We start from the raw sequence: 56,193 nt of genomic DNA on the forward strand, positions 1-56,193 counted from the left end.
GACGATCACGCAGGCGCAGATCCGCGCGAAGTTCCCGCGGCTGTCGGACGTGGCGCGCCTCGAGGTCTCGCAGCGCGCGAGCTCGGGCGCGGCCATGCAGCTCAAGGCGACGTCCACCGCCGGCTCGGTGCAGTACCTCCTGGCCAAGCCGACGACCGACGGTGTGCGCACCGCGCTGGGGTCGCGGCTCGGGATCATGTCCGCCTACCTCAGCCTCGAGGCGCCCCCGGCGCCCGATCCGAGGTCGGACGTCCAGCGGCTCTCGGGCGACGACCGGTTCGCCACGGCGGCGGCCATCGGTCGCGCCGCGTTCCCCACGGGCCGCACGGTCGTGGTCGTCTCCGGCCAGCAGGCCTCGCTCGTCGACGGGCTCGTCGCCGCGCCGTACGCGCGCTCGATCAAGGCGCCGGTGCTCCTCTCGACACGCAGCTCCGTGCCCGAGGCGTCGATGGCCGAGATCACGCGTCGCGGCGCCACGAGCGCCGTGCTCGTCGGCGGCACGGGTGTGCTCACCACGGACGTGTCCGCGCAGCTGCGCGCCGCGGGGCTGTCCGTCACGCGCCTGTCGGGGGCGGACCGGTACGCGACCGCCGCCGCGGTCGCGCGGGCGTTCGGCTCCGCGGGCTCCGTCGTCGTCGCGTCGGGCGTCACGGCCAACCTCGTCGACGCGGCCGCCGCGGGCGGACCCGCTGCGGCGTCCGGCCAGCCCGTGCTGCTGGTGCCGCGCTCGAGCGTCCCGGCCGCGACCCGCGCGACGATCACGGCGCTCGGCGCGCGCAGCGCGACCATCGTCGGCGGCACGGGCGTCGTGACGAGCGGCGTGGCGGACGCCCTGCGCGCGGACGGCCTGCGGCTCACGCGCCTGTCGGGCACCGACCGGTACGCGACCGCCGCGGCGGTCGCCGACGCCTACGAGCCCTCGCTCAAGGCCGGTACGGTGGTCCTCGCGTCCGGTCTGGACGCGAACCTCGTCGACTCCCTCACGGGCGGCGTGCTGGGTCGGCTGACCCTGCTCACCGCGGGTGCGGGGGTCCCCGCCGCGACCGACCGGTGGTTCGCCGCGCGGGAGGTGTCGCTGCTGCAGGTGCTCGGCGGCACGGGCGCGGTCCCGGACTCCGCGGTGGAGGCAGTGCGTTGAAGGTCCTGAGCGTCGTCGGCGCTCGTCCGCAGTTCGTCAAGCTCGCCCCGATCGCCGAGGCCCTGGGCCGCGCGGGCGCCGAGCACGTGATCGTCCACACGGGTCAGCACTACGACCCGGGGATGTCCGACGTGTTCTTCGCCGACCTGCGCATCCCCGCACCGGACGTGCACCTCGCGGTCGGGTCCGGTTCGCACGGTGCGCAGACCGGCGCCATGCTCGGCCCGCTCGAGGCGGTCATGGACGAGCACCGGCCGGACTGGGTGCTGGTCTACGGCGACACCAACTCGACGCTCGCGGCCGCGGTCGCCGCGGTGAAGATCCACCTGCCGCTCGCGCACCTCGAGGCGGGACTGCGCTCGTTCAACCGGCGCATGCCCGAGGAGCACAACCGCGTGCTCACCGACCACGCCGCGGACCTGCTGCTCGCCCCCACGCAGGTCGCGATGGACCACCTCGCGCACGAGGGGCTGGCCGAGCGGTCGGTGCTCGTGGGGGACGTGATGACGGACGTGTGCTTCCGGGTGCGTGACGCGGTCGCAGCGTCGGGGACCCGTCCGGCCGGCGTCCCCGACGGCGAGTACCTCGTCGCGACGATCCACCGCGCGGAGAACACCGACGACCCGGCGCGCCTGCGCGCGATCGTCGCCGCGCTCGCCGCCCTGCCCGTGCCGCTCGTGCTGCTCGCGCACCCGCGCCTGCGCGCCCGCTGCGCCGAGCACGGGATCGACCTCGCGCAGGGGTCGGTCGTCGTCGCCGACCCGCTGCCGTACCCGGAGATGGTCGCGGCCGTGATGGGCTCGGTCGGCGTGGTCACCGACTCCGGCGGCCTGCAGAAGGAGGCCTTCCTCCTGGGGCGCGCGTGCACCACACTGCGAACCGAGACGGAGTGGGTCGAGACGCTCGAGGGGGGATGGAACGTGCTGCTTCCGGACGAGGCGGACCTCGCGCGGCTCGCGCAGGTGGCGCTGCGAGGACCAGGTGCGCTGCCGCAGGCGACGCCGTACGGGTCGGGCGACGCCGCCGACCGGGTGGTGCGGGTGCTGCAGGACGCGCTCGAGGGTCGGCCGTGAGCGCGCGCGTGCGTCGCGGCGCGCTCGCGGCGCTGGTCGCCGCGGTCGTCGTCGGCGCGGCCGCTCCCGGGGCCTGGGCGGACGACTCGAGCCTCGAACGGCCGGGTGCGCTGGGCGGGACCGCGGACAGCGCGGTCGTCGCCGCCACCGCGCGGCCGCTCGCGGACGCCCGCCCGGCGGCTGCCGGCGACCTGACGATCGACGGGCGCGGGTTCGGCCACGGCATCGGGTTGTCGCAGTACGGCGCGCAGGGCCAGGCGAAGGCGGGCCGCACCGCGAGCACGATCCTCGCGTTCTACTACCCGGGCACCGGCTCGACCACGCGGTCGGACTCGCGTGCTCTCAAGGTCTGGCTGCGCGACGACACCGACCACCTGCTCACGTTCGTCGCGGAGCCGGGCCTGACGGTCGCGGGCAGCAACCCCGTCACGGGCACGTCGAACGCCGCGACGCCGCTGCCCGAGACGGTCGTGCAGGGCGGCAAGCGCCTCACGGTGACGTTCTGGCAGGTCCGCCGCTCGGGTTCGTCGTGGGCGCTGCAGGCCAAGGCGAACGGCACCTGGTACCCGTACACCAGCAGCCGCGTGCGCACCGCCCTCGCCGGGTCGACCAAGGTGACCGTGCGCGCCAAGGACAGCACGCTGCGCAACGTCAACGGCTCCAAGGCGCGCGAGTACCGCGGCACTCTCGCCGCGAACCTCACGGGGACGTCCGCGAGCTCGGTGACCGTCACGGCCGGCACGACGTACACCTCGTACCTCGTCTCCGTCGTGCCCTCGGAGATGCCGTCCTACTGGCACCAGCAGGCCCTGCGCGCGCAGGCCGTCGCCGCCCGCACGTACGCCGCGTTCGACGCCGGGTACTCGAGCCGCCCGTGGTGGTACGACACGTGCGACACGGCCGCGTGCCAGGTGTTCAAGGGCCTCGCCGAGTACGACCTCAAGGGCACCCGGCTGCAGACGTTCACGGCCGCGAGCACCACCGAGGCCGTCAAGGCGACCGCGGGACTGGTCCGGACGTACGGCGGCAAGCTCGCGTTCACGCAGTTCAGCGCGTCCAACGGGGGATACACCGTCGCGCGCAGCGGTTATCCGTACCTCAAGGCGCGGGCCGACACGTACGACGCGTACCCGGCGTGGCAGGTGACGGTCAGCCGCGCGACGGCCGAGAGCGTCTTCGGCGTCGGCCGGGTCACCAAGGTCGCCGTGACGCGCGACGGCAAGGGTGCGTACGGCGGCCGGGCCACGTCCGTGACGGTCACGGGGACGGCGGGCTCCAAGACCCTCACGGGCGACGCGTTCCGCATCGCGCTCGGCCTGCGCTCGACGCTGTTCACGGTGTCGGTCGGGTCCTGACGCCCGACGACGACGCGCGCGGCCCCCGTGGTGGGGACCGCGCGCGTCGTCGTCCGGTGCGGGATCAGTCGAGGAGCTGCGTCGTGCCCGTCGCGGCCGAGCGCAGCACGGCCTCCGCGACACGCACGGTCGCGAGGCCGTCCTGCATCGTGACGATGTCGACCTCCTTGCCGAGCACCGCGTCGCGGAACGCCTCGTGCTCGGTGCGCAGCGGCTCGGGCTTCGGGATCGCGAACCGCACGACGTCGCCCTCGCTCACTCCGCGGAACTTGGCGATCGACTCCCACGTCGTCGGGACCGTGCCGTTGGCGTAGAACGTCAGGTCGGCGGTGAGCGTGTCGGCGACGAACGCGCCCCGCTCGCCGGTGACCACCGTGACGCGCTCCTTGAACGGCGACAGCCAGTTCACGAGGTGGCTGGTGACGGTCCCGTCGGCGAGCTTGCCGACGACCGCGACGAGGTCCTCGTGCTCGCGGCCGCTCTGCAGCGAGGTCTGCGCCGCGACGGACACGAACGACGACTGCGTGACCCACGCGGTGAGGTCGATGTCGTGCGTCGCGAGGTCCTTGACCACGCCGACGTCGGCGATGCGCGCCGGGAACGGGCCCTGCCGACGCGTGACCACCTGGTACACCTCGCCGAGCTCGCCCCCGGCGAGCCGCTCGCGCAGGTGCTGGAGCGAGGGGTTGTAGCGCTCGATGTGCCCGACGGCGCCGACGAGCCCGCGTGAGGCGAACGCGTCAGCGACGCGCTGCGCGGCCGCGGTGTCGGGGGCGAGCGGCTTCTCGACGAGGCAGTGCACGCCCGCCTCGGCGAGCGTGATCGCGACCTGCTCGTGCAGCGTCGTCGGGACCGCGGCGGTGACGTAGTCGACGCCCGCGGCGATGAGGTCCTCGACGGAGCGACCCACGGGCAGCCCGCCCGCGACGCCGTGCCGGTCGCCGCTCGGGTCCGCGACCGCCACGAGGTCGACGCCGTCCAGCGAGCGCAGGACCCGCGCGTGGTGGCGCCCCATCATCCCCAGGCCGATGAGCCCGGCGCGCAGGTTCGCCATCACGCACCCGCCTTCGCGACCGCGTTGACGCCCGCTACGACGCGCTCGAGGTCCTCGGCGCTCAGCGCCGGGTGCACCGGCAGGGACAGCACCTGCTCGCACGCCTCGCGGGTGACCGGCAGGTCGAACTCGAGGCCGAACGAGGGGAGCTGGTGGTTCGGGATCGGGTAGTACACGCCCGAGCCGACGCCGTGCTCGGCGAGCAGGGCCTTCGCGAACCCGTCGCGGTCGTGCGGGACACGGATCGTGTACTGGTGCCAGACGTGCGTCGCGCCCGGCGCGACGTACGGGACACCGACACCCTCGAGGTGCTCGGACAGGAAAGCGGCGTTCGCCTGGCGCTGCGCGGTCCAGCCGGGCAGCTTGCCGAGCTGCACGCGGCCGATCGCGGCGTGCACGTCGGTCATGCGCGCGTTGAACCCGACGACCTCGTTCTCGTAGCGGCGCTCCATGCCCTGGTTGCGCAGGAGCTGGACCTGGCGCACGACCTCGGGCGTCGCGCACGAGACCATGCCGCCCTCGCCGGACGTCATGTTCTTCGTCGGGTAGAGCGAGAACATCGCGAACGTGCCGAACGAGCCGACCGGCGCGCCCTGCCACGTCGCGCCGTGCGCCTGCGCGGCGTCCTCGAACAGCTGCAGGCCGTGCGCCTGCGCGAGCGCGCCGAGGGCCGTGACGTCCGCGGGGTGGCCGTACAGGTGCACCGGCATGATCGCGGCGGTGCGCTCGGTGATCGCGGCCTCGACCGACGCCGGGTCCAGGCAGTAGGTCCGCGGGTCGATGTCGGCGAACACCGGGGTCGCGCCCGTGAGCGCGACCGAGTTCGCGGTCGCGGCGAACGTGAACGACGGGACGATCACCTCGTCGCCCGGGCCGATGCCCGCGGCCAGCAGGCCGAGGTGCAGGCCGGTGGTGCCGGAGCTGACCGCGACGCACGCGCGGCCGCCGACGAGCGCCTCGCCGAACTCCTTCTCGAACGCGGCGACCTCGGGTCCCTGCGCGATCATCCCGGAGCGCAGCACGCGGTCGACCGCGGCGCGCTCCTCGTCACCGATGAGCGGCTTGGCCGCCGGGATCGTGGTGGGCGTCGTTGCGCTCATGCGTCCTGCTCCTCGTCCGCCGACGCACGTCGCGTCAGCACGCCGTCGTGCTCGTCGTAGACCTCGCCCGTGGTGGGGCAGCGGAACACGCCGCCGCCGGCGTCCTCGAGCGGGACCCCCGCGCGTCCCACCCACTTGAGCCGGCGCGCCGGGACACCCGCGACGAGCGCGTAGTCCGGCACGTCCCTCGTCACGACCGCACCGGCGGCGACCGTGGCCCAGCGTCCGACCGTCACGGGCGCGACGCACACGGCGCGCGCGCCGACCGACGCGCCCTCGCGCAGCGTGACGCCCACCGCCGTCCAGTCGTGCGCGCTCTTGGCCGTGCCGTCGGGGTTCACCGCACGCGGGAACTCGTCGTTGGTCAGCACCGCTGCGGGCCCGACGAACACGCCGTCCTCGAGCACCGCGGGCTCGTACACGAGCGCGTAGTTCTGCACCTTGCAGTTCTCGCCGATCCGCACGCCGGAGCCGATGTAGGCGCCGCGTCCGACGACGCAGCCCGCACCGAGCGTCGCCCCGTCACGGACCTGCGCGAGGTGCCAGACGGACGTCCCGTCGCCGATCGTCGCGGTGGGATCGACGTCAGCGGACGCCACGATGCGCACGTTCACCAGGCAGTTCTCCGGTCGGGGCAGCGGGTCGGGACGGTCCCGGCGGGGTGCCGGGACCTCGCACAGCGTACCGACGCGGGGCCGTCCGCCGGGGACGGGAGGTCCCAGGCACGCGGGTGCGGTCATGGTTCCGTGCGGTCACGGTTCCGTGGGGTCACGGTCACGGTCACGGTTGCGTGCGGGTGACCCGCTCGGTGGCGACGAGCCGCTCGAGCGCGGCGGCGTCCTGCGCGAGGCCCGCGGCGCGCGCGGGCGAGAGCAGGACCACGGAGCCGTCGGCCGCGAGCACCCGCAGCACGTCGCGCAGCCAGCCGGCGACGTCCGGGCGCGGCGCGAGCAGCACGCGGGGGCGGTCCGCGTCCTCGCCGGACCACCAGGCCGCGAGCTCGGCGTGCCGCACCGTGGCGGCCGGGTCCTGCGGGTCCGTGGCGAGTGCCGCGCGCGCCGGGTCCGCGGGGGGCACCCAGCCGAGCTGGTCGGCGTACGTCATGACGGCGGCCGCGGCGTCCACGGCGCCGGCGGGGAGCGGTCCGTCGGCGCGCCGCGCGAGCGCGGCGAGGGTCACGACGACGAGCGCGGCGCGCGGGGCGGGCTCCGGCGGGCTCGTCGTGAGCAGGACGTCGACGTCGTCGCCCACGCGCGCGGTCGCGTCGCCGGGGACGACGAGCGTGGCACCCGCACGCCAGGTCGCGAGCGCCCACAGCACGGTGCGCCAGTGCGGTGGCAGGTCGCTGCCGACGCCGGTCCCCGGGCCCGCGTCGAGCTCCTCGACGAGCAGGTTGGTGGTCTTGGCGACCCAGTTCGCGAGCACCGCCCCGGACAGCTCGACGCGCTCGCCGTCGTCGCCGTACCACGTGAGCCGAGGCCGTCCCGGGTCGGCCGTCAGGAGCTGCAGGAGTGCGGCCGGGTCACGCGGCGCGGGGGTGTGCGAGGGCATGCTCGTCACCCTAGAGGGGGCTCGCCGGAGCCGCGGCGCGCCGACCGCGTGGCCAGAATGTGAAAGTTCACCCGACAAACCGGGACAACTACCACGCCCCCGGTTGACGCCTAGGAACGACACGCGTGTAATTCGGATTGTCCGAGAACCAACTGGCGCAGCACCGGTGGACACGGCCGTCGACGGCGGCCCGCCGCAGGGGCCGCACAGCTCGAGCCTCGACCAGTCGATCATCAGATCCAAGCACCACCGGAGGCACGCATGTGGAACCTGCTCGACGATGACGGGGCCACGTCCGAGTTCCCCTCCGACGCGCACCGCCAGGCGCCCGTCGCGGCGTCGAACGTCCTGTCGCTGTTCGGCACGCCGGACGACGACGGCCCGATGGGCTGGCAGGAGCGCGCACTGTGCGCCCAGACCGACCCGGAGGCGTTCTTCCCCGAGAAGGGCGGTTCGACGCGCGAGGCCAAGAAGGTGTGCTCGGGCTGCGACGTGCGAGCGGAGTGCCTCGAGTACGCCCTCGAGAACGACGAGCGCTTCGGCATCTGGGGCGGCCTGTCCGAGCGCGAGCGCCGCAAGCTCAAGCGTCGCGTCGTCTGACCGCCCGAGCGCCTCGGTGCGGGTGCGGGTCCTGTCCCGCGCCGCGCCCCGAGCGTGCGGCGGCCGGTCGGGGGAGCGTGGCGAGTCGGTCCCGGCACCCACGGCCCCGGCGTGCATCATGGCCCGAGCATGAACTCCACCCGCCCGCCGCACGACCCCGCGGCGCACCCCGCGACGACGCCTGACCCGACGACCGGCCCGGGCGCACCCGCCGTCGACCTCGGCGCAGCGGCAAGCGCTGCGACCCCGACGAGCTCGACCCCGACGACGAGCTCGACGACGACGAGCTCGATCCCGACGACGACGTCGGTGACCGCGGTCCTCGTCACCCGCGGGCGCACGCCGTACCTGGCAGCGACGCTCGACGCGCTCGCGGGTCAGTCCCGTCGGCCGTCCCGCGTGCTCGTCGTCGACGTCGCACCGCGCACCGACGACCCGCAGGGCCCGCTGCCCCTCACGGTCGAGCGCGCGTTCGCGGTCGCGGCGTCCGCGCACACCGGCCCGCTCCCGCAGGTGCGGGTCCTGCAGGCCCCGCACGCCCGCACGTTCGGGCAGGCGGTCCGCGACGCGCTCGCGTCCGACGACGGCGCACGCACCACGTGGCTGTGGCTCCTGCACGACGACAGCGCGCCCGAGCCGACCGCGCTCGCCGAGCTCGCGCGCGCGGTCGCCCGCGCACCGTCGGTCGTGATCGCGGGGGCCAAGCAGCACACGTGGACCGACCCCGTCCGGCTGCTCGAGCTGGGGGTGCGCACCGACCGGTCCGGGCGGCGCATGACGGACGTCGAGCCGGGGGAGCTCGACCAGGGCCAGCACGACGCGCGCGACGACGTCCTCGGCGTCGGGACCGCGGGTGCGCTCGTGCGCCGCGACGCGTGGGACGAGCTCGGTGGACCCGACCCCGCGCTCGGGCCGTTCGGCGACGGGCTCGACCTGTCCCGCCGGGCGCGGCTCGCGGGGCACCGCGTCGTCGTCGTGCCGAGCGCCGTGGTGCGGCACGCGCAGGCGTCCTACCTGGGCCTGCGCGGGACGGGCCCGTCCGGGCGCGACGCGGACGGCGACGGCGAGGACGACAGCGCGGACCCGCGCCGCTCGTTCGCGGCCCGCCGCCGGGCGCTGACCCACCAGAGACTGGTCACCGCGCCGCTGGTGTTCGTCCCGGTCGTCGTCGTGCTCGCGCTCGTCAGTGCGGTGGTGCGATCGCTCGTGCAGGTCGCCGCGAAGCAGCCCGGGCTGGCGGTCGACGAGCTGCGCGGCCCGCTCGAGGCGCTCGCGCGTCCGGCGGCGGTCGCCGCCGCGCGCCGGCGTGCCCGCCGCACGCGCCGGCTGCCGCGTCGCGCGCTGCGGCCCCTGCAGGCGACGTGGCGCGACGTCTGGCGCCAGGCGCGCGACCGCCGGCTCGCCCGGCGCGAGGCGCGGCGCGTGGTGCAGGCGCCCTCGGAGCTCGAGCTGCGCGAGCTCGCGGCGCTCGCGACGCGCCGCCGTGCGGGCCTCGCGACCGTCGCGGTCGCGCTCGTCGCGGTGTCCGCCGTCGCGTTCGGCCCGCTGGTCGCGGCGGTCGGCCGTGGGGCGCGGCTGGTCGGCGGCGGGCTGCTGCCGCTCGCCGACGGTCTGGGTGACCTGTGGGCCGCCGCGACGTCGAGCTGGGTGTCCGGCGGGCTGGGTGAGCCGGGGCCCGTGGACCCGCTGCTGGGCGCGCTCGTCGTGCCGACGACCCTCGCGGGCGGACGCCCGTCGGTGGGCGTGGCGCTCGTCATGCTCGGTTCGGTGCTGCTCGCGGGTCTGGGCGCGTGGGCTGCCGCGGGTGCCGCGACGCGCGCGGTGACGTCGCGCGCGTGGGCCGCGGTCGTGTGGGCGGGAGCGCCTGCGCTGCTGCTCGCGGTCGGTGACGGCCGGCTCGGGCCGGTCCTGGCGCACGTGCTGCTGCCGTGGGTCGCGCTCGGGATCGCGCGCGCGGTCGGCGTCCAGCGCGTGGACCTGGTGCTGTCCGGTCTGGCGACCGCGCGCCGCCGGGACGACGAGCGCGCGGGCGGACGGGCGGCGGACGAGGGCTCCGACGGCGAGCAGCGACCCGACGAGCGGTCCGACGAGCGGTCCGACGAGCGAGCCGACGAGCGGTCCGACGACGAGCGGTCCGACGACGAGCGGTCCGATGACACGGCCGAGGACGGGACGGCCGCCGTCCGGGCGCCGGTCACCAACGCGACCCGTCGCTCGCGCCGCGACGAGCGTGCCGAGGCGCGCGCCGACCGCTCGCGGGGGACCCGCCCGCGACCCGTGACGTCCGCCGACCCCGCCGACTGGGTGGGTGCCGCCGCCCGCCCGACGGGATCGGTGACCGCCGCGGCCGCGGCCGCGCTCGCGTTCGCCGGCGTGGTCGCGGGTGCCCCGGCGCTGCTGGTCCCCGGTGTGCTCGCGGTCCTCGTCGCGGCGGCGTGCGCACCGCGGCACCGGCGCCGGGTCGCGTTCGTCGTCGTGCCCGCGCTGGTCGTGTCGGGACCCGTGCTCGTCGAGGCGTTCACGCGCGGCGCCGCCGGCCTGCGGCTGCTCGTCGCGGACCCCGGCCTGAGCGTCGCGACCCGCCCCGAGGGGGCGTTCGAGCGCCTGCTGGGGCTGCCGAGCGCCGCGGGTGCGCTGGTGCCGCAGAGCGTGCCGGACGGCGCGGTCACGCGTGCCTGGCCGCTCGCGCTCGGCGCGGTCGTGCTCGGACTCGCGGTCCTCGCGCTGCTGCGCGGCCGGGTCGCGCGCGGCGTGCGGCTCGGCTGGGCGGTCGCGGCGGTCGCGCTCGCGGCCGCGACCGCCGTCGCGCTGCTGCCCGTGGGCGTGCAGGACGGCGTGGTCGCCTACGGCTGGACGGGCCCGGCGCTGTCGCTCGCGCTGCTGGGCCTGGTGCTCGCGGCGCTGCTGGGCGCCGACGGGATGCTCGCGCGGCTCTCGCGGTACGCGTTCGGCTGGCGGCAGGCCGGGGTCGGGCTGGTCGCGGTCGTCGCGCTCGCCGTCCCGGTGGTGTGGCTCGCGGGGTGGGGTGTGCAGGCGCGCGACGGCTCGGCGCTCGCCGTGACGGCCACCGAGCGCACGGTCGTGCCCGCGGTCGGGCGGCAGGCGCAGGGCTCGGCGAACGCGTCCCGCGTGCTGGCGATCGCGCGGGCGGCCGACGGCGCGGTCACGTGGCAGCTCCTGCGCGCGGACGGCCCGCAGCTCGTGGACGTCGCGGCCGCGGTCGAGACGCGCGCGGTCGCGGGCCCGGCGGACGCGCCGCACGGCGCCGGGACGGACGCGGCGACCGACGAGGTCGACGCGCTCGTCGCGCGCCTCGCGGCGGGTGCGAGCGGCGACGTCGCCGGGCCCCTCGCGGCGCTCGCGGTCGGCGACGTGCTCGTGCCGGTGCTGCCCGACGGTTTGTCCGAGGAGGGCGAGGCCGCCGCGGATCGCGAGCGGGACGCGCTCGTCGCGGAGCTCGACTCGACCGCCGGTCTCGAGCGCGTCACCCAGAACGCCTCCGGGATCCTGTGGCGCGTGCAGCCGGCGGCACCCGCCGGTGGCGGCGAGGCCGTCGACGTGGTCACCGCGTGGGCGCGCACCGTCCCGGGCGGCGACGTGCGGGACCCGGCGACGGACGCGGTCGCGGTGCCCGCGCGCGGACGCTCGGTCGACACGCGCGTCGCCGACGGTGACCCCGGCCGCCTCCTCGTCCTCGCCGAGCGTGCCGACCCCCACTGGCACGCGACCCTCGACGGCGTCCCGCTGCGCTCGGTCGACAACGGCTGGCGGCAGACGTTCGAGCTCGGTCCGCAGGGTGGTCACCTCGAGGTCGGGCACGACGCCCCGCAGCGCACCACGTGGCTCGTCGTCCAGGTGGTCGTCCTGGCCCTGACGGTGCTGCTCGCGATGCCGGTACGACGACGGAGGGCGGGCTGATGGGTGCGCGGCTGACGGCGGTGACCGCGGTGCGGCTCGTGTCCGGGGCGGCGGTGGCGGCGCTGGTCGCCGGGGTCGCCGTCCTCGGCTCCGGGCTGCCGTCCCCGGCGACCGACGAGGTGACGGTCCCGGGCGCGCTCGTCGACGTGCCGTTCTCCCCGACGCGCCTGGTGTGCGCGGGACCGCTCGTGCTGCCGCAGGAGCGGGACGCGGGAGACGCGTTCGACCCGGTCCCGGTGACACCGCTGACCTCGCTCGTCGCGGTCGCGACGTCGAGCGGCGGCGGTGCGGTGACCGACCTCGGGGGCGGCGTCGTGGCTGAGCGGTTCGGCGCGGGCGCGAGCTCGACGACGTCGCGCTGGGTGACCGAGCCCCTCGTCGTGCAGGCGGAGCCGACCGACGACCCCGCGTCCGTCGCCGCCGCGACGTCGGCCTACGTGACCGCGGGCGACCTGCGCGGCCTCGCCGCCGCGTCGTGCCAGGCGCCGACGACCGACGCGTGGCTCCTCGGCGGCTCGACCGAGCTGGGCGCGACGGCGCTGCTCGTCCTGCAGAACGCCGGGTCGACCGCGGCGGTCGTGCACCTCGACGTGTACGGCGCCACGGGTCCGGTCGACCTCGACACCGAGCAGTACCTGGTCGCGCCCGGGGCCGAGCGCGTCGTCGTGCTCGGCGGTCTCGCGCCGCAGGAGCGGCGGGTCGCGGTCCACGTCACCGCGACGGGCGGGCGGGTCACGGCGCACGTGCAGGACTCCACGCTCGACGGCTTCACCCCGACGGGCACGGACCTCGTGGTCGCGAGCGCGCCGCCGTCGCGGCGCCAGGTCGTGCCCGGCGTGGCGGTCCTGGCCACCGAGGTCGACGACCCCGACGCGGGGGCGGTGCGGCTGCTCGCGCCGGGCGGTGGGACGACGACGGCGCGCGTGCGACTGCTGGGCCCCGACGGGGTCGAGGACCTGCCGGGCGCGGGCGAGCTCGTGCTCGAGCCGGGCGTGGTGACCGACGTGCCGCTCGGCGGACTGCCCGCCGGCGCGTACACGCTCGTCGTCGAGGCGGACCGTGCGGTCGTCGCGAGCGCGATGCTCGCTCGGCCGGGTGCCCCGACGCAGCAGGACCCGGACGTCGCGACGCGCGAGCGGGCGTGGGTCCCCTCGGTGCCGGCGCCCGACGCGGCGGCGGCCACCGACGCGCAGGTCGTGGCCGTGCCGGACCGCGCCACGGGCACGCTCGTGCTGGGTGCGGTGGCACGCTCGGGTGCGCTCGACGCCGACGGCACCGCGACCGCCGAGGTGCGCGTGCTCGGCCCGGACGGGGAGCCCGTCGTGCGCGAGCGGGTCGAGCTGGCGCTCGGCCGGACCGCCGCGTGGGACCTGACGCAGCTCGTCCCCGCAGGCACGCGCGTGCGCGGTGTGCAGGTCATGCCGGACGGCGGTGCGTGGCTCGCCGGTGGGCTCGTCGCCCAGGTCGACCGGCCGGACGGCACGCTGCTCTCGGTGCTCGTCCCGGTGCCGGCGGACCTCGTGTCCGGCGCGACCGAGGTGCGCGAGGACCCGCGCCTGGGGACCCGCTGACGCGTCAGCGCGCGTCGTCGCCGTACGTCGGGTCCACGTCCTCGGGCGCGCGGCCCAGCATGTGCGCGACCTGCTCGACGACGACGTCGCGCACCAGGTCCGCGAGGTCGAGCGGGTCGTGCGCCCGCCCCTCGACCGGCCGGCGGTACACGACGACCCGCGCGGGCAGCCCCGCGTCGGCGGGGAAGTAGCGACCGAGCGGGACACCGCCGTGCTCCCACGGTGCCGGGTTGGACGGCGGAACGTCCTCGACCGCGAACTCGGTGCCCTCGAGCTGGCGTGCCCAGCGCCGCTCGAGGTGCTCGACGGCGTCGAGCACGAGGTCGTCGAACCGCTGCGCACGCGTGCGGTACGCGGGCATCGTGGTCGGCATCAGGGGTCCGCGCAGCCCGCGGCCGCGCCGGTCACGGCGCCGTACGGGCTGGACCGCCGGCGCCTCGCGCGGGCCGAGCGCGCGGCGTCCGGCACGGTCGGGCGAAGACGTGCTCACGCTCCGCACGATAGTCGCTGGACGAGCACGGGACCGCCGCGGCGGGCGGGGGAGGCGGGCCAGGCGCGACAGGACGGCGGCCGGTCGTGGTCGTGGCGGGGCGCTGCGCGGCGACGAGCGGCGTGGACGCGCGACGCCCCGCGCGCGGCGGGGTAGGTTCAGCCCGTGAGATCCGTCCGGCAGTGCTCGCGCACCGCGTGCGGCCGCCCGGCCGTCGCGACGCTGACCTACGTGTACGCGGACTCGACAGCCGTGCTCGGCCCGCTCGCCCAGCACGCCGAGCCGCACTCCTACGACCTGTGCGTCCCGCACGCCGAGCGCCTCACCGCGCCCCGCGGGTGGGAGGTCGTCCGGCTGCTCCCGGAGTTCGAGCCGCTCGCGCCGAGCCGCGACGACCTGCTCGCGCTCGCGGACGCCGTGCGCGAGGCAGGGCGCGCGCCCGAGCCGGTGGTGGCACCGGGCGTGCCCGAGCCGGCGGCGCTCGCCGACGCCCCGCGTCGTGGGCACCTGCGGGTGCTGCGAGGGGCAGGCGCGGACGTGGGCGAGGGGACGGTCTAGCAGTGGCACGTCGCAGGGGGAACGCCGCACGCGCGCGCGCGGCCGCGGCGCCGGAGCCGTTGGGCTCCATCAGCCAGCCGCGGGGCGCGCTGCCGCCCGGGACGCAGGAGTGCCTCGGGTGCGGCGAGACCCGCTTGACCCGCATCCGCATGGCGCTGCCGGACACGCGTCAGGCGACGTTCGTCTCCTGCCCGTCGTGCGAGGTGACCAACTGGTTCGCCCTGGAGGGTGACGGGACGCCGCTGTCCCGCGACGAGGTGACGGGCGGCGCGTGACGTCCCGCCCCGGGTGCGCGGGGCGTGCGCCGCAGCGCGTCCGACGTCCGGCGGTTCGACCGTTCCCCGATACGATGCCCCGGTGAGTGCCGAACGAGTCGACCTGTCCGCGTTCATCAAGGCGTACGACGTGCGAGGGGTCGTCCCCGACGAGCTCGACGCGCGCGTCACGCGAGCGATCGGCGCGGCGTTCGCCGACGTCGTCGTGATCCCCGAGACGCCGGCGGGATCCAGGCCGGCCGTCGTCGTGGGCAACGACATGCGCCCCTCGGGCCCCGAGCTCGTGGCCGGCTTCGCCGACGGCCTCGCAGGTCGCGGCGTCGACGTCGTGACGATCGGGCTGTGCTCGACCGACGGCCTGTACTTCGCGTCGGGCAGCCTCGGCATCCCGGGGGCGATGTTCACCGCGAGCCACAACCCGGCCCGGTACAACGGCATCAAGCTGTGCCGCGCGGGTGCGCGCCCGGTGGGCCAGGACACGGGCCTCGCGGCGGTCCGGGACCTCGCGGGCGACTACCTCGCGGGCGAGGTGCCGCAGGTCGGCGACGACGAGCGCGGCGCGGTCACCGAGCGGGAGATGCTCGCGGACTACGCGGCGTTCCTGCGGTCGCTCGTCGACCTGTCGGGCATCCGGCCCCTGAAGGTCGTGGTTGACGCGGGCAACGGCATGGGCGGGTACACGGCCCCCGCGGTCCTGGGCACGGCCGCGTGCCTGCCCGAGCTGCCGCTCGACGTCGTCCCGCTGTACTTCGAGCTCGACGGCACGTTCCCGAACCACGAGGCGAACCCCCTCGAGCCCGCGAACCTCGTGGACCTGCAGAAGGCCGTCGTCGAGCACGGGGCGGACATCGGCCTCGCGTTCGACGGCGACGCCGACCGCTGCTTCGTCGTCGACGAGCAGGGCGACCCCGTCTCCCCGTCGGCGATCACCGCGCTCGTCGGGCTGCGCGAGGTCGCGCGGGAGCAGGCGGCGGGCCGCGAGTCGACCGTGATCCACAACCTCATCACGTCGCAGGTCGTGCCCGACCTGCTGCAGGCCGCGGGAGCGCGCACCGTGCGCACCCGCGTCGGCCACTCGTTCATCAAGGCGCAGATGGCCGAGCACGAGGCGGTGTTCGGCGGCGAGCACAGCGCGCACTACTACTTCCGCGACTTCTTCTTCGCCGACACCGGCATGCTCGCCGCGCTGCACGTGCTCGCGGCGCTCGGCGGCCAGCCCCACCCGCTGTCCGCGCTCGCGGACTCCTACCAGCCGTACGTCGCGTCGGGCGAGATCAACTCGCGCGTCGTGTCCGTGCCGGACGCGCGTGCGCGCGTCGTCGACGCGTACGTGACGCGTCAGGGCGCCGGCCCGGTGACGGTCGACGAGCTCGACGGCCTGACGGTCTCGCACTGGGACTCCCACCCGCGCTGGTGGTTCAACCTGCGCGCGTCCAACACCGAGCCGCTCCTGCGGCTCAACGTCGAGGCCGCGGACGCCGACATCATGGAGAAGGTGCGCGACGACGTGCTCGCGCTCGTGCGGCAGGGCGAGCCCGCGTACGCCGGGGGTGCGGCGTGAGCCCCGACCTGACCGCCGCGAGCGGCGGGATCGAGGCGTGGGCACGCGACCTGCTGCGCTGCCCCGTGACGGGCGCGACTCTGGTGGACGCGACGGACGAGGAGGGCGCGCCGTGCCTGGACTCCACGGACCCGCAGCGTCCGCTGCGGTACCCCGTGCGCGACGGCATCCCCGTCCTGCTGGAGTCCGCCGCGACGCCGCTGCCGGCGCGCTGACGACGACGCGGGGCGTGCGGCCCGCCGCGCGGGCCGCCCGTACGCCGACGCTCACGCAGCTCGCCGCGGTCCTGCTGGCCGCGGTCGTGATCGGTGCTGTGCTGATCGGTGCGATGCCGGTCGGTGCGATGCCGGTCGGTGCAGCGCCGGTCGGTGCGGTGCCGGCGGTGGCCGGCGCGACGGGCTCGCGCGCGGGCGGCGACCGCGCGGACGCCCGCGACCAGACCGCCGCGCGGGCACCGTCGCTGCCCGTCGCCGCGCGCGCCGGTCGGGCGGTCGCGGACGTGGTCGTGACCGGCACGGGCGGGCCGGGGAGCGCGCGTGACGTCGCCGGGCACGTGCGGCCCGCCGCCGCCGGGGCGCCCGTCGCGCTGCAGCGGTGGACGCCCGCCGGGTGGCAGACGGTCGACCGCGGCCGGGCACGCGTCGACGGTGCGTTCACGCTGCGGCTCGTGACGGGCGGGCTCGGCAACGCGCAGTACCGGGTGGTCGCGCCGCACTGGCTCGGGCAGCCCCGGGTCGCGAGCGACGCGATCGACGTGGGCGCCTACGGCGACCTGCGCGAGGTCCTGCCGCCCGACGAGCCGTGCCAGGGCGCGGTCGCGTTCGCCCAGCCCGGGTGCGAGAACCCCGACCTCGCGGGCCGGCTGATGCCCGACCCGCGCCGCGGCGTGGGCTGGCACCGGGACACCAACGGCGCCTTCGCGTGCTTCCACGGCGAGACGGACGTCCCCGTGGAGCGGTGCGACTACGGGTCCACGCGCCCCGACGCGCTGCGGGTCGCTCTCGTCGGCGACTCGCACGCGGCGATGGTGCTGCCCGGGCTGCGGGACCAGGCCGAGCGGCTCAACTGGCGGCTGCACAGCTACGCGGCGGCGCGCTGCCTGCTCGCCGACCCCGGGCCGGTCGACGACGAGTGCCACTTCCGCCGCGGCGACCTGCTGCGCCGGCTGCTGGGCGGGCGGTACGACGTCGTCATCCTCACCGGCTACCGGCAGACCGCGGCGGCGCCGGACGCGATCGCGCTGGCGCTGCGGCGGCTGCTCGGCACCGGCGCGGTGGTCACGGTGATCGGTGACGGACCGAAGCTCGACGACGCCACGCTCGCTTGCGCCACGAACCCGGCCGCCACGGTCGCGCAGGTGGTCGCGTGCGCGATGCCGCGCGCGGCGGCGCTCCAGCCGCCCGACCCGCTGCTCGCCGCGCACGCGTAGGCGCCCGGGACGGTGCTCGTCGACACGGTCGACCTCATGTGCGGCGCCGCCGACTGTCGGCCCGTCGTCGGGCACGTCATGGCGTACCGGGACCTGCACCACCTGTCGGCGACGTTCGGCCGCTCGATCCTCGCGTACCGTCTGGGGCCGGTGGTGGCGGCGCTCGACGCGCGCGCCGCGGGGGAGCGCGGCATCGTCGGATGAGACCTCCCCAGCCTCCGGACCCGACGCGACCCCGTACCGCCCAGGAGGACCTCATGAGCGCCCTGCGCCGCACGCGCCTGCCCGGTGCCCTCGTCGCGCTCGTCGCGCTCGTCGCGCTGCTCGCGGTCGGGGTACCGGCTCCGGCGGCCCGAGCGGACGGCTCTGCCGCAGGCGCGTCCACGCGCGCGACGACGGGCGGTGCCGCGCGAGCGGGCACCGAGGCGGCCGCCACGACGTCGCGGCGCGTCACCGGCTTCGCGGCCCGCGGGACCGGCGGGCCGGGGACGCTGCGCGTGTTCTCGGGCCGCGTGCTGCCCGCGGCCGACCAGGCACCGGTCGTGCTGCAGCGATGGACCGCGGGCTCGTGGGTCACGGTGGCGCGCGCCCGCACGGGCTCGCGCGGCGGGTTCGACCTGCGCGTGCGGCCCGACGCGCTCGGGAACCGTCAGTACCGGGTGGTCGCCCCGGCCTGGTACGGGCGGCCGTGGGTCGCCAGCGGCGCGCTGGACGTGGGCGCGTACGGGGACCTCACGCGCGTCCTGGGCACGGGGGTCGCGTGCCTCGGCGCGGCCGCGATGGACCCCCGCGACCGTCCGTGCACCAACCCCGACCTGTCGGGCAGCATCCGCCCCGACCCGCGCCGCGACGGGTGGCAGGACGACACCGGGGGCGCGTTCTCCTGCTACGTCGCCGCCGTGACGGAGCGCGTGCGCTCGTGCACGTACGGGTCCCGGTCGCGGGATGCGCTGCGCGTCGCGGTCACGGGCGACTCGCACGGGGCCATGACGCTCCCCGGGCTGCGGGACTCCGCGGCGCGGCTGAACTGGCGGCTCGACACGTACGTCGCGCAGGGCTGCCTGCTCGCCGACCCGGGGCCGGCCGAGCACGCGTGCCACCTGCGCCGCGCCGACCTGCTGCGCCGGCTCGTCGCCGGGCGGTACGACGTCGTGGTCGTGACGGGCTACCGCGAGACGGGCGCGACGCCCGACGCGATGGCCGTCGCGTGGCGCCGCCTGCAGGAGGCGGGCACGCTCGTCGTCGCGATCGTCGACAACCCCACCATGAGCCGGTCGGCCCTCACGTGCGCCACGGGCGCCACGACCGTGCGCGTCGCGCTCGCCTGCCGCACACCGCGCGACGTCGCGCTCGCGACCCCCGACCCGCTGCGCAAGGCCCACGCGCTGGTGCCCGGCAGCGTGCTCGTCGACACCACGTCGCTCCTGTGCACGTCGTCGGTGTGCCGGCCCGTGGTCGGGCACGTGATGGCGTACCGGGACCGGCACCACCTGTCGGCGACGATGAGCCGCACGCTCGCGCCGTACCGGCTCGACCGCATCGCCGCGGCGCTCTGAGCGCCGCGCCCCACCCGGCGGGCCGTCAGGACCGGGGGTCCGGGACGCCGTGCGGCAGACGGTGCAGGAGCGCCGCCTCACGGTCGCGACGCTCGGCGGCCCGGTGCTCCGCGACCAGCTCGCGGTCCCGTCGCTCGGCCAGGACCGCGGCGAGGAAGGCCTCAGGATGCGTCCCGGCAGGCGGCAGCGGGTGCACGTAGCGTTGCACCTCCTGCGTGAGACGCGTGCCGAGCTCGACGCGCGAGCCCAGGTGCAGACGCGGCGCGCGCCCGAGGAACTGCCGCGTCGACAGCGCGAGACCGTCGGGCAGGCGTGCGACGTCCGCGGAGCGCGCCCACGCGGCCAGGTGCGGGGGCATGACGAGCGGCGCCCGCGAGGGTGAGCCACCCCGCACCCGCACCGCGTACGTCCCGGCCAGCACGTCACCGACCCGCTTGCCGCGCGGGTGGACCATCGACGTGATCAGCGCGACCGAGCCGAACGTGAGCCACAGCTCGACCACCCCGGTGAGCGCGCGCACGAGCGCCTGACGGAACACGATCGGGCCACCGTCGTCGCGCACGATGCGGATGCCCACCGCGAGCTTGCCGAGCGAGCGCCCGCGCGTGAGCGTGTCGACGAGCGTCGGCAGCCCGATCAGCAGGAACGCGACCATCACCGTCCCGCCGACGCTCGCGACGGCCTCGGACGCCGTGATCCGCACGACGTTCGCGAGCAGCATCGCGGCGGCGATCAGCACGACGACCAGCACGGCCAGGTCGATGAGCGCGCCGAGCAGGCGCGAGAGCACCGACGCCGACCGCGCGTCGAGCTCGACGGCCTCACCGATGACGATCGTGTCCGCCCCGACGTCCAGCCCGCTCACCTCCGGCCCCCTCGTCTCCCGACCCGCTCACCCCGCGTCCGCACCCTAGCGGGTCGGGCGGGATGGCAGGCTGTGCCGCATGGACCTCGACGCCTACCAGGCGGTGCACGCCGCGTCCTGGCAGCGGCTGGACGACCTCACGCGCATCCGGCGGCGTACGGGAGCGGAGGCCGACGAGCTCGTGCGGCTCTACCAGGCCGCCGCGACCGACCTGTCGACGATCCGCTCGGCCGCACCCGACCCGGAGACCGTCGCCCAGCTCTCGCAGCTCGTCGCCCGGGCCCGGGCGGCGGTCGCGGGCACGCACGAGCCGTCCTGGCGGGAGGTCGTGCGGTTCGTCGTCGTGACCGTGCCCGCGGCGTTCTACCGCCTGCGCTGGTGGACCGTGGCCGTGATGGTCGCGTTCGTCGCGGTCGCGCTGGTCGCGGGCGTGTGGGTCGCGACGGACCCGGACGCGCTCGCGGCGATGGGCACGCCCGCGGCGCGGCAGGAGTACGTCGACGACGCGTTCGCCTCCTACTACGACCCGGGCGTGGGCTTCGCGGCCACGGTGTGGACCCACAACGCGCTGCTCGCGGCGATCTGCGTGGGCACGGGCGTCACCGGCGTCGGGCCGGTGTACTTCCTGTGGTCCAACGCGGTCGCGATCGGCAACATCGGCGGCATGATGTCCGCGCACGGCGCGCTGGACGTGTTCCTGACGCTCATCGCCCCCCACGGGCTGCTCGAGCTCACGGCCGTGTTCGTCGCCGGCGCCGCCGGGCTCAAGGTCTTCTGGGCGTGGGTCGCGCCCGGGCCACGCACGCGTGGGCGCGCCCTGTCGCAGGAGGCCCGTGCGCTGTTCACCGCGGCGATCGGGCTGGTCGGTGTCCTCGGGCTGTCGGGCCTCGTCGAGGGTTTCGTGACCGGGTCGGGCCTGTGGTGGTGGGTGAAGATCGTCATCGGCGCGCTCGCGCTCGCGGCGTTCTGGACGTACACGATCGTCCTGGGTGGACGCGCCGTGCGGGCAGGGGAGACGGGCGACCTCACCGACGACCGCGCCGGGTACGCCCTGGCGACCGCGGGCTGAGACGGGCCGCCAGGCCGCGGCTCAGAGCCGGCCGGCGGCCTTGAGCGCCAGGTAGGTGTCCGCGAGCCGCGGTGCGAGGTCGTCCGGCAGCCCCTCGACCACCTCGGCGCCGCGCTGACGCAGGCGCACCGCGACCGCCGCACGCTCGAGGCCGGCGCGCTCGGCGGCGGCCGCGTCGAACACGGCCGTCGCGTCCGCGCGTCCGCGCGCCAGCTCCGCGACCTCCGGGTCGGCGACCGACGCGACGACCACCTGGTGCCGGTCGGCCAGCCCGGCGACGACGTCGAGCAGCCCGTGCTCGACGACCACGGGCTCCAGCGTCGTCAGGAGCACGACGAGCGCGCGCTGCGACATCCGGGCACGCACCTGCGCCACGACCCCGGGCCAGTCCGTCTCCACGAGCGCGGGCGTCACGCCCGCGAGCTGGTCCGCCAGGGCGGGCATGAGCCGCGGTCCGGACGTCCCGGCGACCCGCGCGCGCACGCGCCGGTCGTAGGCCAGCAGCTCGACGCGGTCGCCCGCGTGCTGCGCGAGTGCGGACAGCAGCAGCGCGGCCTCGATGCCCGCGTCGAGGCGCGGCTCGTCCTGCACGCGCACGGCCGACGTCCGGCCGGTGTCCAGCACGATCATCACGCGCCGGTCCCGCTCGGGCCGCCACGTGCGGACCACGACGTCGGCACGACGCGCCGACGCGCGCCAGTCGATCGAACGCACGTCGTCGCCCATGACGTACTCGCGGAGCGAGTCGAACTCGGTCCCCGCACCGCGGATCTGCACCGCGGCGCGCCCGTCGAGCTCGCGCAGCCGGGCGAGGCGCGAGGCGAGATGGCGCCGGGAGCGGAACGCGGGCAGCACGCGCAGCCGCGTGGGCACGTCCACGGACGCCTGGCGCGCGGCGAGTCCCAGCGGCCCCCACGCGCGGATCGTCACGCGGTCGCCCCGCAGGTCGCCGCGGCGCGTCGGGACGAGCAGCGTGCGGACGCGCCGTGCGTCGCCCGGGGCCAGGTCCACCGCGTGCCGGTCCGGGTGCGTCTGCGCGCCACGCCCCCCGGTGCCGGGGTCGCCGCCCGGGGTCGCACCGGCCGACGGCGGCCAGGCGTCCCGCACGTGCGCACGCAGGCGCCGACGACCGCCGACGTGCGTGAGCGTGACCGTCGAGCGGACCGGCTCGCCGAGCCGCACGGACGCCGGCACCTCGCGACGCACCGCGACCTCGCGCGGTGACGCCGCGAGCCAGGCGTCCACGCCGCACGCGAGCACGACGAGCACGGCCCACACGATCACCGTCCCGGACATCGGGACGAGCAGGACCACGGGGATCCCGAGCGCGGCGAGCAGCACGGCCCGCCAGGTCACCGCCACGTCGTCAGCGCGGGACGGGGACCGAGGCGAGGACCGTGTCGAGCACGGTCTCCGCCGTCACGCCCTCGAGCTCGGCCTCCGCCCGCAGCTGCACGCGGTGCCGCAGCGTCGGGTGCGCGAGCGCCTTCACGTCGTCCGGCGTCACGTACGCCCGCCCGGACAGCCACGCCCACGCGCGGGCCGTCGCGAGCAGCGCCGTGGCGCCACGCGGCGAGACGCCGAGCGACAGCGAGGGGGACCGCCGCGTCCCGCGGCACACGTCGACGGCGTACCCGAGCACCTCGCGCGCCACCTGCACGCGCGCCACCTCGGCCCGCGCACGGTCGAGCACCGCCTGGTCCGCGACGGGCCGCACGCCCGCGGCCGCCAGGTCGCGCGGGTCGAAGCCCGCGGCGTGCCGCGCGAGCACCTCGACCTCGTCCTCGCGCTCCGGGAGCGGCAGCGTGAGCTTGAGCAGGAAGCGGTCGAGCTGCGCCTCCGGCAGCGGGTACGTGCCCTCGTACTCCACGGGGTTCTGCGTCGCGATCACGAGGAACGGGTCGGGCAGGCGGCGCGGCTCGCCGTCGACCGAGACCTGCCGCTCCTCCATCGCCTCGAGCAGCGAGGACTGCGTCTTGGGGGGCGTGCGGTTGATCTCGTCCGCGAGCAGGAGGTTGGTGAACACCGGCCCCGCCCGGAACGAGAACTGCGCGGTCCGGGCGTCGTACACGAGCGACCCGGTGACGTCGCCCGGCATGAGGTCGGGCGTGAACTGCACGCGCTTGGTCTCGAGCTGGAGGCTCGCCGCGAGCGTGCGCACCAGCAGCGTCTTGGCGACGCCGGGGACGCCCTCGAGCAGCACGTGCCCGCGGCACAGCAGCGCGATCACCAGGCCGGACACCGCGGCGTCCTGGCCCACGACGGCCTTCGCGACCTCGGCGCGCACGTCGGCGAGCGCCTGGCGCAGCTCGACGCTGGGCGCGAACCCCGCGGGTGCGGCGGGCTGCCCGCCGGCCGGGGGGGCCGGGGGGCTCGGGGGGCTGCTCGGGGGGCTGCTCGGGGGGACGGTCACGTCGTCGGTCACGATCGGTGAACCTCGCTCTCCAGGGTGTCGAGCCGGCCGGCCAGCTGGGCCAGCGCGGAGTCGGTGGTCGGTGGCGGGCCGTACAGCAGCTCCTCGACGCCGGCCGCGTCGCGTCCCGTGGCGCGCGCGACCGCGTCGATCACGTCGGGTGCGGCGGCCGAGCGCGGCAGGCCGAGCCGCGCGGCGCACCGGCTCGCGGTCGCGGCGCGCAGGGCGGCCGCCGCGTGCCCGTGCGCGCGGCCCCGGCGGTACAGCCGTCCGCGGCCACGCGTCGTCTCGCCGGCCCGCACGACGACGGGCAGCGGCTCGACGACGAGCCGCCCGAACCGTCGTCCGCGCCACACGCCCGCGACCACGACGACGAGCGCGAGCATCCACAGCAGCGGCCCGGTCCACGGGGGCATCGTGCTCGCGAGCGTCTCGTCGGACGCCGTTCCGTCCCACGGGTCGTCCCAGGACGGCAGGTACCAGACGAGCCGTTCGCCGCGACCCAGCACCCGCAGCGCGAGCGCGGCGTTGCCGGCGGTCTGAAGGTGGTCGTTCGTCAGGAGGTCCGCGCTGCCGAGCGCCGCGACACGGCGGCCGTCGACCTGCGCCACGACGTACGCGACCGACGCCCCCGCCGAGGGGAAGCAACCGACCTGGCCGGGCGCGGCGACCAGCGCACCGGTCGAGACGACCGTGCCCGCGGCGCGCGCGTCGGGGTCGTCGCAGCGGGCCGGCCGCGGGGCGTCGCTCGTGGCGCCGAAGCCGCCGCGGATCCCGGCGACCTGCTCGGCCGTCCACGGTGTGCCGACGAGCACGAGGTCCGCCCCGAGGCCGCGCAGCGCGTCGACCTGTGCGTCACCGAGCGCGGACTCGCCGAGCACCGCGACGGTCACGCCCGGGGCGTCGGCCGCGACGACGTCGGCGAACCGGCGCGTGTACCGCACGTCCACGCCGTGCCGCCCGAGGATCTGCGCGACGGCCCGTGCACCCGTCGGTCCCGGGTTGTCCGGTGCGAGCGGCGTGGTCGAGGTGCGCGGCTCGGGCAGCGCGGCGAGCAGACCGATCACCAGGAGCGCCGCGACGAGCGCGAGCGGGACCCGCAGGCGCCGCCAGCGGCCGGCGGCGCGCGAGCGCGTCGTCGTCCCGTCGCCGACGACACCGGCCGGGTGGCTGCCGGCGTGCACGTCCGTGGTGCTCATCGCGGCACCGCCACCGCGCCGTGGTACGCGGTGCCCGCGGTCGCGGTCGGCCGCGCGGCGCCGACCGCGACGACGAGCGCGCGGAGCCGGTCGTCGTCGACGCGCGTCGCGGTCCGGCCGCCGTACGCCACGTCGTCGAACAGCGTGCCGCCCGCGACGAGCTCCGCGGCGACGTCGGGCAGCCGGGCGCCCGCGTCGAGCGTGGCCTCGTGCGCGGTGCGCCCGGGACGCTCGTCGAGCACCGCGCGCTCCTCGAGGTCGCGTACGACGGCGCGGAACCGCTCGAGCACCGCCGTGGTCCAGTCACCCGCACGCGCGGCCGCGTCCGCCGCGGCGCGCAGCTGCGCGGCGGTGCGCGTGTCGTCGTGGTCGAGCACCGTACGGGTCGCGGACGCGCGCCCGCTGCGCACCGGACCGGCGACCCACCACGCCACCAGCAGCGCCAGCGCCACCGCGCCGACCAGCACGAGCGCGACCACGGGCCCGTCGAGCGAGACGCCCTGCATGTCCGAGAACTGCCGCTGCAGCCACTCCAGCAGCCGCTCGAGGACCGAGCGTCGGTCCTGGTACTCCGGGCTCGCGAGCTCCTCGACGGCCCAGCGGCGTGCGGTCTCGGCGTCGGGCGTCACGGGCGGCTCCACCGCGCCGAGGACCCGTGCGAGCAGCGCGCCTGGCGTCACGCGGCCTGCTCCGCCGCGCGCGCGAGCTCGATGTCGAGGCCCTCGCGGCGCATGCGCGTGTCGATGTACAGCAGTGCGACGACGGTCGCCGTGAAGACGGTCGTGAGCGTCAGCGCGAGCACGTTGCCGACCGACGTCACCGCGATCGCCCCGCCGCTCAGCGCGTCGGTCGAGCCGATGACGAACGTGAGCACGAGCGTGACGGGGAACTGCACCACCCAGGCGACGACGCTCGCGATGAGGTACGTGAGGATCTGGATGCCGAGCAGGCGCCAGAAGCTGCCGCGCGTGAGGCGCCAGGCGCGCGCCACCGTCGGCCAGAACTTGCGCTGCTCGAGCATGAGCGCCGCCGGCACGAGCAACGTGCGCACGCCGAACCACAGCGCCGCGACGACGAACGCGAGCCCCGCGAGGAGCGCGTACGCGAGCACCCAGCCCCACGAGGTCTGCGTCGCGATCAGCACGCCGATCCCGATGGCGACCGCGGCGACCAGGGTGACCGCGACGCCCTGCAGCAGCGAGAAGCCGACGACGTGCCACACGCGTCCCGAGCGCAGCACCTGCGACATGGTCGCCTTGCGTGCGATGACCGAGCGGCTGACGCTCACGATGAGCAGGCCGACGAGGATCGTGGTGGCGAGCGCGGTGACCGGCTGCGTCAGCAGCATCGCGCTGGAGGCGCCGAGCGAGCTCGCGCCGTCGTCGGCCAGGCCCGAGTCGACGAGGACCGGGTCGTCGAGGACCGAGGACCACTCCTGCGCGAGCAGGCCGCCGACGTACCACGTGAGGACGCCCTGCAGCAGCACGGCGACCGCGACGACCGCGAACGACAGCCCGAACATGACCGCCGGGTTGGCGCGCACCGCCCGGAACGCGCCGTCGAGGATCTCGCCGAGGTTCAGCGGGCGCAGCGGGATGATCCCCGGGCGCGCGGCGGGCGGCTGCCAGCCCGCGGGGCCGTAGCCGGGAGCGGTGGTGCCGTACCCGGGCGGAGGCCCGTACCCGGGCGGAGGCCCGTACCCGGGCGGGGGACCGTAGCCCGGCGGCGTGCCGTAGCCGGGCGCCGGCTGGCCGGCGGGAGGGTAGGGCGCGGGCGGCTGCGCACCGGCCGCCGGTCCCCAGCCGTCCGCCGCGGGGGCCGCAGGGGGCACGGCTGGCACGGAGGGCACGGTCGGCGCGGGGGGCGTCGGCGGTGTCGACGGCGCCGATCCGGGCGCGGCCCACGTGGGCGTCTGGTCGGCGTCCTGCGGGCCCGTCATCGAGCGTCGCTCCCTCGCGTCGGTGGCCGGGTCGGTCGCCCGGTCGTGGCAGCGCGCGGTCGGGGCCGAGCGCGCCCTCATCGTGCCACGTCGGGCGTCCCGCGAGGCAGATCCACCCGGTCGGCGGCACGGCATCACCCGGAGCTGCCGGGTCGCGGTGCGACAATGCCGCCATGAAGGGACGCGTGCTGGTGGTCGACGACGACACCGCCCTGGCCGAGATGATCGGGATCGTGCTGCGGTCGGAGGGTTTCGACCCGGTGTTCTGCGAGGACGGCGACGAGGCGCTGGGCGTGTTCCGCCAGACCCAGCCGGACCTCGTCCTGCTCGACCTCATGCTGCCCGGCAAGGACGGCAACGAGGTGTGCCGGCAGATCCGCGCCGAGTCGGGCGTGCCCATCGTCATGCTCACCGCCAAGAGCGACACGGTCGACGTCGTCCTGGGCCTCGAGTCGGGCGCGGACGACTACATCTCCAAGCCGTTCAAGCCCAAGGAGCTCGTCGCGCGCGTGCGCGCCCGCCTGCGCCGGTCCGACGAGCCCGCGCCCGAGCACCTGACCATCGGCGACGTGACGATCGACGTGCCCGGCCACCGGGTCGAGCGCGGCGGCCGCCCGGTGTCGCTCACGCCGCTCGAGTTCGACCTCCTCGTCGCGCTCGCGCGCAAGCCGTGGCAGGTGTTCACCCGCGAGGTGCTGCTCGAGAAGGTCTGGGGGTACCGGCACGCCGCGGACACGCGTCTCGTCAACGTCCACGTCCAGCGCCTGCGCAGCAAGATCGAGAACGACCCCGAGCAGCCGGAGATCGTCGTGACCGTCCGGGGCGTCGGGTACAAGGCAGGTGTGACGCCCACGTGACGGCCGGGACCGCCGGGGGGCACGCGCGATGCCGCGGCTGAGGGGGACCGGGCGGCTGCTGCGGGCGCGCGCGGGCCGTCGGCTGCGGCGCTGGGGGCACGCGTGGCGCTCGTCGCTGCAGGTCCGCGTCATCACGACGACGCTCGCGCTCGGCCTCGCGGCGCTCGGCGCGATCGGGCTGTACGTCGGCGAGCGCATGAAGGACGGGCTGTACACGGGCCGCGTCGAGCAGCTCCTCACCGAGAGCGCGCGCAGCACCGCGCAGGCGCAGACGACGTTCGACTCGTCGAACGCGCAGACGGCGGTCGACGTGCAGCGGCTCCTGCGCGAGGTGGCCGCCGCGCAGGCGTCCGGCGGTACGGGCGAGCGTGAGGTGTTCCTCCTGCGCGCGCCGGGGGAGGAGTCTGCGCTGTCGGTCGGCGTCGCGGGCTCCAAGCTGGCGCTCGCGGACCTGGTGAGCGAACGGCTGCAGGACGCGACGGCCGAGGGCGGCCAGCACTGGCAGTCGGTCGCCTGGGAGGTCGGCGGACGCGTCGAGCCGGCGGTCGTCGTCGGGCAGGACGTCACCGTGCCGCAGGCCGGCGAGTACGGCCTGTACTTCCTCTACAGCCTGCAGGCCGAGCAGGAGCGGCTGGACTTCCTGCTGCGGACCCTGGCGGCCGCCGCGGCCGCGCTCGTCGTCCTCCTGGGCGGCATGACGTGGCTCGTGACCCGGCAGGCGGTGCGTCCCGTGCGCCGCGCGGCCGAGGTCGCCGAACGGCTCGCCGACGGCCACCTCGCGGAGCGCATGCCGGTGCGCGGCGAGGACGAGATGGCGACGCTCGCGTCCTCGTTCAACGAGATGGCCGCGAGCCTGCAGGACCAGATCCGCCGCATGGAGGAGCTGTCGGCCGTGCAGCGCCGGTTCGTGTCCGACGTGTCGCACGAGCTGCGCACCCCGCTCACGACGATCCGCATGGCGGGCGAGGTCATCCACGCCTCGCGCGACGACTTCGACCCCGCGGTCAAGCGGTCCGCCGAGCTGCTGCAGACCCAGCTCGACCGCTTCGAGGACCTGCTCGCGGACCTGCTCGAGATCAGCCGCTTCGACGCCGGCGCCGCCGTGCTCGACGCGGACTCGCGCGACGTGCGGGACGTGGTCCTCGCGGCGGTCGAGCACACGTTCCCGCTCGCGGGACGACGCGGCTCGTGGCTGCGCGTCGACCTGTCCGCGTCGGAGTGCGTCGCGGACATCGACCCGCGCCGCGTCGAGCGCGTGCTGCGCAACCTGCTCGTCAACGCGGTCGAGCACGCCGAGGCCAGCACGGTCGAGGTCGTCGTCGCCGCGGACCGCAACGCGGTCGCCGTGACCGTGCGGGACCACGGCGTCGGGATGACCGCCGACGAGGCCCAGCACGTGTTCGACCGCTTCTGGCGCGCCGACCCCGCTCGCGCGCGCACCACGGGCGGCACGGGCCTCGGGCTCGCGATCTCGCTCGAGGACGCGCACCTGCACGGCGGCTGGCTCGAGGCGTGGGGGCGCCCCGGCCGCGGGGCGAGCTTCCGGCTCACGCTGCCGCGTCGTGCCGGCATCCGGCTGACCGACTCGCCGCTCCCGCTCGTCCCGGAGGACACCGTGCCGCCCGACCCCGTGACGCGGACCGTCAGCCGCCCGCGGACCGACCCGGCGGCGCTGCCGGACCTCGGGGACGAGCCGTCGACCGACCCGCGCGAACGTCAGGAGGTGCGATGAGCACGGCCCGTCGCCGGTCCGCCGGCGCTCCCGCCGGCCGCGGGGGAGCACGCGTGGTGCGCCTGCTCGGCGCGCTCGTCGCGACGGCCGCCCTGGGCGCGTGCGCGGCGATCCCGACATCGGGTGCGGTGCGCGAGGGCGACGGCACCGTCTCGGAGAGCCGGGACGTCGACGTGCTCGCCGAGGGCCCCCGCGCCGGCGCCACGCCGCAGCAGATCGTCGAGGGTTTCCAGCTCGCGGGGGCCGCGGGCTTCGTCGGCGAGTTCTCCACGGCGCGCGAGTACCTCACGGGGGCGGCGCTCCAGTCGTGGGAGCCGCTCGCCGAGGTCCTCGTGTACGACGACCCCGTGATCCCGGCCTCGACACAGGCCGGGACCGTGATCGCCACGATCCCGCTCACCGCTCGCGTCGACGCGGACGGGCGGTTCACCGAGGCGCCCCGGGACGCGCAGCGGGCGCTGACGTACGAGCTCGTGCGCAACCGCTCGGGGGAGTGGCGGATCGCGGACGCGCCCGACGGTCTGGTGCTGTCGGAGTCGGTCTTCGACAAGCAGTTCCGCGCGACCTCGCTGTACTTCCTGTCCGCCGACGGCACGTTCCTCGTGCCCGAGACGCGCTGGTTCCCCTCGCAGTCCCACAACCTGCAGACCTGGGTCGCGCGCGCGCTGCTCGCCGGCCCGTCCCCGTGGCTGCGGGACGCCGTGACCACGGCCGTCCCCGAGGGCGTGCAGCTGCAGGCCGACACCGTCGTCGTCGACGACTCGGGCATCGCGACCGTGCCGCTCGACATGGGCACGACCGTGCTCAAGGGCGACACCGCGAGCCTGTACGCCCAGCTCGACGCGACGCTGCGGCAGGTGCCCGGGGTGCGCGAGGTGAAGGTCACCGCGGGCTCCGTGCCGATCGTCGACACGCGGTCGGTGCAGCGCGGCGGCCTGCCGGACGGACCGGTCGAGATGATCCAGGACGACCGGCTCGTGACGCTCGGCGAGGACGGGCTCGGCCCGGTCGAGGGCGTCGCTCCGCTGCCCGTGGGCGCACGCTCGCCCGCGCGCGACGAGGAGGGCACGGTCCGCGTGATGCTCGACCCGGCCGGCACGCTCGTGACGGTGCCGCTCGAGGACAGCCCCTCGCAGGTGCTGCTCGACGGGCCGCGGCTCGTCGCACCGTCGGTCGACCGGCTCGGCTGGGTGTGGACCGCACGGCCCGGCGAGGGTGTCATCGCGGTCAAGCAGGGGCTCGACCCGGTCGTGGTCCCCGCCGAGTGGCTCGACGGGCGCACGGTGGTCGCGTTGCGCATGGCGCGCGACGCGACCCGCCTCGCGGTGGTCTCGCGCGGCTCGGACGGGGTGTCCGTCGACGTCGCGGCGGTGGTGCGCGACGCGCAGGGCACGCCGCAGAACATCGGCGAGCCCGTGCGCGCGGGTGCGGTGCTCCAGGACGCGAGCGACGTCGTGTGGCTCGACGAGTCTGTGCTCGGCGTCGTGGGGTCGAGCGACTCGTCGGTGCTCGTGCACAAGGTGCCCGTCGCGGGGCGCACGACCACCGAGGCCGAGGTCCCCGACCTCGCGGGCCTCGCGGGCGGGCGCGTCGTGTACGTCGCGACGACCGACGGCACGCTGCACCGGCTGGTCGGCTCGACGTGGGCGGCCGTCACGCACGTCGAGGGGGTGCGGGACCCGGCGTACCCGGGCTGACGGCGGGCACGCCCGCCGGGTGGCCGCGGATCCGGCACGCCTTGACGGCTACCGGCCGCGGCCCTCGTCGCGGCCCGGACGCGATGGCCACGGCGGGGCGTCGGGCACGTCGTCCTCGTGGCGCCGCCCGCGGCCGGTCAGGTCGACGAAGCGTGTGGTCGGCTCGGAGACGTCCCACGACCGCTCGACGACGGTCTCGACGACGGGCTGGGGGCCGACGCGCGGTCGCACGCGCAGCGGCTGCGTGTCGTGCGGCTCGTAGCGCCCGTCGTCCTCGTCGGGCTCGTCGTCGGGGAAGTCGGCGTACGCGTCGTCGAGCTCGTCGTCGGACGTCTCGTCGGGGTCCTGCGCCGCCGCCGAGTGCCGGCCGTGGCCGGTCGGGCGCGCGGGCAGGACTGCGGGTGGCAGGGGACCCGCGTCGTCCTCGCCGTCCGGGGGCGGCGCCTCGCCCGGCGTGAAGATCAGCGCACACAGGTCCCGGTACGTCGCGTCGGGGCGGGCGACCCAGTTGATCTGCCGCAGCGCCTGGTCCTGGCCGGCGGACTCGAGCAGGAACTGCCCGTAGCCGAGCAGCTGGCCGAGCACGGACCGCGAGTACCGCATGTCCGTGACCTTCATGAGCGGCATCATCCCGATCTGGTGGGTGACGAGCCCGGTCAGCAGGAGCATCCGCTTGTCGGTCGCCACGAACCACTCGACCCGCCACACGAGCGCCAGCCAGGCGAACCGAGCCAAGGCCGCGGCCCACAGCCACCAGACCCACAGCGCACCGTCCCCCAGCGTCGGGGTCAGCGCGACCGTGAGCCAGCCGCACAGGACGAACACGCCCGTCGCCGTGAGCGCCGGCTCGACGAGCTGCGCCCAGTGCCGCCGCGCCGCGAGCACCACGCGCTCGCCCGGCAGGATGTAGCGGCGCAGCAGCCGGTGGGACATGACGATCCGGGTCGCGTCGTCGTCCACACCCGTCACCTCCTCACCGGTGCAGCGGCCCCCGGCGAGCCCGTCAGGCCGCCAGGTTGCTGAAGAACTGCGCGAACCCCGCGAACGCGCCGTAGATGAAGTCCCACACGGACCGCACGACGTCGGCGGCCTTGTCCGGGTTGCGCACCACGGCGTAGATGACGAAGACCACGACGATCCAGATCAGGATGCTCTTCGCTCTCGGCGGCATGGTCGGACCCTCCGGCTCGTTCGTCGTCGCGTGGTCAGGGCTGCTGGGCACCGCAGACGTCGTCGTCCGGCCGGTCATCCGCGACCACGGCGTGCGGTCCCGGACGGCGCACACAGTACAGACCGGGAGCAACTGTGCGAAAAGGGCGCGCGGGGCGTCGGCGAGACCGGCGCGATCCGCCCCGCCACCCGACCCCAGCCCCGCAGCCCGGCGCGCCCGTCCCCAGCCGGACGCCGTGCCGGTCCCGCGCGGCGCCGTCGGCGTCACCCTGGGGGCGTGCGGGACGACGGGACGGGGCGCGGCGCGGCGGTGGCCGCGCTCGTCCGCGCGTGGTGGGCGCAGGTCGTGCACCTGGTCCTGCCCGTGCGGTGCGCGGGGTGCGACCTCGCCGACGTCGCGTGGTGCGCGTCCTGCCGCTCGGCGTTCGACGAGGACCCGTGGCGCTGCGAGGACCGTGCGGGTCGCCTCGACCCCGTGGGGGCGCGGGGTCTGCCCGTGCTCACGCTGGCGGACTGCGCGGGCCCGGTGCGCGCGGCCGTGATCGCGTGGAAGGACCGCGGGCGGCGGGACCTGACGCGTCCGTTCGTCGGGCACGCCCGACGGCTCGGGGCCGCCTGCGTGGCGGTGCTCGACGAGTCCCTCGCGGCGGAGCCCCGCCCCCGCTCGCGGCCGGCCGCGCCCGTGCTCGTCGTCCCCGCGCCGTCGACACCCGTGGCGCGGCGGCGCCGCGGCTTCGCGCACGTCGACGAGCTCGCACGCGGCGTGGCCGAGGGCCTGCGCGCCGCCGGACGCCCGGCTCGTGTGGCGCGGGTCCTGCGCCGCCGGCGCGGTGACCGTGCCGACCAGGTCGGGCGGGGCGTGCGCGACCGCGCCCGGGTCGACGTGCGCGTCGCGGCGCGGCATCGCGACGCGCTGCACGGCCGTGTCGTCGTGCTCGTCGACGACGTGCTGACGAGCGGTGCGACGCTCGCGGCCGCGCAGCGCGCGCTCGTCGTCGCAGGCGCGTCGCCGCGCGCGGCCGTCACTCTCGCGTCCACGCCCGGCCCGGCCGACCGCGGGGCGGGCCGCGGCCCGACGCACCTGGTCGCCGCAGGTGGGGTTGCTCCGACAGGGTGAATCCGGGACCTTCCGCCCGCGGGAGCGACGTTCCCGGCGCGCACAGTGGTCACGTGCCCCCTGCGGCGTTAGCGTGGCAGTCCGAGCCGACGGCGCCGCACGGACGGGTTCCTCGCGAACCCTCGGGCGCGTGGAGGAGGTGATGCCCGCAGCGGCCCTCTCGAGGGCCACGACCGCAGACATCGGGCGGCGGCCCCGCCGCCCCTCACCTCCCAGGAGGCTCTCATGGAGATCGTGGTTGCAGGCCGGCACACCGAGGTGTCCCCGAAGTTCCGGGCACACCTGACGGACAAGCTCGCGAAGGTCGAGCAGCTGGCCCCCCGCGCCCAGCGGATCGACGTCCTCGTCTCGCACGAGGTCAACCCCCGTCAGGCGGACAGCTCGGAACGCGTCGAGCTCACCGTCGTCGACAAGGGGCCCGTGATCCGCGCCGAGGCGTGCGCCGACGACCGGTACGCCGCGCTCGACCTCGCGCTCGCGAAGCTGCTCGAGCGGCTGCGCCGGATGCGCGACCGACGCAAGGACCACCGCAACCACACTCCGCTGACTCCCGTGGACGTCCGGCCGCCCCAGGAGGAACCCGTCGCGGCCGACACCCCGGTCGCGGCCGACGGCGCGGTGGAGGTCACGCTCGGCGACTCGCCGGTGGTCATCCGTGAGAAGACCCACCAGGCGCAGCCCATGACGATCGACGACGCGCTGTACGAGATGGAGCTCGTCGGGCACGACTTCTTCCTGTTCGTCGACGTCGAGACCGCCCAGCCCGCGGTCGCGTACCGGCGCCGCGGCTGGAGCTACGGCGTGATCAAGCTCGACTCGCCCGTCGTGGGCACCGAGCGCGCGCAGGCGGTCGGCTGACCGCCGGGCGGCTCCCGAGACCGACGCGCCCGGCCGGCGGCACGCCCCCGGCCGGGCGCTGTCGCGTCGTCCCGCCTCGCTGTCGCGTCGTCCCGCCTCGCCGGTGAGGCGTGTCGGTGGCCGGCGGCAGGATGACCGCGTGGTCACGAGCACCGGAACAGAGCCGACCGCGGCGCGAGCCGCCGGCGCCCGCGCGGCGTCTGCCGCCCCCGAGCGCTACACGCTCGCGCAGGCGCGGCGGATCGCGCTGGCCGCCCAGGGGCTGCACCGCCCCCGCGCGGGGCGCGCGGTCACGATGCGCCAGGTCCAGCAGGTCGTCGACCGCATCGGGCTGCTCCAGATCGACTCGGTCAACGTGCTCGCGCGCGCCCACCAGGTCCCGTTGTTCTCCCGGCTCGGGCCTTACGACACCGCGTTGCTCGACCGTGCGGCGGGCCGTGCGCCGCGCCGCCTCGTCGAGTCGTGGGCGCACGTGGCGTCGTACGTGCCCCCGGAGACGTACCGCCTGCTCGAGTGGCGCCGCCGGGAGGACCGCGAGCGGTTCGGCGGGCACCTGGTCGAGGGTGTCCCGCTGCGCGACTCGCCCGTGCTCGAGGAGGTGCGCACGGTCGTCGCGGAGCGGGGTCCCGTGACCTCGCAGCAGGTGCACGCGCTGTTCGCCGAGCGGTTCCCGCGCCCCACCGGCGCGTGGGGGTGGAACTGGACGGTCGCGAAGAGCGCCCTGGAGTACCTGTTCTTCGCCGGCGACGTGGCCGTCAGCGGCCGGAACGCGGCGTTCGAGCGGCTGTACGACGTCCCCGCGCGGGTGCTGCCGCGCCCGGTCGCGGACCTGCCGGCGCCGGACGGCGAGGAGGCGGTGCGCGCGCTCGTCGAGATCTCGGCCCGCGCGCACGGCATCGGCACGCTCGGCTGCCTGGCGGACTACTTCCGGCTGCGCACCGCACCGACCCGGCGGGCGGTGGCGGAGCTCGTGGACGCCGGCGTCCTCGTGCCCGTGCGGGTCGACGGCTGGCGCGAGGCGTACCGCCACGTCGAGGCGACGACGCCGCGGCGGGCGACCGGGCGCGCGCTGCTCAGCCCGTTCGACCCGCTGGTGTTCGAGCGTCGACGGCTCGAGGAGCTGTTCGGGCTGCGGTACCGGATCGAGATCTACGTACCCGCGGCGCAGCGCCGGTGGGGCTACTACGTCCTGCCGTTCCTCATGGACGAGGCGATCGAGGCGCTCGTCGACCTCAAGGCTGACCGGGCCTCGGGCCGGCTCGTCGTGCAGGCCGCGCACCGCGCACCCGGCGCCCGGGACCGGGCGGCGGGGCGGGGGACGCGCGTGCCGGACGACGACGAGGTCGCGGCAGCGCTCGTGGACGAGCTCGTGCTCGTCGGCCGCTGGGCGGGCGTGCCCGAGGTCGTCCTCGGGACGGACGGCATCGGGGGTGACCTCGCCGTCGCGCTGGCCCGTAGGCTGGCGCACGGTCGCTGAGCCGCCGCGATCGGGCGAGGGTGCCGCGCCGCAGGTCAGGCGCGTGTCGAGCGGTGTCGGAGGGAGCTCGGGTGGGCCGTCGCGGGGACTTCTGGCTCGTCGCGCTCGCCGGCGTGCTGTGGGGGACCGGCGGTCTGGCGGGAGCCGAGCTCGGCGACGCGGCCGGACTGACGAGCGCCGCGGTCGCGGCCTACCGCCTGCTCGGCGGCGGCGGCCTGCTGCTCGTCGCGCTCGCGGTCACCGGGCGTCTGCGCGGCGTGCCGCGCTCGCGGGCCGCGGCGGTGCGCGTCCTGGCGACCGCTGGCCTGATCGCGGTCTTCGAGGCCGCCTACTTCGAGGCGGTCGCGCGGGCCGGGGTCGCCGTGGCGACGCTCGTGACGCTCGGAGCGGCGCCGCTGCTCGTCGCGTCCGCGACGGCGCTGCGGGCGAGGGCGTGGCCGGGACGCAGCACGGCTCTCGCGCTCGCCCTCGCGCTCGCAGGTCTCACGGCGCTGGTGCTGGGCCGCGACGCGGGGCACGCGGTCGACGCGGGAGGTGTCGCGCTCGCGCTGGTCGCCGCGGTGGCGTTCGCGTCGCTGACCGCGGTGAACACCCGCCCGGTGCCCGGGCTCGACGGGCTCGCCGTGACCGCGCTGGCGTTCACGCTCGGCGGGGTCCTGCTCGTGCCGTACGCGGCCGCGGTCGGGCTGGGTGTGCCGCACGACGCCGCGGGCTGGGCGTGGCTCGTGTTCCTCGCGGTGGTGCCCACCGCGGCGGCCTACAGCGCGTACTTCACGGGCCTGCGCACCGTGCCGGCGACGACGGCGACCCTGCTGTCGCTGCTCGAGCCGGTGACCGCAGCGGCGCTCGCGGTCGTGGTCCGGGACGAGCGGCTCGGCGCCTGGGGCGTGGTGGGCGCGATCCTGCTCGTGACTGCTGTGGTCGTCCTGCGCCCACGGAGCGCTGCCTCGCCTACCATGGTCGGGCTCGGCGACGCCGCCGGGCGCCCGCGCCACCCCGCGCCGACCACGCACGGGGCGTCTACACCAGGAGTCATGCGTGTCAGCGATTCTCGAGAAGGTCCTGCGACTCGGTGAGGGTCGGATCCTCAAGAAGCTGTCGGGCGTCGCCCAGCAGGTCAACGCCCTGGAGGACGCGTTCGAGTCGCTGAGCGACGCGGAGCTGCGGGAGGAGACCGACCGCTTCAAGCAGCGCCTCGCGGACGGTGAGACGCTCGACGACATCCTCGCGGAGGCGTTCGCTACGGTGCGTGAGGCGGCCCGCCGCACGCTCGGGCAGCGGCACTTCGACGTCCAGCTGATGGGCGGCGCGGCCCTGCACCTCGGCAACATCGCCGAGATGAAGACCGGTGAGGGCAAGACGCTGGTCGCCACGGCGCCGGCGTACCTCAACGCGCTGACCGGCAAGGGCGTGCACGTCGTCACGGTCAACGACTACCTGGCGAGCTACCAGAGCGAGCTGATGGGCCGCGTGTTCCGGTTCCTGGGTCTGACGACGGGCTGCATCCTGTCGTCGATGACGCCCGCGGAGCGCCGTGAGCAGTACGCCGCGGACATCACGTACGGCACGAACAACGAGTTCGGCTTCGACTACCTGCGCGACAACATGGCGTGGAGCACGGACGAGCTCGTGCAGCGCGGCCACAACTTCGCGATCGTCGACGAGGTGGACTCGATCCTCATCGACGAGGCGCGTACGCCGCTGATCATCTCGGGCCCGTCGTCGGGCGACGCGAACCGCTGGTACGCGGAGTTCGCGAAGGTCGTGCGCCGCCTGCAGCCCGAGCGCGACTACGAGGTCGACGAGAAGAAGCGCACCGTCGGCGTCCTCGAGCCGGGCATCGAGCGCGTCGAGGACTACCTCGGCATCGACAACCTGTACGAGTCGCTGAACACGCCGCTGATCGGCTTCCTCAACAACGCCATCAAGGCGAAGGAGCTGTTCAAGCGCGACAAGGACTACGTCGTGATGAACGGCGAGGTGCTGATCGTCGACGAGCACACGGGCCGCATCCTGCCCGGGCGCCGCTACAACGAGGGCATGCACCAGGCCATCGAGGCCAAGGAGGGCGTGGCCATCAAGGCCGAGAACCAGACGCTCGCCACCATCACGCTGCAGAACTACTTCCGGCTGTACGCCAAGCTCTCGGGCATGACCGGTACCGCCGAGACCGAGGCGGCGGAGTTCCAGGGCACGTACAAGCTCGGCGTCGTGCCGATCCCCACGAACCGCGAGATGCAGCGCATCGACCAGCGCGACCTCGTCTACAAGAGCGAGGCCGGCAAGTTCGACGCGGTCGTCGAGGACATCGTGGAGCGGCACGCCAAGGGCCAGCCCGTGCTCGTCGGCACGACGAGCGTCGAGAAGTCCGAGCTGCTGTCCGCCAAGCTGCGCAAGCTCGGTGTCCCGCACGAGGTGCTGAACGCCAAGCAGCACGCGCGTGAGGCCGCGATCGTCGCGCAGGCGGGCCGTAAGGGCGCCGTCACGGTCGCCACGAACATGGCCGGCCGCGGTACCGACATCATGCTCGGCGGCAACGCGGAGTTCATGGCCGTCGCGGACCTCGCGGCACGTGGCCTGGACCCCGCCGAGAACGCCGACGAGTACGAGGCCGCGTGGCCCGGTGCGCTCGAGAAGGCCCGGCAGGCCGTCGCGGCGGAGCACGACGAGGTCGTGGAGCTCGGCGGGCTGTACGTGCTCGGCACCGAGCGTCACGAGTCGCGCCGCATCGACAACCAGCTGCGCGGCCGGTCGGGCCGTCAGGGCGACCCGGGCGAGTCCCGGTTCTACCTGTCGCTGCAGGACGACCTCATGCGCCTGTTCAACTCGGGCCTCGCCGAGTCGATGATGACGCGCGCGGGCTTCCCGGAGGACCTGCCGCTCGAGTCGAAGATCGTCACGCGCGGTATCCAGTCGGCGCAGTCGCAGGTCGAGTCGCGCAACTTCGAGATCCGCAAGAACGTCCTGAAGTACGACGACGTGATGTCCCGCCAGCGCGAGGTCATCTACGACCAGCGTCGGCGCGTGCTCGAGGGCGAGGACCTGCAGGAGCAGGTCGGGCACTTCCGGTCCGACGTCATCTCCGCGTACGTCGAGGGCGCCACGGCCGAGGGGCGTCCGGAGGACTGGGACCTCGAGGCGCTGTGGACGGCGCTGCGTGCGGTGTTTCCCGTCTCCATCACGCCCGAGGACGTCGTCGAGGAGGCGGGTGGACCCACGCGGCTCACGGCCGAGCTCCTCACGCGTGAGCTCGCGTCCGACGCCGAGGTCGCCTACGCCGACCGCGAGCAGCAGATCGGCTCGGACAACATGCGTCAGCTCGAGCGTCGCGTGACGCTGTCCGTGCTCGACCGCAAGTGGCGTGAGCACCTCTACGAGATGGACTACCTCAAGGAGGGCATCGGGCTGCGGGCGATGGCGCAGCGCGACCCGCTCGTCGAGTACCAGCGCGAGGGGTTCCAGCTGTTCAACGCGATGACCGACGCCATCAAGGAGGAGACGGTCGCCTACCTGTACAACCTGCAGGTCCAGGTGCAGACCGACGAGGACACCTCGGTGCAGGACGGTCCCGTGGTGACCGCCGACTCCGCGGCGGCCGCTGCGGGCGGTGGCCCGCGCCTGGTCGCAAAGGGGATCGACGGGCCGGAGCGGCGCGTCCCGCTGCAGTACTCGGCGCCGTCCGTGGACGGCGACGCGACCGGTGTCGCGCAGGCCGCGGCCCCGGAGGACGAGCCTGCGCCGTCCGGCGACGCGGGCAACCGCGAGGCCCGTCGTCGCGCGGCGAAGCAGCAGCGCAAGCGCTGACGCGACGGGCCTGCGGGCCGACACGAGCACGACGAGACGCCGCCGGCGGGGGATCCAGCCGGCGGCGTCGTCGCGTCGTGCGTCGTGCGGTGGTGCCGTGGTGCCGTGGTGCCGTGGTGTGCGTGGGCCGGTCAGCCGATCTCGAGCGCCGTCACGCGCCACGACCGGCGGTGCGCCTCGAGCCGCATCGCGACCGCCCGCACGCGCGTCCCGTCGTCCACGACCGCGCTCGCCTCGAGGACACGCTCCTGCGTCCGGCAGCCCCGCACGCTGCGGACCACGACCGACCGTCCGCCGCCGCGGGCGGCGAGCACCCGCGCCGAGGCGGTGGCGCGCGCGTGCAGCGCGTCGTAGACCCCGGGCGTGAGCCATCGGGCGAGCTGTGCGACCGAGCGTCGGCCGACGAGCGACTCCACGCTCGCGAGGGCGAGCGACCCGACGAGCGCGCGCGGGTCCACGGGCGCCGCGGGTGCCGCCTCGTCGGCGTCCTCACCGAGGTCCGTGCGGTCCGTGCTGCGCAGCACGGCGATGCGTGTGCGCAGCGAGTGGACCGGACGCACGTCGTGCTCGACCTCGGGCAGGGGGGCGGGGGAGGGCGCCAGGTCGGGCAGCGGACGCACACGCGGTGCGCCCGCGACGCGCAGGTGGGTCCCCGCCCGGGGCCGGCGCGGTGCGGCGATCCCGGCGGCGAGCGCGTCCTCGAGCGGCGAGACGACCTCCGCGACGGTGAGCGCGCTCATCGGGCCGCCTCCGTCGCGGGAGCCGTGAGCTGCTGGCCGGGCTGGAGGACGTCGGGGTCGTCCCCGACGACGTCGCGGTTCGCCTCGTACCAGCGCGGCCAGGCCGCGGCGATCTGCGCGTCGCTCGCGCCACGCGGCAGGTGGGCGGCGGCGATCGACCAGAGCGAGTCGCCGGCCTCGACCACGACCACGCCGGCTCCGTCCGCGCCGCCGTCGGGCGCCGTGGCCAGTCCCCGGTCACCCGACCGACCCGCGGTCTGACCAGCGCTCTGGGCTGCGGCGCTCGCGCCGCGCGCGCGGTCTCCCGTGGCGCCGTCCGTCCGGCCGCCCGCGCCGTCCGCGGCCGCACCGCTCGTCGGGACCCAGCCCGCGGCGACCGGTGCGGGTGCCGGGCCGTCCGGGGGCAGAGCGCCGTCCGCGGGGGCAGTGCCCTGCGTGGGGGACGTGCCGTCCGTCGGTGCGGTGACCGGCCAGCCGAGCGCGGGCGACGCCGGGTCCGGAGCCCCGACCGGGGCCTGCGGCGCGGTCCCGGTGTCGCGGACCGAGTCGACCGAGCCGACCGCCACGGAACCCACGGGGACGACGCCCGAGCCCCGCGAGGGGCCCTCGAGCGTGCCTTCCGCCACGCCGTCCGCACCCGTGCGGGGTGCAGGAGGGTCGGACGGAGCCTCGTCGGCGACGCTCACCGCCACCGGTGCCGGGTCGACGGGCGCCGCCTGCGCCCCGGTCGCGACGAGCCCGAGCCCGAGGCTCGCACCGACGGCACCTGCGACGGCCCGTCGCACGACGACGGGCGCGCAGCGCCGCAGGAGCGCCTCGCCGGAGCGCCAGCCGGCCCCGACCAGCCGCCCGGCGACGCACGCCGACCCCAGGGCGCAGGACACCGCGAGCCACGCGGCGACCGCCGCGCCCAGCGCGGCGACCGCGACGTTGACGACGTCCTGCACCGCCAGGGGCCGGTCCGGCTGTGCGGCCGCCAGTGCGGCCAGCACGAGCGCGACCGCGACCGCGGCGGCGGTCAGTGCGGCGACGGCGAGCGTCGCGGCCGTCGTCGCCAAGGGCCGGCGACGTGCCCTGCTGGTCATGTTTCCCCCCCGCATGCTTCATGATGATGTCGTTTGAGCACGTTTGATGTGCGTAGGTCTAGCGGAGGACTGTCCGATCTGTCCAGTGGTGTCCGTCTCCTGGCCGCCGACGCGCTCCTTCGCGGTCGGCGGCAGCGCCCCGCCGACGATCGGTCACCGCTACCGTGGGCGCGTGCGGTGGGAGGCGCTGTTCGCGGACCTGGAGAGCGGTCTCGATGCCGCTCGGGCCCAGGACCTGCGTGACGAGGTCGCCGAGCTGACGCGTGCCGAGCGGGCGCAGGTGCACCTGGCGGACCGGCTGCGGGCCGCGCGCGCGACGACGCTGCGACTCGTGCTGCGCGACGGTCAGACGGTCGACGGCGTCGTCGTCGACGCGGCGCCGCAGTGGGTGCTCCTCGCGCCCGACGGCGTCCGACGTGCGCTCGTGCCGACGGCGGCCGTGACCGCGGTGGTCGGCCTCGGCGCGTGGGCGGCACCGACCGCGGGCGAGGTCGAGCGCCGGCTCGCGCTGGGCCACGCGCTGCGCGCCGTGGCGCGGGACCGCACGCTCGTGCGGGTCGACGCGCAGGGCGTGAGCGTCTCCGGGCGCATCGACCGGGTCGGCGCCGACCACGTCGACGTCACGCCCGCGGACGCCGCGCGCGGAGCCGCGGGCTGGACGTTCGCGTTCGAGACGCTGCTCGTCGTGCGGTCCGGCTGAGGTGACCGCGGGTGCGGTCCCGGGGGCCGGGGTGCGACCGCCGGACGGGCGTCAGGACTCGTCGCGGCCCTCGTCGTCGAACCCCGCGCCGCTCGTGATGCGCTCGCGCGTCCGCGCCTTCGCGCGCTGGACGTAGGCCTCGAGGTCGGCGACGTCGACGCGCCAGATCTTGCGCCCGCCCATCTGGAAGCCCTCGAGCTCGCCCGTCGTCACCATGGTGCGCACCTGGCCGACCGAGACCCCGAGGGTCTCGGCGACGTCGGCGAGGGAGAGGTACCGCTGCGGCATGACCGCAGTGTGGCACGCGGTGGCGGGCACATCCGGTTATCCACAATCCTTCCGTTTCGCCCGCTTCACCCCCGCCGTCTGGGGCAGGATGCGGAGCGCCGACGACCGAAGGAGCCCGCGTGGACACCGCCCTGCTCGACCTCCCTGCGCCGACCGCGGCGCGGCTGCGCCGTCCCGGGTGGCGCGACCCACGGCTGCTCGCGGGGATCGTGCTCGTCGCCGCCGCCGTCGCGCTCGGCGCGTGGGCCGTGCGGTCCGCGCAGGAGACCGTGCCGGTCTACGCGACGCGCGGCGTGCTCGTCCCGGGGTCCGCGGTGGGCCCGGACGACCTCGTCGTCGTCGAGGTGCGCCTGCCCGAGCTCGCGGGCGCGGAGTACGTCTCGGCGTCCCGCGCCTTGCCGCAGGACGCGGTCGCGCTGCGCACGGTCGGCGCGGGTGAGCTGGTCCCGGCCGACGCGCTGGGATCCGCAGCGGACGTCGCGCTGCGGCCGGTCGCGGTCCCGGTGCGGTCGGCGCCGTCCGACGACGTCGTGGCGGGCGCGGTCGTCGACGTGTGGTTCACGCCCAAGCCGCCTGCGTCCTCCTCCGAGCAGGGCAAGGACGGCAAGGACGCGCCGGGGCCGCGGACGCTCGCGACGGGGGTGACGGTCGCCGAGGTGAACCGGCCCGAGGGGACGTTCGCCACGAGCGGGGCGGCCGTGGTGCACGTGCTGGTCCCGCAGGACGCGCTCGCCTCGCTGCTCGCCGCGCTCTCGGCCGAGGGCGCGATCGACGTCCTGCCCGTGCCCGGGCCGGCCGGGCGATGAGCGAGCAGTCGCCGGGCGTCGTCGGCGTGCTGTGCGCCGTGCGCGGGACGGCCGAGGTCGCGGTGGTCCGCGCGCTCGACGACGACCCCGCGCTGCGGGTCACCCGTCGGTGCGCCGACCTCGCGGAGCTGCAGGCGGCGGCGGACGCCGGTCTGGGGCGTGTCGCGGTGGTCTCGTCCGACGTCGAGCAGCTCGACCTGACCGCGGTCGCGGTCCTGCGCGCCGCCGGCGCCGCCGTCGTCGTCCTGCTGGACCCCGAGCGCACGTCCGCGGCGGACCGGGCGCGCGTCGCCGCTGCCGACCTCGTCCTCGACGCACCCGTGGACGCCGGGGGAGCGGCCGCGCTCGCGGACCGCGTCGTGACGCTCGTGCAGGGGATGCACCGAGCGCCCGCACCCGACGTCCCCGACGGCCCGCACTGGTCGGGAGCCGCGCCGTGGGACGAGGCGCCGGTCCCGCCCGCCGAGCGTGGCCGCCTCGTGGCGGTCTGGGGCCCGACGGGTGCGCCCGGCCGGTCCACGGTCGCGCTGAACCTCGCCGCGGAGGCGGCGGCGGCCGGCCGGTCGACGCTGCTCGCGGACGCCGACACGTACGGCGGCTGCCTCGCGCAGCTGCTCGGCCTGCTCGACGAGTCGCCCGGTCTGGCGGCCGCGGCCCGCGCGGCGGGGCAGGGCTCGCTCGACCTCGTGACGCTCGCGCGCCTCGCGCCGTACGTGAGCGGGGACCTGAGGCTGCTGTCGGGCATCACGCGCGCCGACCGGTGGCCCGAGCTGCCGGGCTCGGCGCTCGACGCGGTCTGGGTGGTCGCGCGGCGGCTCGCGGCGCTCGTCGTCGTCGACTGCGGGTTCTCGGTCGAGCAGGACGAGGTGCTGAGCTACGACACGCGCGCGCCGCGGCGCAACGCCGCGACGCTCGGGGCGCTCGCGGCGGCCGACGAGGTCGTCGTGGTCGGGTCCGCGGACCCGGTCGGCATCCAGCGCCTCGTGCGCGCGCTGTCCGACCTCGGGGAGCTCGGGATCACCCCGCAGCACGTCGTCGTCAACCGTGTGCGCGCGTCGGTCGCGGGGCCCCAGGCCGCTCGCGCGGTCGCGGGAGCTCTCGAGCGGTACGCGGGCGTGCGTGACGCGGTGCTGGTGCCGGACGACCGGCCGAGCCTCGACGCCGCGGTGCTCGAGGCGCGCACGCTGCGGGAGATCGCACCGGGGTCGCCGGCCCGCCGTGCGATCGTCGGCCTCGCCGCACGGGTGGGGCAGGGGGTCGTCGGCGGCGTCCCTGCGGTCGCGTCGGTCGCGCCGTTCGCGTGACGTGGAGCGGGAGCGCGCGGTCCGGTGCGACGCGCGCCCCGCACTCGCGGCACACTGACGTCGTGCGCCTCTACCTGCCCGCCACGCTCGACGAGCTCGACCCGGCCGCCGACGGCTCGGTCACGCTCGGCCCCCGGACCGCTCACGCGGTCACCGCCGCACTGCGCGCCGCGCTGCCCGACGAGGACGACGAGGGGCTCGAGTTCTCCGCGCACCTCATGGCCGCGGACGACAGCCTCGCGATGCTCGCCGCGCGCGGTGACGCACCGCGTCTGCGGCTCGTCGTGACGGTGGACGTCCCCGACGGCGCCGTCCGGCTCGACGCCGCACCCGACGACGCGGGCCCGAGCGCGGTCGCGCTCGTCGACGCCGTGGGTGGCGACGCGATCGCGTGCGTGCACGTCGACGAGCCCGAGGTCGCGGCGGACGTCGCCCGGGCGCTCGAGGGCGACGCGGCGGCGGCGGAGCGCGTCGACGACGCGGACCTGCTCTGGTACGACGCGGCGGAGATCGCCCAGATCCCTCGCTGAGCGGCGTGGCGCGGCTCTCACGGCAGCGGTTTGGTCGTCGGGCCTGCGACCGGGTAACGTTCACGGGCGGTACGACGTCCGGATCAGTCCGAACCGAGTGGCCCTCACGCCCCGTCGTGAGGCTGCCGGGAGGCCCGGAAGTTATACCCCATGGGGTATGGTGTAATTGGCAGCACGACTGATTCTGGTTCAGTTAGTCTAGGTTCGAGTCCTGGTACCCCAGCGCGAGCACCGCTGATCGGACGGTTCGGAGCACGAGCGGACGTCGGGTAAAGTGTTCACACGCAAGCGAGGCCCACGGGTCACGCAGGCGATAGGCCCCCGTTGTGTAGCGGCCTAGCACGCCGCCCTCTCACGGCGGTAGCGCCGGTTCGAATCCGGTCGGGGGTACGTCAGAAGGCCCGGTCACCACGGTGACCGGGCCTTCGTCGTCGTGAGCTGATCCTCGTGAGTGACGTCGTGAGTGCGGTGTGCTCGGCGCCCCTCACGCACGACGATGGCCCCGGCGCAGGGCCGGGGCCATCGTCGTGAGGTCTCGGACCTCTGGGGAGGTGGGGAGGTGGCGGGTGTCACTCCGCGGTGCGGCGCAGCACCTCGGTCAGCCGGTTGGCGGCGGAGACGACCGCGGCGGCGTGCAGGCGGCCCGGCTGGCGGGTCAGACGCTCGAGCGGTCCGGATACCGAGACGGCCGCGACGACGCGTCCCGACGGCCCGCGCACGGGTGCGGAGACCGACGCGACGCCGACCTCGCGCTCCGACACGGACTGGGCCCAACCGCGGCGGCGCACGCCGGACAGGATCGTCGCGGTGAACTTGGCGCCCTGCAGCCCGCGGTGCAGCCGGTCGGGCTCCTCCCACGCGAGCAGCACCTGCGCGGCCGAGCCGGCCTGCATGGTGAGCGTCGCGCCGACGGGGATGGAGTCGCGCAGGCCGATGGGTCGCTCGGCGGCGGCGACACAGATGCGCTGGTCACCCTGCCGGCGGTAGAGCTGCGCGCTCTCACCCGTGTGGTCGCGCACGGCGGCGAGCACCGGTCCGGCCGCGGCGAGCAGCCGGTCCTCGCCCGCCGCGGTGGCGAGCTCGGACAGGCGCGGGCCGAGCACGAACCGGCCCTGCATGTCGCGGGCGACGAGACGATGGTGCTCGAGCGCGACGGCGAGCCGGTGGGCGGTCGGTCGAGCAAGATGGGTGGCGGTCACGAGCTGCGCGAGGGTCGCCGGACCGGCCTCGAGCGCGCTCAGGACGGCTGCGGCCTTGTCCAGGACGCCGACTCCGCTAGAGTTGTCCATAGGCCGATATTGGCGTCTCGCAGGCTGAGATGCAAGTGCAGAGGCACGACGCGTTCGAGAAGTCACCCCGATCGGCCCCGAGAACCGGGAACACCCCCACCCGGACGAGCAGAACAGGACCGCAGCACATGTCCGGTACGTTGGCGGAGAAGGTCTGGGACGCGCACGTCGTGCGACGAGGCACGGACGGAGCCCCTGACCTCCTCTACATCGACCTCCACCTCGTCCACGAGGTCACCAGCCCGCAGGCGTTCGAGGGCCTGCGGCTCGCCGGCCGTCCGGTCCGTCGCCCGGACCTGACGCTCGCCACCGAGGACCACAACACGCCGACGCTCGACATCGACCGCCCGATCGCGGACGCGACGAGCCGCACGCAGATCGAGACGCTGCGCACCAACGCCGCCGAGTTCGGCGTGCGCATCCACTCGCTCGGCGACGCGGACCAGGGCATCGTCCACCAGGTCGGCCCGCAGCTCGGCCTCACGCAGCCCGGCCTGACGGTCGTCTGCGGCGACTCGCACACGTCGACGCACGGCGCGTTCGGCGCGCTCGCGTTCGGCATCGGCACGTCCGAGGTCGAGCACGTGCTCGCGACCCAGACGCTCCCGCTCGCGCCGTTCAAGACCATGGCGATCACCGTCGACGGCCGTCTGCCCGAGGGCGCGACCAGCAAGGACATCATCCTCGCGGTCATCGCCAAGATCGGCACCGGTGGCGGCCAGGGGTACGTGCTGGAGTACCGCGGCGAGGCCATCCGCGCGCTGTCGATGGAGGCGCGCATGACGATCTGCAACATGTCGATCGAGGCCGGTGCGCGCGCCGGGATGATCGCGCCCGACGAGACCACGTTCGAGTACCTCAAGGGCCGCCCGCACGCGCCCGAGGGCGCCGACTGGGACGCGGCGGTCGAGTACTGGCGCACGCTGCACTCGGACGACGACGCGGTCTTCGACGCCGAGGTGGTCCTGGACGCCGCGGACCTCGAGCCGTTCGTCACGTGGGGCACCAACCCGGGCCAGGGCCTGCCGCTGTCGGCCGACGTGCCCGTGCCCGAGCAGATCGCGGACGCGAACGAGCGCGTCGCCGCCGAGCGCGCGATCGAGTACATGGGCCTGACGCCGGGCCAGCCGCTGCGCTCGATCAAGGTCGACACGGTCTTCATCGGCTCGTGCACCAACGGCCGCATCGAGGACCTGCGCTCGGTCGCGAAGGTCGTGCAGGGCCGCAAGAAGGCCGACGACGTGCGCGTCCTCGTGGTCCCGTCGTCGGCGCGCGTGCGTCTGCAGGCGGAGGCCGAGGGGCTCGACAAGATCTTCCTCGACTTCGGTGCGGAGTGGCGCAACGCGGGCTGCTCGATGTGCCTGGGCATGAACCCCGACCAGCTCGCTCCGGGAGAGCGTTCGGCGTCGACGTCGAACCGCAACTTCGAGGGCCGCCAGGGCAAGGGCGGGCGCACCCACCTCGTCTCGCCGCTCGTCGCGGCCGCGACCGCCATCCGCGGCACGCTCTCGTCCTACGCGGACCTGGGCACGGGCCGGCCCGCGCCGGACGGCTCGCCGCTGACCGGCCCCGCCGCCGACCTCCAGACGGTCTGACGACCCGACGACGAACGAGAGAGACAGACCCATGGAGAAGTTCACCCAGCACACCGGCGTCGGGGTCCCGCTGCGTCGCAGCAACGTCGACACCGACCAGATCATCCCCGCCGTCTACCTCAAGCGCGTGACGCGCACGGGGTTCGAGGACGCGCTGTTCGCGGCGTGGCGCGGCGACCCGGAGTTCGTCCTCAACCAGGACGCCTACCGCTCCGGCTCGGTCCTCGTCGCGGGCCCCGACTTCGGGACGGGCTCGTCGCGTGAGCACGCGGTGTGGGCGCTCAAGGACTACGGCTTCAAGGTCGTGGTCTCGGCGCGGTTCGCCGACATCTTCCGCGGGAACTCGGGCAAGCAGGGCCTGCTGGCCGCCCAGGTCGCCCAGGAGGACATCGAGCTGATCTGGAAGATCCTCGAGACGCGCCCGGGCACCGAGGTCACGGTCGACCTGGTCGCGCGCACCGTGCAGTGCGACGACGTCGTCGTCCCGTTCCACGTGGACGACTACACGCGCTGGCGGCTCATGGAGGGTCTGGACGACATCGGCCTGACGCTGCAGCACGTCGACGAGATCTCCGCGTTCGAGGAGCGTCGGGAGTCGTGGCGTCCCGCGACGCTGCCCGCCAAGCACCTCCCGCCGGTGGAGATCAAGGCAGCGCGGCCGGTCGAGGTCGCGATCGGGCGACGCCCCGCCTGACCCGCCCGGTACGACGACGGCCCCGGTGCACCCCGGACTGGTGCGCCGGGGCCGTCGCGTGCGAGCACCGCGTTCGCGCTAGCGTGGGCAGCGGTCCGTCGCGCCGGACGAGACGCCGGTGCGGGAAGAACTCCGCGACGGTCCTGGTTGGCTGTGCTCGGGCGGACTGCCCCTCGTCGGCGCGCTTGTACGTGGCGCCGGTGGGAGGTCGAGGCCAAGAACGGACCGGGTGCGCGCAAGCGGCTCGGCAAGAGGTCGTCACGGCGTCGTCGTGCGGGTCGCGTCCCGCGCGAGCGGGTGTCGCCGGCCTGTGAAGGTGTCGTGCGGAGCAAGGTGTCGGGCACCCGTGTGGTCGGGGGCCGGTGCCGTGGGTAGGCGAGGATGGGCGCGTGAACGATCTGCTGTACGTCAACGGTGGCAACCCGCTGCGGGGAGAGATCACCGTGCGTGGCGCCAAGAACTTCGTGTCGAAGGCCATGGTGGCCGCGCTCCTGGGGGAGACCCCCAGCGTGCTGCGCAACGTGCCGCAGATCCGGGACGTCGCGGTGGTCAAGGGGCTGCTCGAGCTGCACGGGGTGCGCGTCGAGGCCGACGACGCCGCCGGCACCCTGCGCCTGGACCCGAGCGACGTCGAGATCGCGCACGTCGCGGACATCGACGCGCACGCCGGCTCGAGCCGCATCCCGATCCTGTTCTGCGGCCCGCTGCTGCACCGCCTGGGCGAGGCGTTCATCCCCGACCTGGGTGGCTGCCGGATCGGCGACCGGCCGATCAACTACCACCTCGACATCCTGCGCCAGTTCGGCGCGGTCGTGGAGAAGCGCCCCCAGGGCATCTACCTCAGCGCCCCGCGGCGCCTGCAGGGCACGAAGATCGCGCTGCCGTACCCGAGTGTGGGCGCCACCGAGCAGCTCCTGCTCACGGCGGTCCGCGCCGACGGCATCACCGAGCTGGCGGGCGCGGCGATCGAGCCCGAGATCATGGACCTGATCAACGTCCTGCAGAAGATGGGCGCGATCATCTCGGTCGACACCGACCGCGTGATCCGCATCGAGGGCGTCGAGCGGCTCGAGGGGTACCAGCACACCTCGCTGTCCGACCGCATCGAGGCGGCGTCGTGGGCGTCCGCGGCGCTCGCGACGGGCGGTGACATCTACGTGCGCGGAGCGACGCAGCCGGAGATGACGACGTTCCTCAACACGTTCCGCAAGGTGGGCGGCGAGTTCGCGGTCGACGACGAGGGCATCCGCTTCTACCACCCGGGCGGCGACCTGCGCTCGATCCAGCTCGAGACGGACGTGCACCCCGGCTTCATGACGGACTGGCAGCAGCCGCTCGTCGTCGCGCTCACGCAGGCCAAGGGCCTGTCGATCGTGCACGAGACGGTGTACGAGAACAGGTTCGGGTTCGTCGACGCGCTCGTCGGCATGGGCGCGACGATCCAGGTCTACAAGGAGTGCCTGGGCGGGCGGCCGTGCCGGTTCGGCCAGCGCAACTTCTACCACTCGGCGGTCATCAGCGGCCCGACGCCCCTGTCGGCCGCGGACATCGAGGTGCCGGACCTGCGCGGGGGCTTCAGCCACCTCATCGCGGCGCTGACCGCGAAGGGCACGTCCCAGGTGCGGGGGATCAGCCTGATCGACCGCGGGTACGAGCACTTCATGGACAAGCTCTCGGCGCTCGGGGCGGAGTTCAGCCGCGACTGACCCCGCACCTCGGGCACCCCCGTCCCCTGGTGGCGCCTCAGGTCCCGTCCCGCCGCCAGAAGGTAGCCTGCTCGTCGTGCGTCCGCCTGCCCGTTCCAACCGCGCCTACCGCAACGTCGCGCGGATCGTCCGACCCTTGCTCAAGGCGATGACCAAGCCCGACTGGCACGGTGTCGAGCACCTCCCGACCGACCGCGGGTTCATCGTCGCGGCGAACCACATGACGAACGTCGACCCGCTGACGTTCGCGCACTTCCTGTGGGACAACGGCGTGGCGCCCAAGGTGCTCGCGAAGGACCCGCTGTTCAAGGTCCCGCTGGTGGGCCGCGTCCTGCGCGCGACCGGGCAGATCCCCGTCTACCGCAACACGAGCGCGGCGGGGGAGTCGCTCGGCGCGGCGGTCACGGCGCTCCAGCAGGGTGACGCCGTCGCGGTGTTCCCGGAGGGCACCCTGACGCGCGACCCGGACCTGTGGCCCATGGTCGGGAAGACGGGCGTCGCGCGGCTCGCGCTGACGACGCGCGTACCCGTGATCCCCGTCGCGCAGTGGGGCCCGCAGAACCTGCTGGGGCGCTACGCGAAGCTGCTCAGGCCGATCCCGCGCAAGACCGTCACGATCGTCGTCGGGCCGCCGGTGGTGCTCGACGACCTGTACGAGCGCCCGCAGGACGCCGCGACGCTGCGCGAGGCGACGGAGCGCGTCATGGACGCCATCACGCGGCTGCTCGAGGGCATCCGCGGCGAGCAGGCACCCGCCGTGCGGTACGACATGCGCAAGCCCGACGCGCAGCGGTCCGGCGGCGAGCGCGCGGCCCGGCCGGAGCAGCCGTGACGGCGTCCGACGAGAACGGCGAGACGCTGCGCACGGCCGTCCTCGGCACCGGCAGCTGGGGCACGACGTTCGCGGCGGTGCTCGCCGACGCGGGGTGCGACGTGACCGTGTGGGGCCGCTCGGCCGCCGTGGTGCGGCAGATCGCGGACCAGCACCGCAACGAGGCCTACCTGCCCGGCATCGACCTGCCCGCGTCCGTGACCGCGACGACCGACGCCCGCGCGGCCGTCGCGCACGCACGCATCGTCGCGGTCGCCGTGCCGTCGCAGGTCGCCCGCGACACGCTCGCGCCGTTGCGCGGCGCGCTGCGCGACGACGCGGTCGTCGTCTCGCTCATGAAGGGCGTCGAGCTCGGCACCGACAAGCGCATGAGCGAGGTCGTCGCGGAGACGCTCGACCTGCCCGACGAGCGCGTCGCCGTCGTCTCGGGCCCGAACCTCGCGCGTGAGATCGCGCGCCACCAGCCGACCGCGACGGTCGTCGCGTCGACCTCGCCCGACACCGCCGCGCTCGTCGCGCGCGCCGTGGCCTCGTCGTACTTCCGCCCGTACACGAACCCGGACGTCGTGGGCGTCGAGCTGTGCGGTGCGGTGAAGAACGTCATCGCGCTCGCGGTCGGCATCTCGCAGGGGCGCGGCCTGGGCTACAACACCATGGCGACGGTCATCACGCGGGGCCTCGTGGAGATCACGCGTCTCGGGCTCGCGCTCGGGGCCCGCCCTGAGACGTTCCCCGGGCTCGCCGGCATGGGGGACCTCATGGCGACGTGCGCGTCCCCCGACTCGCGCAACCACACCCTCGGCGGTCACATCGGCCGGGGGATGGGGCTCGACGAGGCCATTGCCGCGACCGGTGGGACGGCCGAGGCGGTCAAGACGTGCCGCCCCGTCCTGGAGCTCGCACGCCGGCTCGGGATCGAGATGCCGATCACCGAGGCGGTCGTCAAGGTGCTCTACGAGGGTCTGCCGGTCGACCAGCTCGCCCCCATGCTCCTCGCGCGGCCGCGCCGCTCGGAGGTCGTGGTCCGCTGAGCCGCCCCGGGTGCCGGGCGCTCAGAGCGTCGCGAGCGCGGCGTCGAGGTCGCGCCAGAGGTCCTCGACGTCCTCGATGCCGGTGCTCAGGCGCAGCAGGTCCTCAGGGACCGACGCGGACTCGGTGCTGAACCGGCGGCGACGCTCGAGGGTCGACTCCACGCCGCCGAGGCTCGTCGCGGGCACCCAGAGCCGCACGGCCGCGACGAGCGCGTCCGCGGCCTGCGGCCCGCCCACGGGGCGCACGCCGATGACCGAGCCGTAGCCGTCCATCAGCGCCGTCGCGCGGGCGTGACCCGGGTCGTCGGGCAGCCCGGGGTGCCGCACGGCGAGCACCCGCCGGTCCGCCGCGAGGCGGTGCGCGAGCTCGAGGGCGCTCGCCTGGCTGCGCTCGACCCGCAGCGCGAGCGTGCGCAGCCCGCGCAGCGCCAGCCAGACCTCGAACGGCCCGGCGATCGCGCCGTGCAGCGTGCGGTACTCGTGCAGGCGCGCACGCACCCGCGGGTCGGCCGCGAGCACCGCGCCGAGCACGACGTCGCTGTGCCCCGCCAGGTACTTGGTGACGGCGTGCACGACGACGTCCGCCCCGTGCTCGAACGGCCGTTGCACGAGCGGCGTGGCGAACGTGTTGTCGACCGCGACGAGCGCGCCGACGCCGTGCGCGCCGGCGACGAGTGCGGGCAGGTCCGCGACCTCGAGCATCGGGTTGGTGGGGGACTCGACCCACAGCAGGTCCGCGGGCCGGGTGCCGTCACCGCCGCGGACCGCGGCGAGCACCGCATCGGTGTCCGCGACGTCCACCAGCTCGACCCGCACGTCGCTGCGACGCGCGAGGTCCGCCGCGTAGCCGAGCGTCACCTGGTAGCTGTGCCGGGGCAGGACCAGCCGGCCGCCCGGAGGGACGAGCGACATCGCCGCCGCGATCGCGCCCATGCCCGAGCCGAGGACGAGCGCGGGGGTCGGGCACGCCTCCAGCAGCCCGAGCGCCTCCTCGAACGCGTGCCACGCGGGGGTGTCCGCACGCCCGTACATCGGCTCGTCGCCGGGCACGCCCTGCGAGACGAACGTCGCGGACAGCACGAGCGGCGGGTTGAGCGGAGCGCCCTGCTCGCGCGCGGGACGGCCGGCGGTCACGACGAGCGTCGAAGGGGAGTGGTGCGCGTGCGGCGAGGTCACCGCGCCAGCGTACGCGCGGCGTCGGGGCGCGGGCCGTGGCGGGTAGGGTCGTCCCCGATGAACGCCCAGCCGCAGCCCGCCGACGCGGGCGCCCCCGCCACCCCCGCCCGCCGCCCCCGCGTCATGGTCCTGTTCGGTGGCCGGTCCGGGGAGCACGCGATCAGCTGCGCGACCGCCGGCGGCGTGCTGCGGGCGCTCGACCGCGACCGGTACGACGTCCTCGCGGTGGGGATCACCCCCGAGGGCCGCTGGGTGCTCGCCGACGACGACCCGGACCGCTGGTCGATCACCGAGGGGCGGCTGCCGCGGGTCGAGGACGCGCGCGCGCACGTGCAGCTGCCGCAGTCCTCGTCGGACCGCGAGGTGCACCTCGTCGCGAACGGCGACGTGCCGCTCCCGCTCGGCGAGGTGGACGTGGTGTTCCCGCTGCTGCACGGGCCGTTCGGGGAGGACGGCACGCTGCAGGGCATGCTCGAGCTGGCCGACGTGCGGTACGTGGGCGACGGTGTGCTCGCGTCCGCGGTCGGCATGGACAAGCACATGATGAAGCTCGTGTTCGCCGGGCAGGGCCTGCCCGTCGGGCCGTTCGTCGTGCTGCTGCCCGGTGCCTACGACCGCGACCCGCAGGGCCAGACCGAGCGCATCCGGCCCCTCGGGCTCCCGCTGTTCGTCAAGCCGGCGCGCGCCGGGTCGAGCCTCGGCATCACCCGGGTCGACGACCTCGCCGACCTGCCCGCCGCGATCGCCGAGGCCGAGCGCCACGATCCCAAGGTCGTGGTCGAGGCCGCGATCGTCGGGCGGGAGATCGAGTGCGGCGTGCTGGGCGGGCACCACGGCGAGCGCGCGCGGGCGTCGCTGCCCGGCGAGATCGTCGTCGACACCGGCAGGCACACGTTCTACGACTTCGAGGCGAAGTACCTCGACGAGGCGTCCGTGCGGCTCGCCTGCCCGGCTGACCTGCCGGACGACGTGACGCGGCGCGTGCGGGAGATCGCCGTGCAGGCGTTCGAGGCACTCGGCTGCGAGGGGCTCGCGCGGGTGGACGTGTTCGTCACGCCGCAGGACGAGGTGGTCGTCAACGAGATCAACACCATGCCCGGGTTCACGCCGTTCTCGATGTACCCGCGCATGTGGGAGGCGACGGGCCTGACCTACCCCGAGCTGGTCGACGAGCTCGTGCGCCTCGCGCTCGAGCGGCCCACCGGTCTGCGCTGACGCGTCACGGCAGGCGCGTCGGCGTCGGGCGCGTCACAGGCAGCCGCGTTCGCGGGTGGTGTGCTGGACGGCGGGCCCGAGCGCGTCGAGGAACGACGTGGGGTGCGTGCGCGCGATCGCGGCCGGCACGAGCAGCTGGACCGCGGGGACGCGACCGTACGTGGTGAACGTCCAGTCGCTGCCCGCCTCGTCGTCCGGGTCGGACGCGACGACGACCCAGTCGACGGACGTGCCGTCGGGGGACTCAACGCTCTCGCAGCGGTCCGTGGTCGGCCCGAGCGGCTCGACGCCGCAGCGCAGCACGACCGCGCCCGAGCCGTCGCCCCACGCGGTCGTCGCCTGCGCGTCGGTGTCGCGCCGCTCCAGGTCGCTGAGCTCGTCGGGTGTCGCGAGGACGACCTGCGCGCACACCGGGTCGGTCGCGTACGGTCCCGCGGTCGTCGCCACGGCCGGTGCGCACCCGGCGAGGGCGGCCGGGACGAGGGCGAGGGCGAGGGCACGACGAGCAGCGCGGGGCACGTCACCACCGTAACGACTCGCGGGGCGTGCTCCGCACGAGCGCGTGCGCGGGCTGGCTCGCCGTCGCGCGGGCGCTAGCGTGGCCGGGTGCGAGTCGCGGACCTGACCGAGGAGCAGCTGCTGGACCGGATCGTCCCGGAGCTGCCGGCGGGCGCGGCGACCCTCCTGGGCCCGGGCGACGACGCCGCGGTCGTCGCGGCCGCGGACGGGCGGTTCGTCGTCACGACGGACGTGCTGGTCGAGGACCGGCACTTCCGTCGCGCGTGGTCCTCGGGCGAGGACGTCGGGCGACGCGCGGCGGTGCAGAACCTGGCCGACGTCGCCGCGATGGGCGCGGTGCCCACGAGCCTGGTCGTGACGCTCGTCGTACCCGCGGAGCTGGACGTCGACTGGGTCGTCGGGCTCGCGCGCGGTCTCGCCGCCGAGTGCGGCCCGCTGGGTGCGGGCGTGGTCGGCGGGGACCTGTCGGGCGGGCCGCTCGTCGTCGTCGGCGTGGCCGCGCACGGAGACCTGCAGGGGCGTGCCCCCGTGCTGCGCTCCGGCGCGCGGGACGGTGACGTGGTCGCGCACGCGGGGGTCCTGGGGTGGTCGGCCGCGGGTCTGGCGGCGCTGTCCGCGCGCGCCGCGCACGCGCCCGCCCGGTTCGTCGAGGCCTACCTGCGGCCGCGCTCACCCCTCGCCGCGGGGCCGGACGCCGCGCGCGCGGGCGCGACCACGATGATGGACGTGTCCGACGGGCTGCTCAAGGACGCGGGGCGGCTCGCGCGTGCGAGCGGGGTCCGCGTGGACCTGGACCGCGGTGCCCTCGCCCCGGCCGTGGACGCGCTCGCGGACGTGGCCCGCGGGCTCGACGCCGACCCGTGGGCGTGGGTCCTCGGCGGCGGAGAGGACCACGGCCTGCTCGCGACGTTCCCCGCGGGGACAGAGCTCCCGGCACCGTTCCGGGTGATCGGCCGTGTGATCGGCCGGGTGGTCGACGGGGCGGCCGGTGGGGTGGTCGGTGGGGTCGTCGGCCGGGGGGAGCCGGCCGGGGACGACGAGCTCGCCGTCACCCTCGACGGGGACGCTCCCGGTGTCGCGACGGGCTGGGACCACTTCGCCGGCCGGACGGGCTGAGCGTCCTGGCGGTCAGCGGCGGCGGTAGCGGACCTCGAGCAGCTCCTCGCCGCCCACGTCCTCGAACCGCTCGACACCGTCGGGCTGGAAGCCGTGGCGCCGGTAGAAGTGGCGCGCGCGCTCGTTCGCCGCGAGCACCCA

At 75.7% G+C, this 56,193-nt stretch carries 53 protein-coding genes and 2 tRNA genes (2 of these 55 cut by a window edge); 35 read left to right on the forward strand and 20 right to left on the reverse strand.

The genetic code is table 11. The annotated features are described in order from the left end of the window. The 3 genes in view from ACT17Q_RS05565 to ACT17Q_RS05575 are tightly spaced (each overlapping or abutting the next) and all read left to right on the forward strand, a layout consistent with a single transcriptional unit that may run on beyond the window. Positions 1-1,138 carry the 3' portion of a SpoIID/LytB domain-containing protein gene (locus tag ACT17Q_RS05565; protein WP_444665062.1) on the forward strand. The gene continues 1,088 nt to the left of window position 1, outside the view, so 1,138 of the gene's 2,226 nt are visible here — the last part of the coding sequence; its start codon lies beyond the left edge, outside the window; its stop codon occupies positions 1,136-1,138. Next, complete coding sequence (wecB, locus tag ACT17Q_RS05570; protein WP_094180503.1) at positions 1,135-2,211, forward strand: non-hydrolyzing UDP-N-acetylglucosamine 2-epimerase; 1,077 nt, start codon at positions 1,135-1,137, stop codon at positions 2,209-2,211. Before ACT17Q_RS05565 ends, wecB begins: the two co-directional genes overlap by 4 nt. Next, positions 2,208-3,566: a SpoIID/LytB domain-containing protein gene (locus ACT17Q_RS05575; protein ID WP_094180502.1), complete on the forward strand. Its 1,359-nt coding sequence runs from the start codon at positions 2,208-2,210 to the stop codon at positions 3,564-3,566. Before wecB ends, ACT17Q_RS05575 begins: the two co-directional genes overlap by 4 nt. Positions 3,567-3,630: 64 nt before the next feature. On the opposite strand, the gene ACT17Q_RS05580 is transcribed toward ACT17Q_RS05575, so the two are convergent. From ACT17Q_RS05580 to ACT17Q_RS05595, 4 genes are all read right to left on the reverse strand, one after another. Next, entirely contained in the window at positions 3,631-4,620 is a 990-nt protein-coding gene (locus ACT17Q_RS05580; RefSeq protein ID WP_094182251.1) for a Gfo/Idh/MocA family protein, read from the reverse strand. Beyond that, a complete protein-coding gene (locus tag ACT17Q_RS05585; protein WP_094180501.1) occupies positions 4,620-5,720 on the reverse strand; it encodes a DegT/DnrJ/EryC1/StrS family aminotransferase in 1,101 nt (366 codons plus the stop codon). The genes ACT17Q_RS05580 and ACT17Q_RS05585 overlap by 1 nt, the downstream gene beginning before the upstream one ends. Further along, positions 5,717-6,334: an acyltransferase gene (locus ACT17Q_RS05590; RefSeq protein WP_232514711.1), complete on the reverse strand. Its 618-nt coding sequence runs from the start codon at positions 6,332-6,334 to the stop codon at positions 5,717-5,719. Before ACT17Q_RS05590 ends, ACT17Q_RS05585 begins: the two co-directional genes overlap by 4 nt. Before the next feature lie 166 nt (positions 6,335-6,500). After that, complete coding sequence (locus ACT17Q_RS05595; protein WP_444665063.1) at positions 6,501-7,271, reverse strand: TIGR03089 family protein; 771 nt, start codon at positions 7,269-7,271, stop codon at positions 6,501-6,503. Positions 7,272-7,532: 261 nt separating this feature from the next. Here ACT17Q_RS05595 and ACT17Q_RS05600 point away from each other — a divergent pair, with 261 nt between their 5' ends. The 3 genes from ACT17Q_RS05600 to ACT17Q_RS05610 all read left to right on the forward strand — a co-directional run bounded on the left by ACT17Q_RS05600 (position 7,533) and on the right by ACT17Q_RS05610 (position 13,360). Continuing rightward, complete coding sequence (locus ACT17Q_RS05600; RefSeq protein ID WP_094180498.1) at positions 7,533-7,871, forward strand: WhiB family transcriptional regulator; 339 nt, start codon at positions 7,533-7,535, stop codon at positions 7,869-7,871. A gap of 129 nt (positions 7,872-8,000) precedes the next feature. Beyond that, positions 8,001-11,789 carry a glycosyltransferase gene (locus ACT17Q_RS05605; RefSeq protein ID WP_444665064.1) on the forward strand — a complete coding sequence of 1,263 codons (3,789 nt, stop codon included), beginning with the start codon at positions 8,001-8,003 and terminating at the stop codon, positions 11,787-11,789. Further along, the gene (locus tag ACT17Q_RS05610) at positions 11,789-13,360 is read left to right on the forward strand and encodes a DUF5719 family protein (protein WP_444665065.1); all 1,572 of its coding nucleotides are present in this window, start codon (positions 11,789-11,791) and stop codon (positions 13,358-13,360) included. The genes ACT17Q_RS05605 and ACT17Q_RS05610 overlap by 1 nt, the downstream gene beginning before the upstream one ends. Positions 13,361-13,364: 4 nt before the next feature. Here the strand turns inward: ACT17Q_RS05610 and ACT17Q_RS05615 are convergent, their stop codons facing one another. Beyond that, entirely contained in the window at positions 13,365-13,850 is a 486-nt protein-coding gene (locus tag ACT17Q_RS05615) for a metallopeptidase family protein (protein ID WP_232514710.1), read from the reverse strand. Positions 13,851-14,015: 165 nt separating this feature from the next. Here ACT17Q_RS05615 and ACT17Q_RS05620 point away from each other — a divergent pair, with 165 nt between their 5' ends. The 7 genes from ACT17Q_RS05620 to ACT17Q_RS05650 all read left to right on the forward strand — a co-directional run bounded on the left by ACT17Q_RS05620 (position 14,016) and on the right by ACT17Q_RS05650 (position 19,229). Beyond that, complete coding sequence (locus ACT17Q_RS05620; RefSeq protein WP_094180495.1) at positions 14,016-14,408, forward strand: DUF3499 domain-containing protein; 393 nt, start codon at positions 14,016-14,018, stop codon at positions 14,406-14,408. A 2-nt stretch (positions 14,409-14,410) separates the two neighbouring features. Further along, the gene (locus ACT17Q_RS05625) at positions 14,411-14,683 is read left to right on the forward strand and encodes a hypothetical protein (protein WP_444665066.1); all 273 of its coding nucleotides are present in this window, start codon (positions 14,411-14,413) and stop codon (positions 14,681-14,683) included. A gap of 82 nt (positions 14,684-14,765) precedes the next feature. Beyond that, complete coding sequence (locus ACT17Q_RS05630) at positions 14,766-16,244, forward strand: phosphomannomutase/phosphoglucomutase (RefSeq protein WP_444665067.1); 1,479 nt, start codon at positions 14,766-14,768, stop codon at positions 16,242-16,244. Further along, positions 16,241-16,459 carry a Trm112 family protein gene (locus ACT17Q_RS05635; RefSeq protein WP_244937602.1) on the forward strand — a complete coding sequence of 73 codons (219 nt, stop codon included), beginning with the start codon at positions 16,241-16,243 and terminating at the stop codon, positions 16,457-16,459. The genes ACT17Q_RS05630 and ACT17Q_RS05635 overlap by 4 nt, the downstream gene beginning before the upstream one ends. Before the next feature lie 14 nt (positions 16,460-16,473). Then, positions 16,474-17,673 (forward strand): SGNH hydrolase domain-containing protein, encoded by a 1,200-nt coding sequence (locus tag ACT17Q_RS05640; RefSeq protein WP_444665068.1) that lies wholly within the window; start codon positions 16,474-16,476, stop codon positions 17,671-17,673. Between the two features lie 12 nt (positions 17,674-17,685). Then, positions 17,686-17,877, forward strand: a complete 192-nt coding sequence (locus tag ACT17Q_RS05645) for a hypothetical protein (protein WP_444665069.1) — start codon at positions 17,686-17,688, stop codon at positions 17,875-17,877. 53 nt (positions 17,878-17,930) lie between these two features. Then, complete coding sequence (locus ACT17Q_RS05650) at positions 17,931-19,229, forward strand: SGNH hydrolase domain-containing protein (protein WP_444665070.1); 1,299 nt, start codon at positions 17,931-17,933, stop codon at positions 19,227-19,229. A 25-nt stretch (positions 19,230-19,254) separates the two neighbouring features. Here ACT17Q_RS05650 and ACT17Q_RS05655 read toward each other — a convergent pair whose 3' ends face one another. Further along, positions 19,255-20,094, reverse strand: a complete 840-nt coding sequence (locus ACT17Q_RS05655) for an RDD family protein (protein WP_232514708.1) — start codon at positions 20,092-20,094, stop codon at positions 19,255-19,257. Positions 20,095-20,173: 79 nt separating this feature from the next. Here ACT17Q_RS05655 and ACT17Q_RS05660 point away from each other — a divergent pair, with 79 nt between their 5' ends. Then, positions 20,174-21,163, forward strand: a complete 990-nt coding sequence (locus ACT17Q_RS05660; protein WP_444665071.1) for a stage II sporulation protein M — start codon at positions 20,174-20,176, stop codon at positions 21,161-21,163. A 21-nt stretch (positions 21,164-21,184) separates the two neighbouring features. On the opposite strand, the gene ACT17Q_RS05665 is transcribed toward ACT17Q_RS05660, so the two are convergent. Genes ACT17Q_RS05665 through ACT17Q_RS05685 form a run of 5 tightly spaced genes read right to left on the reverse strand, consistent with a single transcriptional unit; the run spans position 21,185 to position 26,615 of the window. Then, the gene (locus tag ACT17Q_RS05665; protein ID WP_094180489.1) at positions 21,185-22,525 is read right to left on the reverse strand and encodes a DUF58 domain-containing protein; all 1,341 of its coding nucleotides are present in this window, start codon (positions 22,523-22,525) and stop codon (positions 21,185-21,187) included. A 4-nt stretch (positions 22,526-22,529) separates the two neighbouring features. Then, positions 22,530-23,588 (reverse strand): AAA family ATPase, encoded by a 1,059-nt coding sequence (locus tag ACT17Q_RS05670; RefSeq protein WP_444665072.1) that lies wholly within the window; start codon positions 23,586-23,588, stop codon positions 22,530-22,532. Beyond that, positions 23,585-24,775 carry a DUF4350 domain-containing protein gene (locus tag ACT17Q_RS05675; RefSeq protein WP_444665073.1) on the reverse strand — a complete coding sequence of 397 codons (1,191 nt, stop codon included), beginning with the start codon at positions 24,773-24,775 and terminating at the stop codon, positions 23,585-23,587. The genes ACT17Q_RS05670 and ACT17Q_RS05675 overlap by 4 nt, the downstream gene beginning before the upstream one ends. Beyond that, the gene (locus ACT17Q_RS05680) at positions 24,772-25,455 is read right to left on the reverse strand and encodes a DUF4129 domain-containing protein (protein WP_444665074.1); all 684 of its coding nucleotides are present in this window, start codon (positions 25,453-25,455) and stop codon (positions 24,772-24,774) included. Before ACT17Q_RS05680 ends, ACT17Q_RS05675 begins: the two co-directional genes overlap by 4 nt. After that, positions 25,452-26,615, reverse strand: a complete 1,164-nt coding sequence (locus ACT17Q_RS05685) for a glycerophosphoryl diester phosphodiesterase membrane domain-containing protein (RefSeq protein WP_444665075.1) — start codon at positions 26,613-26,615, stop codon at positions 25,452-25,454. The genes ACT17Q_RS05680 and ACT17Q_RS05685 overlap by 4 nt, the downstream gene beginning before the upstream one ends. 272 nt (positions 26,616-26,887) lie before the next feature. Between ACT17Q_RS05685 and mtrA the strand changes: the two genes are divergently transcribed. From mtrA to ACT17Q_RS05700, 3 genes are read left to right on the forward strand one after another with little or no spacing between them, the layout of a single operon-like run. After that, a complete protein-coding gene (gene mtrA / locus ACT17Q_RS05690; RefSeq protein ID WP_094180486.1) occupies positions 26,888-27,571 on the forward strand; it encodes an MtrAB system response regulator MtrA in 684 nt (227 codons plus the stop codon). Between the two features lie 28 nt (positions 27,572-27,599). Further along, entirely contained in the window at positions 27,600-29,303 is a 1,704-nt protein-coding gene (gene mtrB, locus ACT17Q_RS05695) for an MtrAB system histidine kinase MtrB (RefSeq protein WP_444665076.1), read from the forward strand. After that, complete coding sequence (locus ACT17Q_RS05700) at positions 29,300-31,000, forward strand: LpqB family beta-propeller domain-containing protein (RefSeq protein WP_444665077.1); 1,701 nt, start codon at positions 29,300-29,302, stop codon at positions 30,998-31,000. Before mtrB ends, ACT17Q_RS05700 begins: the two co-directional genes overlap by 4 nt. A 48-nt stretch (positions 31,001-31,048) precedes the next feature. Here ACT17Q_RS05700 and ACT17Q_RS05705 read toward each other — a convergent pair whose 3' ends face one another. Further along, positions 31,049-31,960, reverse strand: a complete 912-nt coding sequence (locus ACT17Q_RS05705; RefSeq protein ID WP_444665078.1) for a PH domain-containing protein — start codon at positions 31,958-31,960, stop codon at positions 31,049-31,051. Between the two features lie 43 nt (positions 31,961-32,003). Beyond that, complete coding sequence (locus tag ACT17Q_RS05710; RefSeq protein ID WP_166771971.1) at positions 32,004-32,171, reverse strand: hypothetical protein; 168 nt, start codon at positions 32,169-32,171, stop codon at positions 32,004-32,006. A 276-nt stretch (positions 32,172-32,447) separates the two neighbouring features. Between ACT17Q_RS05710 and ACT17Q_RS05715 the strand changes: the two genes are divergently transcribed. The 5 genes from ACT17Q_RS05715 (at position 32,448) to secA (ending at position 39,426) form a co-directional block, all read left to right on the forward strand. Continuing rightward, positions 32,448-33,287 (forward strand): ComF family protein, encoded by an 840-nt coding sequence (locus ACT17Q_RS05715; protein WP_444665079.1) that lies wholly within the window; start codon positions 32,448-32,450, stop codon positions 33,285-33,287. A 225-nt stretch (positions 33,288-33,512) separates the two neighbouring features. Next, on the forward strand, positions 33,513-34,145 hold the full coding sequence (gene hpf / locus ACT17Q_RS05720) for a ribosome hibernation-promoting factor, HPF/YfiA family (protein ID WP_444665080.1): 633 nt from the start codon (positions 33,513-33,515) through the stop codon (positions 34,143-34,145). Positions 34,146-34,284: 139 nt separating this feature from the next. Beyond that, entirely contained in the window at positions 34,285-35,622 is a 1,338-nt protein-coding gene (locus tag ACT17Q_RS05725; protein ID WP_369826324.1) for a winged helix-turn-helix domain-containing protein, read from the forward strand. Positions 35,623-35,693: 71 nt separating this feature from the next. Next, positions 35,694-36,698 carry a DMT family transporter gene (locus ACT17Q_RS05730; protein ID WP_444665081.1) on the forward strand — a complete coding sequence of 335 codons (1,005 nt, stop codon included), beginning with the start codon at positions 35,694-35,696 and terminating at the stop codon, positions 36,696-36,698. Continuing rightward, the gene (gene secA / locus ACT17Q_RS05735) at positions 36,661-39,426 is read left to right on the forward strand and encodes a preprotein translocase subunit SecA (protein WP_141317983.1); all 2,766 of its coding nucleotides are present in this window, start codon (positions 36,661-36,663) and stop codon (positions 39,424-39,426) included. The genes ACT17Q_RS05730 and secA overlap by 38 nt, the downstream gene beginning before the upstream one ends. Positions 39,427-39,557: 131 nt before the next feature. Here secA and ACT17Q_RS05740 read toward each other — a convergent pair whose 3' ends face one another. After that, positions 39,558-40,166, reverse strand: coding sequence for an Rv3235 family protein (locus ACT17Q_RS05740; RefSeq protein WP_141317981.1), 609 nt, complete (start codon positions 40,164-40,166; stop codon positions 39,558-39,560). After that, positions 40,163-41,251 (reverse strand): LysM peptidoglycan-binding domain-containing protein, encoded by a 1,089-nt coding sequence (locus ACT17Q_RS05745; RefSeq protein WP_444665082.1) that lies wholly within the window; start codon positions 41,249-41,251, stop codon positions 40,163-40,165. Before ACT17Q_RS05745 ends, ACT17Q_RS05740 begins: the two co-directional genes overlap by 4 nt. A 172-nt stretch (positions 41,252-41,423) precedes the next feature. Here ACT17Q_RS05745 and ACT17Q_RS05750 point away from each other — a divergent pair, with 172 nt between their 5' ends. Next, positions 41,424-41,951, forward strand: coding sequence for a hypothetical protein (locus tag ACT17Q_RS05750; RefSeq protein WP_268533557.1), 528 nt, complete (start codon positions 41,424-41,426; stop codon positions 41,949-41,951). A 51-nt stretch (positions 41,952-42,002) separates the two neighbouring features. Here ACT17Q_RS05750 and ACT17Q_RS05755 read toward each other — a convergent pair whose 3' ends face one another. Then, a complete protein-coding gene (locus ACT17Q_RS05755; RefSeq protein ID WP_094182244.1) occupies positions 42,003-42,239 on the reverse strand; it encodes a helix-turn-helix domain-containing protein in 237 nt (78 codons plus the stop codon). Positions 42,240-42,358: 119 nt separating this feature from the next. On the opposite strand from ACT17Q_RS05755, the gene ACT17Q_RS05760 reads away from it, so the two are divergent. The 5 genes from ACT17Q_RS05760 (at position 42,359) to ACT17Q_RS05780 (ending at position 45,269) form a co-directional block, all read left to right on the forward strand. Then, positions 42,359-43,045: a hypothetical protein gene (locus ACT17Q_RS05760; RefSeq protein WP_141317977.1), complete on the forward strand. Its 687-nt coding sequence runs from the start codon at positions 42,359-42,361 to the stop codon at positions 43,043-43,045. Beyond that, positions 43,042-44,349, forward strand: a complete 1,308-nt coding sequence (locus ACT17Q_RS05765) for an AAA family ATPase (RefSeq protein ID WP_444665083.1) — start codon at positions 43,042-43,044, stop codon at positions 44,347-44,349. The genes ACT17Q_RS05760 and ACT17Q_RS05765 overlap by 4 nt, the downstream gene beginning before the upstream one ends. A gap of 62 nt (positions 44,350-44,411) precedes the next feature. Continuing rightward, entirely contained in the window at positions 44,412-44,879 is a 468-nt protein-coding gene (locus ACT17Q_RS05770) for a DUF6912 family protein (RefSeq protein ID WP_268533550.1), read from the forward strand. Between the two features lie 151 nt (positions 44,880-45,030). Then, positions 45,031-45,102, forward strand: a tRNA-Gln gene (locus ACT17Q_RS05775). A 94-nt stretch (positions 45,103-45,196) separates the two neighbouring features. After that, positions 45,197-45,269, forward strand: a tRNA-Glu gene (locus ACT17Q_RS05780). 179 nt (positions 45,270-45,448) lie between these two features. Here ACT17Q_RS05780 and ACT17Q_RS05785 read toward each other — a convergent pair. Then, entirely contained in the window at positions 45,449-46,168 is a 720-nt protein-coding gene (locus ACT17Q_RS05785) for an IclR family transcriptional regulator (RefSeq protein ID WP_094180472.1), read from the reverse strand. 128 nt (positions 46,169-46,296) lie between these two features. On the opposite strand from ACT17Q_RS05785, the gene leuC reads away from it, so the two are divergent. The 5 genes from leuC to ACT17Q_RS05810 all read left to right on the forward strand — a co-directional run bounded on the left by leuC (position 46,297) and on the right by ACT17Q_RS05810 (position 52,026). Continuing rightward, entirely contained in the window at positions 46,297-47,763 is a 1,467-nt protein-coding gene (leuC, locus tag ACT17Q_RS05790; protein ID WP_094180471.1) for a 3-isopropylmalate dehydratase large subunit, read from the forward strand. 31 nt (positions 47,764-47,794) lie between these two features. Further along, the gene (leuD, locus tag ACT17Q_RS05795) at positions 47,795-48,457 is read left to right on the forward strand and encodes a 3-isopropylmalate dehydratase small subunit (RefSeq protein ID WP_094180470.1); all 663 of its coding nucleotides are present in this window, start codon (positions 47,795-47,797) and stop codon (positions 48,455-48,457) included. Positions 48,458-48,846: 389 nt separating this feature from the next. Beyond that, entirely contained in the window at positions 48,847-50,163 is a 1,317-nt protein-coding gene (gene murA / locus ACT17Q_RS05800; protein ID WP_094180469.1) for a UDP-N-acetylglucosamine 1-carboxyvinyltransferase, read from the forward strand. Positions 50,164-50,239: 76 nt separating this feature from the next. Continuing rightward, positions 50,240-50,995, forward strand: coding sequence for a lysophospholipid acyltransferase family protein (locus ACT17Q_RS05805; protein WP_094180468.1), 756 nt, complete (start codon positions 50,240-50,242; stop codon positions 50,993-50,995). Then, on the forward strand, positions 50,992-52,026 hold the full coding sequence (locus tag ACT17Q_RS05810; RefSeq protein ID WP_444665084.1) for an NAD(P)H-dependent glycerol-3-phosphate dehydrogenase: 1,035 nt from the start codon (positions 50,992-50,994) through the stop codon (positions 52,024-52,026). Before ACT17Q_RS05805 ends, ACT17Q_RS05810 begins: the two co-directional genes overlap by 4 nt. Before the next feature lie 21 nt (positions 52,027-52,047). Here the strand turns inward: ACT17Q_RS05810 and ACT17Q_RS05815 are convergent, their stop codons facing one another. Beyond that, complete coding sequence (locus tag ACT17Q_RS05815) at positions 52,048-53,202, reverse strand: trans-sulfuration enzyme family protein (protein WP_444665085.1); 1,155 nt, start codon at positions 53,200-53,202, stop codon at positions 52,048-52,050. A 57-nt stretch (positions 53,203-53,259) separates the two neighbouring features. Here ACT17Q_RS05815 and ACT17Q_RS05820 point away from each other — a divergent pair, with 57 nt between their 5' ends. Then, positions 53,260-54,417 carry a D-alanine--D-alanine ligase family protein gene (locus tag ACT17Q_RS05820; protein ID WP_444665086.1) on the forward strand — a complete coding sequence of 386 codons (1,158 nt, stop codon included), beginning with the start codon at positions 53,260-53,262 and terminating at the stop codon, positions 54,415-54,417. A 33-nt stretch (positions 54,418-54,450) separates the two neighbouring features. Here ACT17Q_RS05820 and ACT17Q_RS05825 read toward each other — a convergent pair whose 3' ends face one another. Next, positions 54,451-54,936 (reverse strand): DUF3515 family protein, encoded by a 486-nt coding sequence (locus tag ACT17Q_RS05825; protein WP_141317955.1) that lies wholly within the window; start codon positions 54,934-54,936, stop codon positions 54,451-54,453. Between the two features lie 87 nt (positions 54,937-55,023). On the opposite strand from ACT17Q_RS05825, the gene ACT17Q_RS05830 reads away from it, so the two are divergent. Then, a complete protein-coding gene (locus tag ACT17Q_RS05830; RefSeq protein ID WP_444665087.1) occupies positions 55,024-56,052 on the forward strand; it encodes a thiamine-phosphate kinase in 1,029 nt (342 codons plus the stop codon). A gap of 12 nt (positions 56,053-56,064) precedes the next feature. Here the strand turns inward: ACT17Q_RS05830 and ACT17Q_RS05835 are convergent, their stop codons facing one another. After that, positions 56,065-56,193 carry the 3' portion of a GNAT family N-acetyltransferase gene (locus ACT17Q_RS05835; protein WP_094180462.1) on the reverse strand. It continues 396 nt past the right edge of the window, so only the last 129 of its 525 coding nucleotides appear in the window; its start codon lies beyond the right edge, outside the window; its stop codon occupies positions 56,065-56,067.

It is taken from the genome of Cellulomonas sp. CW35 (genome assembly GCF_052378485.1).
Lineage (GTDB): Bacteria > Actinomycetota > Actinomycetes > Actinomycetales > Cellulomonadaceae > Cellulomonas > Cellulomonas uda.

Bases quoted from the DNA above. Each gene is read 5' to 3' on its own strand.
- ACT17Q_RS05580 (WP_094182251.1), bottom strand. From the start codon at position 4,620: ATGGCGAACCTGCGCGCCGGGCTCATCGGCCTGGGGATGATGGGGCGC.
- ACT17Q_RS05585 (WP_094180501.1), bottom strand. From the start codon at position 5,720: ATGAGCGCAACGACGCCCACCACGATCCCGGCGGCCAAGCCGCTCATC.
- ACT17Q_RS05595 (WP_444665063.1), bottom strand. From the start codon at position 7,271: ATGCCCTCGCACACCCCCGCGCCGCGTGACCCGGCCGCACTCCTGCAG.
- ACT17Q_RS05600 (WP_094180498.1), top strand. From the start codon at position 7,533: ATGTGGAACCTGCTCGACGATGACGGGGCCACGTCCGAGTTCCCCTCC.
- ACT17Q_RS05605 (WP_444665064.1), top strand. From the start codon at position 8,001: ATGAACTCCACCCGCCCGCCGCACGACCCCGCGGCGCACCCCGCGACG.
- ACT17Q_RS05610 (WP_444665065.1), top strand. From the start codon at position 11,789: ATGGGTGCGCGGCTGACGGCGGTGACCGCGGTGCGGCTCGTGTCCGGG.
- ACT17Q_RS05650 (WP_444665070.1), top strand. From the start codon at position 17,931: ATGAGCGCCCTGCGCCGCACGCGCCTGCCCGGTGCCCTCGTCGCGCTC.
- ACT17Q_RS05660 (WP_444665071.1), top strand. From the start codon at position 20,174: ATGGACCTCGACGCCTACCAGGCGGTGCACGCCGCGTCCTGGCAGCGG.
- ACT17Q_RS05675 (WP_444665073.1), bottom strand. From the start codon at position 24,775: ATGAGCACCACGGACGTGCACGCCGGCAGCCACCCGGCCGGTGTCGTC.
- mtrA (WP_094180486.1), top strand. From the start codon at position 26,888: ATGAAGGGACGCGTGCTGGTGGTCGACGACGACACCGCCCTGGCCGAG.
- mtrB (WP_444665076.1), top strand. From the start codon at position 27,600: ATGCCGCGGCTGAGGGGGACCGGGCGGCTGCTGCGGGCGCGCGCGGGC.
- ACT17Q_RS05700 (WP_444665077.1), top strand. From the start codon at position 29,300: ATGAGCACGGCCCGTCGCCGGTCCGCCGGCGCTCCCGCCGGCCGCGGG.
- ACT17Q_RS05710 (WP_166771971.1), bottom strand. From the start codon at position 32,171: ATGCCGCCGAGAGCGAAGAGCATCCTGATCTGGATCGTCGTGGTCTTC.
- hpf (WP_444665080.1), top strand. From the start codon at position 33,513: ATGGAGATCGTGGTTGCAGGCCGGCACACCGAGGTGTCCCCGAAGTTC.
- ACT17Q_RS05740 (WP_141317981.1), bottom strand. From the start codon at position 40,166: ATGAGCGCGCTCACCGTCGCGGAGGTCGTCTCGCCGCTCGAGGACGCG.
- ACT17Q_RS05745 (WP_444665082.1), bottom strand. From the start codon at position 41,251: ATGACCAGCAGGGCACGTCGCCGGCCCTTGGCGACGACGGCCGCGACG.
- ACT17Q_RS05755 (WP_094182244.1), bottom strand. From the start codon at position 42,239: ATGCCGCAGCGGTACCTCTCCCTCGCCGACGTCGCCGAGACCCTCGGG.
- ACT17Q_RS05765 (WP_444665083.1), top strand. From the start codon at position 43,042: ATGAGCGAGCAGTCGCCGGGCGTCGTCGGCGTGCTGTGCGCCGTGCGC.
- ACT17Q_RS05785 (WP_094180472.1), bottom strand. From the start codon at position 46,168: ATGGACAACTCTAGCGGAGTCGGCGTCCTGGACAAGGCCGCAGCCGTC.
- leuC (WP_094180471.1), top strand. From the start codon at position 46,297: ATGTCCGGTACGTTGGCGGAGAAGGTCTGGGACGCGCACGTCGTGCGA.
- leuD (WP_094180470.1), top strand. From the start codon at position 47,795: ATGGAGAAGTTCACCCAGCACACCGGCGTCGGGGTCCCGCTGCGTCGC.
- ACT17Q_RS05820 (WP_444665086.1), top strand. From the start codon at position 53,260: ATGAACGCCCAGCCGCAGCCCGCCGACGCGGGCGCCCCCGCCACCCCC.